We start from the raw sequence: 55,181 nt of genomic DNA on the forward strand, positions 1-55,181 counted from the left end.
GACCCGCGCCCACGACGCGGCCCCGGACCTCCCGGACCTGGTGTTCGCCGGCCCCGGCCCGTTCCCGCACGGCCCCCGCCGCCGTCAGACCGGCTATCTGTCCGATGTGGACCTGCGCACGGTGGTGGCGGGCGCGTCGGCACTGGTGCTGCCGTCGCGCGACGAGGGTTTCGGCCTGCCGGTGCTGGAGGCGATGGCCTCGGACGTCCCGGTGGTCTGCACGGACATCCCGGCCCTGCGCGAAGTGGCGGGCGACTGCGCGAGCCTGGTCCCGTACGGCGACGTGGACAGCCTGGCCGCGGCACTGAGGACGGCGGTGACCGACCCGCACGCGGTGGCGACGTCGGCGGCCCGCCGGACCCACGCGGCGGGCTTCACCTGGCGCACGTGCGCGGAGCTGACGGTGGGCGCGTACCGCCTGGCTTCGGGTCGTCACTGACCTTTGTAGACGGAGAGCACTTCGCCGAGCCGGCCGCTCGCGCGGATCCTGCCTTCGTCCAGCCACACGGCGTCGGTGCACAATTCCCCGAGCAGTTCGTCCGAGTGCGAAGCGAACACGAGGATCCCGGAGCGGCGGGCGAGGTCCACCAGCCGTTCGCGCGCCTTGGCGAGGAATGCGGCGTCGATCGCGCCCAGACCTTCGTCGAGGATGAGGATCTCGGGGTCGATGGTGGTGACCACGCCGAGCGCGAGCCGCACGCGCATGCCCGCGGAGTAGGTGCGCAGGGGCAGGTGCAGGTAGTCGCCGAGTTCGGTGAACTCCGCGATGTCGTCGACCCGCTTCTCCATCTGGGCGCGGTTCATGCCGAGGAACAGGCCGCGGATCAGGATGTTCTCGCGCCCGGAGACCTCGGGGTCGAGGCCGACGCCGAGGTCGAACACCGGCGCGATCCGCCCATCGACGCGGGTGCGGCCGCGTGTCGGCTCGTAGATACCGGCCAGCAGCCGCAGGAGCGTGGACTTGCCGGCCCCGTTGTGCCCGACCAGGCCGACGCGGTCGCCTTCTTCCAGCGACAGCGTGATGTCCTGCAGGGCTTCGATGATCGGCGTCTTTGTCCCGGTGCCGATCTTCCCGCCGACCTTGCCGAGCACCCGTTTCTTCAGCGACCGGGTCTTGGCGTCGAAGATCGGGAAGTCGACGTAAGCGCCCTGCACCTCGATGCTCACCATGCTGCCACCCCTCCACGGCTCGAATGCGAACGCAAGTTATCATTCGCATTCGAGCCGTTCTTGGGAGGTATCCGTGCCGCAGGGCTTCAACCCGCCCCAGCAGGCCCGCAGCCGGGCGTCGCTGGAGAAAGTGCTGGCTGCCGCCGAATACGTGCTAGCTCACCGCGGGCACGAGGAGTTCACGATCGGCGCGGTGGCCGAGCGGGCGGGCCTGTCGGTCGGCGCGATCTACCGCCGGTTCGCCGGCAAGGACCAGCTCCTGTACGCCGTGAAGGATCAGCTGCTCACGCGGCTGGAAACGAACGTCACCGAGGCACTCGCCGGGTCAGGACCGCACGACGTCGTCGGCGCCTTCACGCGCGCCTTGGCGGAAACGTTTGCCGCCCACGACCGGATCTTCCCCGAGCTGCTCGACGGCCAGCGCGCGGACGGCCGCGACCGCGGACTCCAGGCCCTGGCGTCGATCCAGCGCGCATTCGTCGAAGCCGCGGGCGACAGCGCGGCCGTCCGGATGACGGCCCGGACCGTCATCGGCGCCTGCGTGCACCGCGCCGCGACCTGCCGCCACTGGCCCGACGGCCTGGACTGGACCACGTGGGCCGCCGAGACGACCGAGCTGGCGCTCGCCTACTTGGCGGCCGCGAAGTAGGCGTCCAGCGCCACTTCCCACGGCCGCATCGGCGTCAGCCACGCCGCTTTCCACGAAGCCGGCGACAGCACCGAGTACGCCGGGCGCGCCGCCGGGCGCGGGAACTCCGCCGTCGTGCACGGGTGCACCCGGGACGGGTCCGCGCCCAGCCGCGTGAAGACCGCGCGCGCGAAGCCGCACCAGCTCGTCGAACCGGCGTTCGTGCAGTGCAGGATCCGCGCCTCCGGCCCGTCCCCGCCCGCCACGCGGGAAGCCAGCTCCAACAGCCCCGCGGCCAGGTCGGCCGTCCACGTGGGACCGCCGACCTGATCGTCCACAACGGACAGTGTGTCCCGCGAAGCCTCCAGCGAAGCCATGGTCTTCACGAAGTTCGACCCGGACTTCCCGTACAGCCACCCGGTCCGCACCACCCACGACGCCGCCCCGGACCCGAGCACCGCGTCCTCGCCCGCCGCCTTCGTGCGGCCGTACGCCGAACGCGGGCCGAGCTCGTCGGAAGGCTCGTACGGCGCCGAAGCGTCGCCGGAGAACACGTAGTCCGTCGACACGTGGATCAGCGGCACGCGCCGGGCCGCGCACGCCGCCGCCAGGACCCGCGGCCCGTCCGCGTTCACCGCGAAAGCGCGTTCTTCGTCCTTCTCCGCCGCGTCGACCGCGGTGTACGCCGCCGCGTTGACGACCACCGGCGCCGAACCCGTTTCCCGCGCGCGGTCGGCCAGGGCGCCGACCGCCGCGAGGACCTGGCCCGTCGCCGTCACGTCGAGTTCCGCGGAACCCGGCGCCACGACGTCCACCGAGGGAGACGCCAGCGCGGCGAGATCCCGGCCGAGCTGCCCGGAACCACCGGGCACGAGCACCGTCAGCCGCACAGAAAGTCCTTTACTTCTTCAGCGCGGCCCGCTCCGCCAGGGGCTCCCACCACGCGCGATTGTCCGTGTACCAGGCCACTGTCGCGGCCAGACCGTCCTCGAAGGACACGCGCGGAGCGTACCCCAGCTCCCGGTTGATCTTCGTGATGTCCACCGAGTACCGGCGGTCGTGGCCCTTGCGGTCCTCGACCGGTTCGACGCTGTCCCAGCCGGCCCCCACCGCGGCCAGCAGCTTCTCCGTCAGCGCGCGGTTGGTCAGCTCGGTGCCGCCGCCGATGTTGTAGATCTCGCCGGGCCGCCCGCCCTCGGCGACCAGCTGGATGCCCTGGCAGTGGTCGTCCACGTGCAGCCAGTCACGGACGTTCAGCCCGTCGCCGTAGAGCGGCACCTTCCGCCCGTCCAGCAGGTTGGTGACGAACAGCGGGATGACCTTCTCCGGGAATTGGTACGGACCGTAGTTGTTGGAGCACCGCGTGACGCAGACCGGCAGCCCGTGGGTGCGGAAGAACGACCGCGCCACCAGGTCGGAGGACGCCTTCGACGCCGAGTACGGCGAGTTCGGCTCCAGCACGTGGTCTTCGGTCCACGACCCTTCCGCGATCGAGCCGTACACCTCGTCGGTGGACACGTGCACGAACTTGCCGACGCCCGCCTCGACGGCCGCCTGCAGCAGGTTCTGGGTGCCGAGCACGTTCGTCAGCACGAAGTCGGCGGAGCCGAGGATCGAGCGGTCCACATGCGACTCCGCGGCGAAGTGCACGACCAGGTCCACGCCCCGCATGACGTCGGTGACCAGCGCGGTGTCGCAGATGTCGCCGCGGACGAACCGCAGCCGCGGGTCGGCGGCGACCGGGGCCAGGTTGGCCTCGTTGCCGGCGTAGGTGAGCTTGTCCAGCACCACCACCTCGGCGTCACGCAACGCCGGGTAGGCGCCGGTCAGCACCTGCCGGACGTAGTGCGACCCGATGAAGCCCGCACCACCGGTGACCAGGACCCGCATAACCCCGCCTTTCCTCGCGCCCCCGGACGGGGCAATCCGCCCCCAGCCTACGGAGGTCCAACAGCACCCTCAGTAGAGTCTAGGTGGAGGCACACTGGTGCCCTGGGGGAAGCACGGGGTTCACAGGGGAGGAAGCGCGTGACCGAATGGCCTGCGCCGCCCGTCCCGGCGCGCCGTGGCAGCGGTGCCGCCCTCTTCGCGCGGCGCGGCGGCAAAGTCGTCGTGACGCTGCTGTCCGTCGCGATCCTGGCCGTGACCTGGTACGGCTGGCACTTCATCGGTGACCCGAACACCGGCCTGACCACCACGAACGTCTTCGCCGACACCGAGGCGCACGCGAAGCCGCTCGACGGCGCGATCGACATCCTCCTGGTCGGCCAGGACAGCCGCACCGACGCGCAGGGCAACCCGCTGCCCCGCGAGGTGCTGGACATGCTGCACGCCGGCGTCTCCGACGGCGAGCTGAACACCGACACGATGATCCTCGTGCACATCCCCCAGAACGGGAAGCACGCGATCGCGATCTCGTTCCCCCGCGACTCCTGGGTGGAGCTGGCCGGCGGCTACGGCAAGCACAAGCTCAACAGCGCCTTTGTCTACGCGTACACGGACACTTACAAAACGTTGCAGCGCCAGGGCATGACGGACTTGAAGCAGGCCGACGCGGAAGCGAAGGTCGCCGGGCGGAAGAACCTGATCGCGACGATCGAGAAGTTCATCGGCAAGCCGGGCATGATCGACCGCTACGCCGAGGTCAACCTGGCGAGCTTCTACGAGATCACCAAGTCGATCGGCGGCGTCGAGGTCTGTCTCAACGGGCCGGTCAAGGAAGTGAAGTCCGGCGTGGACCTGCCGGGCGGGCGCCAGACGATCGAGGGCGTGCAGGCGCTCGCGTTCGTCCGCCAGCGCTACGGCCTGCCCAACTACGACCTCGACCGGATCGCCCGCCAGCAGGCGTTCCTGTCCGGGCTGGCGCGCAAGGTCCTCTCCACCGACGTGCTGACCAGCCCGGGGAAGATCGCCGACCTCGTGGCGGCGGTCAAGAAGTCGGTCGTGCTCTCGCAGGGCTGGGACCTGACCGAGTTCGCCGAGCAGATGCGCGGCCTGACCGGCGGCAACATCGAGTTCCACACCATCCCGACGCTGGGCAACGCGGTGATCGGCGGCGCGGACGTGCTCCGCGTCGACCAGCCGTCGGTGGCGGCGGAGGTCGCCCGGCTGACCTCGGACGGCGACACCCCGGCGGCGCCGGCGTCGACGCAGCTGCCGGGCGCGAAGGCCGTCACGGTGGAGCTGTTCGACGGCACGGGCGCCGCGGCACTGGCCGCCCAGACGCACGCGATGCTGCAGGGCAAGGGCTTCACCCTCGCCGCGGACCAGAAGCTGAGCACCCGCAACACGACGATCGTCCGGTACAACCCGGCCGACGACACCGCGCTGGCGCTCGTCAAGCAGGCGCTGGGCACGACGGTCCAGGCCGAGCCGGACCGGGATGTCACGGCCGGGCACGTGCGCGTGCTGCTCGGCAAGGACTTCCGGAACTCGGCCGCCGCCCCGGGTGGCGCGCCGACGTCCACGGCCGCGAAGCCGCCGACGTCGTCCGTGGCCGCCACCACCCCCGCCGCGCCGCCGATCACGGCGGGCGACGTCCCCTGCGTCAACTAGACTGCGTACGCAGGGTGGTCGGGGGAGGTAGTCCAGGGTGGAAGACGAGCAGAAAAAGCCGGATGCGGCCGCCGAGCCGGTGACGCAGAGCGACGACTGGAAGCCGTCGCCGTTTCCGCGGACGGCTCCCGCTCCGGTGCCGTCGCGCGTGCGACGGGCCGGCCGCGTGACCCGCCGGGTCGCGATCGGCCTGGTGTCGCTGCTCGCGCTCGGCGCCAGCGGCTACGCGTACGTGACGAAGGACCAGTTGCAGAGCACGGTCCCGACGACCGACGCGCTCACCCCGCGCGCCGGCGAGCCCGCGCCACCCCCGGCGGACGACGGCGCGGACGACATCCTCCTGGTGGGCAGCGACGCGCGAACCGACGCCCAGGGCAACCCCCTCCCGGCGCGGCTCCTGCGGCAGCTGCGCACGGAAGCCAACAACGGCGCGGTGAACACCGACACGGTGATGGTGCTGCGGGTGCCGAAGAACGGCGGCAAGCCGTCGGCGGTCTCGATCCCGCGCGACACGTGGACCGACATCCCCGGGCGCGGCCAGGCGAAGATCAATTCGGCGTACGGCATCGCGAAGGCGCACTTCGCGCAGGAGCTGCGCGGGCAGGGCGAGCGCGACCAGGCGAAGATCGAGCGCGATTCGGACACCGAGGGCCGCCGGGTGCTGGTGCAGGCGGTCCAGGACCTGACGCAGGTGCGGATCGACCACTACGCCGAGGTCAACCTCCTGGGTTTCTACCTGCTGACCGAGGCACTCGGCGGCGTAAAGGTCTGCCTGAACCACGCGACCGAGGACAAGGACTCGGGCGCGAACTTCCGCCGCGGCGAGCAAACGGTGTCGGGCGGCGAGGCCTTGTCGTTCGTCCGCCAGCGCAAGAACTTGCCGCGCGGCGACCTGGACCGGATCGTGCGCCAGCAGGCGTTCCTGTCCTCGGCCCTGCACCAGGTGCTGTCGGCGGGCACGCTCACCAGCCCCGGCACGCTGAACGGCCTGATGGACGCGGTCCACCGCGCGCTGACGATCGACCCGGGGCTCGACCTGCTGCAGTTCGCGCAGCAGGCGAAGGGGATCGCTTCGGGGGACCTGGCGTTCGCGACGATCCCGGTGATCACCGCGAACGGGCGGAGCGCGGACGGCCAGAGCATCGTGGAGGTCGACCCGAAGGCGGTCCGGGAGTACGTGGCCGGCCTGGCGGGCCGCACGGCAACCCCGGCCGCGCCTCCCTCCGGCGGCGGCTCGGGCAGCGGCTCGGGCAGCGGCACCGCCCCCGCCGCGGCACCGCTGCGCCAAGACACCCCCGGCGTCCCCTGCGTCAACTGACCCCAGCGCCACTTTCCCTACGAAAGTGCCGCCACCTCACGAAAACCCAACGCGGCACTTTCCCTACGAAAGTGGCGCCGCCTCACAAGAACCTAACGCGTCGCTTTCACGTGAAAGTGGCGCCGCCTCACAAAAACCCAACGCGGAGCTTTCATAGGGAAAGTGCCGCGTCGTCAGGCGAAGTCGGTGCGGTGGTCCTCCGCCCACTGCCGGAACGTCCGCGGCGCCCGGCCCGTCACCTCGCGCACGACGTCCGTCACCGGCGACGGCTCCCGCAACCTCCGCTCCCAGGCCCGCAGGATCTCCGGCGGCAGCTCGGGCGGCCAGCCCAGCGCGGCCATCCGCTCGGCCGCCTGCTCCGTCGTCAGCTCCTCGACCCGCAACGGCCGCCCGAGGACGTCCGCGAGCACCGCCGCCTGCTCGCGGAACGAGATCGGCTCCGGGCCCGTCAGCGCGAGCGATTCGCCGGCGTGCGAGCGGTCGATCAGGATCCGGGCCGCGACCGCCGCCATGTCGCGCTCGTGGACGGCGTCGACGCGCGCGTCCGGGTACGCCGTGCGCACCACGCCTTCGGCGATGTCCGCGCGCCAGCCGAAGGCATTCGTCGCGAACGCGCCCGGGTTCAGCGCCGTCGAGGCGAACGACGCCGCCGCCAGCGCCTGCTCCACGGCGTTGTGCAGCCGCGCGATCCGGCTCTCCGCGGACTCCGGTTCGAGCGTCGCCCCCGACGACAGCAGCACCACGTGCTCGACGCCGGCCGCCTCGGCGGCCTTCACGAACCCTTCGATCCCCTGCGGCCGCGCGTACAGGAAGACCGCGGACACACCGGCCAGCGCGGCGTCCAGCGTCGAGGCGTCTTCGAGGTCCGCGCTCACCTTCGCGACGCCCTCCGGGACGTCCAGCGTGGTCGCGTCCCGGCTCGCCGCGCGCACGTCCTGACCTGCGGCGACAAGCTCTTCCACCACTGCCCGCCCGACGTTCCCGCGGGCTCCGGTGACGAGAATGGTCATGGTTGTTCCCCAGTTCCGAGATAGCTTTGCTTGCAAAACAAAGCTACTCAGCCCGGCGATCCGGTGTCAACCGGCGAGGTCACCGGTCCGCGCTTTAGCCTTGTCCACATGAGCCTGACCGACGAGCTGCTGCGCCCGCTGCTGGCCTCGCCCGCCCGACCGTTGATCACCCATTACGACGACCAGCTCGGCAGCCGCGTCGAGCTGTCCGTCGCGACAACCGCCAACTGGGCGGCGAAAACGGCCAACTGGCTGACCGAGGAGTTCGACGTCGAGCCGGGCGACGCGGTGGCCTTGCAGCTCCCGGCGCACTGGCAGACCGTCGGCGTGCTGCTCGGGGCATGGTGGTGCGGGGCGCGCGTGGTGGCCGAGGGCGCCGGCGCACGGGTGGCGTTCGTCGGGCCGGACGACCCGGAGCCGACCGGCGCGACCGCGACCGCCGTCGTCACGCTCGACCCGATGGGCCGCGGCCTCGCCGAACCGCCGGGCGGCGGCGCGTTCGACTACCTGACGGAGTCCCGGATGGCGGGCGACCAGTACAGCCCGCTCTTCCCGGTCCCCGGCGACACGGCGGCACTCTTCGACTCCACTGTGGACGAAGTACTGGCCGAAGCCCGCGCCCGCGCGGCGAAGCTGGGCCTCACCCCGGACGACCGCGTACTGTCCACAAAGGACTGGAACGGGCCGGAGGGCATCCTCGACGGCCTCCTCGTCCCCCTCGCCGCCGGCGCCCACCTGGTCCACGTCAGCAACGCGGACGAGGCAAAGCTGGGAGCCCGCCGTGATGCGGAGCGCACCACGGCGGACCTCCCGGCTTAAGCGTTCTGCAGTTCCCCGGCTTCGACGCGGCGGGCGCGCTTGCGGCCCCACAGCAGGTGGTCCAGCGAAAGCCGCCCGCCGTTGAAGCCGAGTGCGAGCCCGGCCAGCGCCAGCACCAGGACGAGCTCGTAGCCGCCCTGCCCGGTCAGGCCGTTGTCGATGTGCACCGAAAGCAGCGCGCCGACCGAGATCACGACGTACCCGATGCCGACCAGCGGCAGCAGGAACCCGGCGATGAACGCGATCGAGCCGAGGATTTCGACCGTCATCGCGAAGACCGCGGCGGCCGTGGGCAGCGGGATGCCCGTCATCGAGAAGAACTTCGCCGTGCCGTCGATGCCGTTGTTCCACTTCTGGAGGCCGTGCGCGAGGAAGACGACCGCGACGCCGATCCTCCCCAGCAACAGGGCCACGTCCTTGAATCGTCCGAACATCGGTTTCAGCTCCCCGGTGGGTGAATTTTCAACTGACCCGACCCAAGTTAGGGCCCCGGAACCCCCGATCGAAGCATCGGAGGGTGATCGACAGGGAACCGACAGGGACCGGCAGTAACTCGAAAACCCGGTTGGCGAGGGCCGCCGCGAGCGCTATTTTCGCCCTGACCTGCGTCGACGACCGTGAGGAGACCCCGATGCGCCGACAGACCGATCCGCCCGGCCTGTCACCCGCATCACAAAGGATCCCCCACGACCGTGAAAACCCTGAACATCGGCATTCTCGCGCACGTCGACGCCGGTAAGACCAGCCTGACCGAGCGCCTGCTCTTCGAAGCGGGCGTCATCGACCGCCTCGGCAGCGTCGACCGGGGCGACACCCAGACCGACTCGCTCGAGCTCGAACGCCGTCGCGGCATCACCATCCGGTCCGCGGTGGCGTCGTTCCCGGCCGGCGACACCCGGATCACCCTGATCGACACCCCGGGCCACTCGGACTTCATCGCCGAGGTCGAGCGCGCCCTGCGCGTGCTCGACGGCGCCGTCCTCGTGGTGTCCGCCGTCGAAGGCGTCCAAGCCCAGACCCGCGTGCTGATGCGCACCCTGCGCCGCCTCGCCATCCCGACACTGGTCTTCGTCAACAAGATCGACCGGCTGGGCGCCCGCGACCAGCTCGGCGACATCCGCGCGAAGCTGGCGCCGCGGGCGTTCGCGCTGCACACGACGTCGCCCGACGAGCTGGCCGAACTGCTGGCCGACGGCGACGACGCCTTCTTGGAGTCCTATGTGGAGGGCCACGCCGACGCCGCGGCCTGCCGCGCCGAGCTGGCCCGGCAGGTCGCCCGCGCCGAGCTGCACCCGGTGCTGACCGGCTCGGCGATCACCGGCGCCGGCGTCGCGGACCTGGTGACGGCGATGGCCGGGCTGCTCCCGGCGACCGAGCGCACCGGCGACGGGCCGCTGGCCGCGACGGTGTTCAAGATCGACCGCGGCCGCGCCGGGGAGAAGGTCGCCTACGCCCGCCTGCACTCCGGATCCCTGGCGCCACGGCAGAAGATTTCCTTCTACCGCGGCGAAACCGAGTTCACCGGCCGGGTCTCCGCGGTCGACGTCGACGGCGAGGACGTGGCGCTCGCCGGGGACGTCGCCCGGGTGCGCGGCCTGCGCGAGGTCCGGATCGGCGACCGGCTCGGCTCCCCCGGTGCCGCCCGGGACGGCGGGTTCGCGCCGCCGAGCCTGGAGACCGTCGTGCGGCCGGTCCGGCCCGAGCAGGCCGCGGCGCTGTTCACCGCGCTGACCCGGCTGTCCGAAGAGGACCCGCTGATCGACGTCCGCCGGTACGGCCACGACGTTTCGGTGCGGCTCTACGGCGAAGTGCAGAAGGAGGTGCTGCGCTCGATGCTGGCCGACGGCGCCGGCATCGACGTCACCTTCGAGCGGACGCGCACGCTGTACGTCGAGAAACCCGTCGCCCGCGGCGAGGCCCTCGAGGAGCTGGACCCGGAGCAGCGGCTGTACTTCTTCGCGACGGTCGGGTTGCGGGTGGAGCCCGGCCCCGGGGTCACGTTCGGGCTGTCGGTGGAGCTGGGCTCGCTGCCCCTGGCGTTCCACAAGGCGATCGAGGAGACCGTCCACAGCACGCTCGAACAGGGGCTCTACGGCTGGGAGGTGCTGGACGTCGCCGTCACGCTGACGCACACGGCGTTCTTCAGCCCGAACAGCGTCGCGGGCGACTTCCGCAAGATGACGCCGCTGGTGCTCATGGCGGCGCTGCAGGAGGCCGGCACGCGGGTGCACGAGCCGGTGCACCGCTTCGAGCTGGAAGTCCCGGTGCACGCCGTCAGCGCGGTGCTGGTCAAGCTGGCCGAGCTGCGCGCGGTCCCCGGCGAGCCGGTCACCGCGGGCGGTTCCTGCACGCTGCACGGCACCATCCCGGCGGAACACGTTCACGAGTTCGAGCAGGCGCTCCCGGCCCTCGGCCAGGGCGAAGGCGTCTTCCTCAGCGAGTTCTGCGAGTACCGGCCGTACCCGGGGCCGCCGCCGATCCGGCCGCGGACGGGCGACAACCCCTTGGACCGCAAGGAATACCTGGCGCAGGTCGCCCGGCGTTAGCGCTTGTGGGCCCAGGCCGCGCCGAAGCAGTACGCGCCGAACGCGGCGAGGCCGAGCGCCACGACGGTGAGCAGCACGGTGCCGAAGGGCTGGGCGGCGAGCGTCTTGAGGGCGGCGTCCAGCCCGCCGGCCTTGTTCGGGTCGGCCTCGAACCCGGCGATGGCGAGGAGGATCGCGACGATCGCGAGGACGACGCCCTTGGCGAGGTAGCCGACCCGGCCGACGCCGCCGATCCACCGCTTGGTCTTGCCCGGCAACTCGGTCGTGTTCAGGTCCTCGAGGAACTTCTTCTTGGCGCCCTTCACCCCGGCGGCGATCGCGACCCCGAGGACGGCCGCCGCGGCGATGACCACCAGCGCCGGCCCGGCCGGCAGCTTCAGCAGTTCGGCGGTGAACTCCTGCTGCTTCTGGCTGCTCGACCCGCCGCCCCCGCTGCCGGTGGCGATCCGGACGGCGGTGAAGCCGAGCAGGATCACGACGACGCCGCGGGCGGCGGCGCCGATCCGCTTGCGCGTCCGCTTCCCGCCGCTGACCCACTCGTACCCGGTCGCGGCCATCAGGAACTGCCAGAGCCCGAACAGGACGAGGCCGACGGCCACGACCCACAGCAGGACCTGGCCGAACGCCGTCGAGCCGATCTGCTGCAACGCGCCCTTCTGGTCGGCCTGCTCGCTGTCGCCGAAGGCGACCTGCAGGGCCAGGTAGGCGATGACCAGGTGCACGACGCCGTAGCACGCCATGCCGATCCGGCCGAGCAGCTGAGCGGTGTTGCTCTTTTCGCCCCGCTGGGCGTCGGCCTCGGTCCGGTGCACGCCTCTTTCGGCCTTCGCCCCGGCCCGGTTCGCGCCTTCTGATGTCCGGTTCATGCCCGCACGGGTACCCGCTCCGGCGCGCCTCCCGCTGCGCCAAGCGGCGTAATCACTTGCTGTGCCTGTGGCACGATCGCTTGGTGAACGCGCGATTGGTCGGCTACTGGTCGGAGTCGGAGCTGTACCCCGGCTCGACCGAGTACACCGAGCTCGGGTTCCGCGCCGACGGGACGGGCTGGCAATACTGGTCGAGCTGGAGCACCGAGTTCGTCGTCCACCGGTTCGCCTGGCACACACCGGAACCGGGACGGCTGGCCGTGCACCTGCGGATGGAGCTCGACGGCACGTGGGCGGCGGACAACACCCACCGCGTCGAACGCCGGGAGCACATCGACACCCGCCTCGACCTCGCCTGGACGCTCGAGCCGGACCACCGGCTGACGCTGGACCGGCCGCTCGACGACATGCTCGGCGGCACCCGGTTCGGGCCCGTCGAAGGCGGCGGGACGGACCCGACACTGGCGCCCGGGACTTAGGCGGGCCGCCGCCGGACCTCGTCGAGCCCGGCCCAGCCGCCGTTGACGGCGAGCAGCGTCAGCACCTGCTCGGCCTGTTCGGCGAACCGCGCGAGGTCGTCGTGCAGCAGCGCGGCGCGGTCGCCGTCGAGCTGGTCGGCGTCGTCGAACCAGAGCGAGATCACCGAACCGGCGGTGACGGCGAGCCCCTGCGTCAGGCGGAGGAAGCCGTCCGACGGCTCATCGGCGTCGGCGCGGTAAGCGGTTTCGATCTCGTCGCACGCGGCGAGCAGTTCCCGCAACTGCCGGACGGCCCCGGCCGGCGTGCCGTCCCAGGCGGCCGTCGGCCAGGCGCGGTCGGACAGCTCGAGCCACAGCCGCCAGCCGGCGACCAGCTCGGCTTCGTCGTGGGGCGTCCAGGACGCCGGAACCGGCCAGTACATGCTTCGAGGGTGACACCGCCGGAGCGGAAATCCGCCCCGGCGGTGGGTTATGTCTCATGTGGCGAAACTCAGCTGATGACGGGCGGCACAGGCACGCACGGCGGCGTCTTGGCGTGTGCGGGGTCGAGCGCGTTGAGCACCAGCCCCGCGGCGACGGGGTCGTAGGTGATGCCGAGGTGGTCGGTGAAGTCGAGCCCGCAGACGTTCTGCAGCAGGATGTTCTTGACGTTCGGGGCTGCTTCGAGGAACGCGCTCGTGTACGGCGTGACGACGTCGTCGTACCGGGTCTGGATGACGGTGTACTGGATGCCGTCGACGGTCTCGCCCCCGGCGTTGAGGTCGGTGAGGAAGTCCGACCCGACGGCTTGCTCGTTGCACGCCTGGCAGACGGTCCCGAGCGCGGCGGGCACGCCGGGGATCATTTCGAGGGTGCTGAGCAGCCCGAAGAGATCGGTCCCGTGGTTCGACGGCGACAGCCCGACGAGCCGGCTGATCTTGCCGGCGCCGCCGAGGTACTTGATCCAGTACCGGACGTTCATCCCGCCCTGCGAGTGCCCGACGACGTCGAGCTTCCGGGCCCCGGTGGCGCTGAGGACCTTGTCCCCGAAGGCGGCAAGCGCTTTCGTGGTGTCGGCGATCGGCCCGACGGTCTGCAGGAAGGTCCCGGGCGTCCCGCCGAAGTTCCCGGCGAAGACGCAGTACCCGGCGTTCGCGAGCTTCTGCGAGAGGTTGGCCCAGTTTTCGTAGGCGTTGGCGGTGGTCCCGTTGGAGAGCAGCACGGGATTCGGGTGTGCGGCGGAGGGCTTGCAGTTCCAGTCGTTCGCCCCGGGCGGCGCGATGGTGGGCGCCCCCAGCGAGTAGAGCGCGGCCGTGAGGATGTTCGGCTGCACGGGCCCGGTGGGTTCCCGTTCCGCGGCCTGTCCGGTCCCGGCCCCCAGTGCCAGCGCCGCCACCGTGGCGACGGCCGCCGTGAGCCACCTGCGCGTCGTTGCGCCCATCCGTTTCACCTCTCTGTGAACCGATGGTGATCCGCGTCACCACTGGGTTAACGCGCGGGTAACTTGTCTGGACACTCCCCCTTGTGGGTCATTTTCCTTCCGTCTTTTTGCTGGTAAGGGCTTCGCTGAAGTACGCGGCGAGCTTCTCGACGGCGGGATCGATGTACTCCTTCCGGTCGTAGAGGTCGACGTGGCTGGCGCCGTCGATCCAGTGGAGCTCCCGGGGACCGGTGGCGCGCTGGTGGACCTCGACGGCCATCCAGGACGTGACGGCGCGGCTGCCGACGATCTGCAGCAGCGGGCGCGGGGCGATGAGCGGGACGGCGCGGAAGGCGTCGAAAGCGGCCAGTTTGTCGACGCTCGGCCAGGTGAGGAACTTCGCGGAGCGGTCGTGCGCACCGCGCGGGGTGCAGTAGTACTCGAAGCCCTCGACGCCGTGCTGCCCGCCGAGCGCGCCGGCCTGCTCCGCGGTCTCGGGGAACATGGTCATGACGCCGGGATCTTCCCCGCGCGCCGCGGTGGTGCGAGCCTGCGCGGCGAGGTCGAGCAGCCCCTGGAAGACGGCCGGGTCCTGGGTGCCGTCGGCGCCGTAACGGAACTGACGGGCGACGTCGACGCCGGAGACGGTGGCCACGGCCTTGACGCGGTGGTCACCCCCGGCCGCGGCCAGCGAGTAGCCGCCGGAGGCGCAGATGCCGAGCAGGCCGACGCGGTCGGCGTCGACGTCGTCGCGGGTCATGAGGAAGGAGACGGCGGCCTTGAAGTCCTCCACGCGCTGGGCGGGGTCCTCCAGCCCGCGGGGCAGGCCGCCGGACTCGCCCTGGTGAGCGGCGTCGAAGGCGAGGGTGACGAAGCCGCGTTCCGCCATCAGCTGCGCGTAGGTGCCGGCGGTCTGTTCCTTGACGCCGGTCCCGGGGTGCCCGACCACCAGTGCCGGCCACGGCCCGGAAGCCGGTGTGTCAGGGGTGTAGAGGTGGGCGGCGAGCGGGATGCCGGCGCTGTCGAAGCTGACGGTGGTCCTGGCCATGGTGGCGCTCCTCGAGACGGTGGTGAGTGGTGCTCCACCACAGTCCGCCGGATCCCGGCCGGGCGGGAGAGACAGGTTTCTGCCGGGGAAAGGACTTGCCCCCCTTCACGTCCCCTGCATCAGCCGCGGCGGCGGGACACTGTGGACATGACGGCAGACTCCGACCCCCGCGCGCTGGGCGCGTTCCTCAAGGCCCGGCGGGCCCAGCTGACCCCGCAGGAGTGCGGCCTGCCCGAGCCGGATTCCGCGCGCCGGGTCGCCGGGCTGCGCCGCGAGGAGGTCGCCCGGCTCGCGTCGATCAGCGTGGACTACTACACCCGGCTGGAGCAGGGCCGCGTCCGGGCGTCCGCGCCCGTGCTGATCACCCTGGCCCGGGCCCTGCGGCTGGGCGACGACCAGCAGCGATACCTCTACGAGCTCGCCGGCCGGGCCGACGCCCTGCCCCGCCGGCGGCGTTCCGCGCAGCGCCTGCGCCCGGCGATGCGCCGGCTGCTCGGCCAGCTCACCCGGACACCCGCGCTGGTTCTCGGCAAGCGCCTGGACGTCCTGGCCTGGAACCCGGCCGCCGCGGCCCTCTTCACCGACTTCGCCGCCCTCCCGGCGGACCGCCGCAACTACCTGCGGCTGCTGTTCACGAACCCGGCTGTCCGGCAGCTGCACGAAGAGTGGGCCCACGACGCCCGGGAAGCCGTCGCCGCCCTGCGGATGGAGGCCGCGGCCGACCCCGACGACCCCGATCTCGCCCGCCTCGTCGGCGACCTGTCCGTCCAGGACCGGGACTTCCGCACCTGGTGGGCCGAACACCACGTCAACAGCGCGAGCTACGGCACCAAGCACTACCGCCACCCGGTGGTGGGCGAGCTGACGCTCGACTGCGACACCTGGGCCAGCCCCGACGGCTCCGGCCAGCGCCTCATGGTCCTGACCGCGGAGCCCGGCAGCCCCTCCCACGACGCCCTGCTGATCCTCACCTCGTGGACGGCGGAGCAGCCGAGCCCGGACCGGACGCGATGACCGGGTGGCGACCCGAAGACCTGGCGCTGCTGACCGGCGCGGAGTCCCTGGTCCTGACCGCCGGCGGCGAGGGCGGCGGCGTGGAGCTCGGGATGGTCCTGGTCCGCGGTGAGCTGTACGTCCGCGCGTACCGCGGGGGCCGGATCCCGCTGGTACCAGGCGGCACGGGAGCACGGCCACGGCCGGATCCGGCTGGGGAACGTCACCCGCGACGTCGCCCTGGAAACACCGGTCGACGAGCCCGCGGCGGAAATCGACGCCGCCTACCGGCGCATGTACGGGCAAGCGGCCGGCTCGCTGGTCGCGAGCCCGGCGGCCCACGCCGCGACGGTCCGGATAGTTCCGGCGGGGTGACCCCGCCGGAACGATCCGGTCAGCCCTTGAGCAGGGCGCGGGCCATGACGACCTTCTGGATCTGGTTGGTGCCTTCGTAGATCTGGGTGATCTTCGCGTCGCGCATCATGCGCTCCACCGGGAAGTCGCGGGTGTAGCCGGCGCCGCCGAAGAGCTGGACCGCGTCCGTCGTGACCTCCATCGCGATGTCCGACGCGTACGCCTTCGCCGCTGAGGCCATGAAGCCCGCGCGCTTGTCGCCGCGCTCGGAAGCCGCCGCCGAGGCGTAGACCAGGTGGCGGGCCGCTTCGATCTTGGTGCCCATGTCGGCCAGCATGAACTGGACGCCCTGGAACTCCGCGATCGCCTTGCCGAACTGCTTGCGGTCCTTCACGTATGCCACGGCCGCGTCGAGGGCGCCCTGGGCGATGCCCAGTGCCTGGGCGCCGATCGTCGGGCGGGTGTGGTCGAGGGTGCGCAGGGCCGTCTTCAGGCCGGTGCCCGGCTCGCCGATGATGCGGTCCTCGGGGATCGTGCAGTTCTCGAAGTAGATCTCGCGCGTCGGCGAACCCTTGATGCCGAGCTTCTTCTCCTTCGGGCCCACCGAGAAGCCCGGGTCGTCCTTGTGCACGACGAACGCCGAGATGCCGTTGGCCTTCTTCTCCGCGTCCGGGTCGGTCACGGCCATCACCGTGTACCAGGAGGACTCGCCCGCGTTCGTGATCCAGCACTTGGTGCCGTTGAGCACCCAGTGGTCGCCGTCGAGCCGGGCGCGCGTGCGCATCGACGCGGTGTCCGAGCCCGCTTCGCGCTCCGAAAGCGCGTACGACGCCGAAGCCTCGCCCGACGCGATCGAGGGCAGCACCAGCTTCTTCACGCTCTCCGAGCCGGACAGGATGATCGGCTGCGTGCCGAGCTTGTTCACCGCCGGGATCAGCGACGCCGACGCGTCGACCCGCGCGACCTCTTCGATCACGATGCAGGCGCCGACGGCGTCCGCGCCCTGGCCGTCGTACTCCTCGCCGATGTGGACGGCGTTGAAGCCCGACTTGACCAGCGCGTTGTACGCCTCGATCGGGTAGCGCTCGTTCTCGTCGACCTCGGCCGCGTACGGCGCGATCTCCTTCTCGGCCAGAGCCCGGACCGCGGCCCGCAGCTCCTCGTGCTCCTCGGCAAGCTGGTACAGGCCGTCGGTCACTTCGGGTCACCTTCTCTGCAACGTCGGAAGAGTTCTGTCGATGTTAGCGCTCGTTCACAGCAGGTGGCGCCCTCGTCCTTGTGTCGTTGACCGCAGAATTCGTATGGTCGAGTGATGCCGCTCACCGCGCCGACGACGCCGCCCGGTTTGCCCGCCTCCCTCGACTACCCCGAAGTCCCCGTGGGTTCGATCCTCGCCGCGGGCGCCGCCCGCTGGGGCGACCGGATCGCCTTCGAGCACGAAGGCCGCACCCTCACCTTCACCGAGACGTGGCACGCCGCGTGCCGGTTCGCGCACGCGCTCCGGGCCCGCGGCATCGGCCGCGGCGACGTCGTGGCGCTGCACCTGCCGAACTGCCTCGCGTTCCCGGTCGCCTACTACGGGACGCTGCTGGCCGGCGCCACCTTCAGCCCGGCGAACCCGCTGCTCCCGCCGGACGACCTCGCCTTCCAGCTCGCCGACTGCGAGGCCGCGGCCGTGGTGACGTTCGGCCCGGTCGCGGGCGCGCTGGCGAGCGTCGCCGACCGCGTCCCGGTGCGGCTGACGGTCGTCGTCGCCCCCGCCGGCGACCTGGCCGAGGGCGCCGTCGAGTTCGAGGCGTTCCAGGACGGCCGGCCCGCGACGCGTCCCGAGGTGGACATCGACGTCCACGAAGACCTCGCGCACCTGGCCTACACCGGCGGCACCACGGGCCGTTCGAAGGGCGTGCGGCTCACGCACCGCAACGTCGTCGTCAACACCCTCCAGCACGCCTGCTGGGGCTCCGGCTCGGTGCCGGCGCTGGACGCGCGGGGCGACATCACCCTCGACCAGATCGGCAGCGAGGAGGAGTGGGCGACGCGCCTGGGCACCGGCGTCGCGATCAACCTGACGCCGTGGTTCCACGCGATGGGCATCATCGGCGGCCTGAACGCGGCGGTCCTCGCGGGCACGACGATCGTCCTGCACACGCGCTTCGACCCGGCGGCGTACGTCGCCGACGCCGAACGGCTGCGCATCACGGGCATCGGCGGCGCCCCGGCACTGTTCGCCGCGCTGCTCGCGACGCCGTCGTTCCACACCGCCGACCTGTCGTCGGTCCGCTCGATCGGTTCGGGCGCGGCGCCGATGAACCACGCGATGATCACCGCGCTGCGCGAGCGCTTCCCCGGCGTCGTCGTCAGCGAGGGCTACGGCCTCACCGAAGCGACGATGGGCGCGGTGATTTCGCCGACGTACCAGTCGGGAACGCGCAAGGTCGGCTCCGTGGGCGTCCCGATCTTCGACACGGAGGTCAAGATCGTCGCGGCCGAAGGCGGCGAAGACCCGCTCCCGGCGGGCGAGAAGGGCGAGGTCTGCCTCCGCGGCCCGCAGATCATGCAGGGCTACCGCAACCGCCCCCAGGAGACGGCGGACGCCCTGGTCGACGGCTGGCTCCACACGGGCGACATCGGCATCCTCGACACCGACGGCTACCTCTCCATCGTAGACCGCAAGAAGGACATGCTGCTGTACAAGGGATACAACGTCTTCCCCCGCGAGCTCGAGGAACTGCTGGTGACGATGCCCGGTGTGGCGGCGGCCGCGGTGGTCGGCCGCCCGGACACCGAGGTCGGCGAGCTGCCGGTGGCGTTCGTGGTGCCGCGCGGGCCGCTGGACGCGGACGAGCTGATGGCCGCGGTCAACGAGAAGGTGCTGCCGTACAAGCGGTTGCGGGAAGTGCACGTGGTCGAGCAGATCCCGGTGTCCGCGGCGGGGAAGGTGCTGAAGCGGCAGCTGCGGGAACAGCTGTGAGGTAACCGGGCAATATCGAATACGCATCGGACCGCGGGCGGCGTAACGAAATCCGGGCGGATCACGAAGCGCTTCCGAAGCTGTGGCGAACTCCTTATCATGGCGGGGATCGCCACACAGTGGTCCGCCGGCCGGGGGAATTGCATGGAGCAGAAGTTCACGGCAACCAGTCTGCCCGCGGCCGTGCGCTGGCTTTTCGAAACCAACGGCTACGACGTCAGCGGTCCCGTCGAGCGCGGCGGCGTCGAAGTCGAGCTCGTCGCGACCCAGCTGTCGGGCTTCAGCGAGCAGAACGTCTACATCGAGCCCACGGTCCAGCAGGTGGACGACACGATGTACGACGGGTACCTCGCCAAGCTGACGCCGTTCCGCAACGAGCCCGGCGCGCAGCGGATGATCATTTCCCCGACGGGATTCGCGCCGGGTGTCAAAGAACGAGCCGGTGCCGAGGGAATTCTCACCTTCACCTACGACGAGCTCTTCGCGAACTTCGAACGAGTTCAACCCTATTTGTCGTACATCCTGGGCGATTCACGTCAGGCCAAGACCCTGCAGGCGCTCGACGAAGTCTACGAAGAGCCCAACTTCGACGACAAGTACGGGAACCAGTGGGCGACGCGCCACCTCAGCGAGTGGCTCTACGACGAGGACAAGGACCGGTCCTGGCTGATCATCGTCGGTGAGTACGGCACCGGCAAGACCGCGTTGACCGAGGTGCTGCAGAAGCGCTGGGCCGAGCTGTACCAGCAGGGCCTCAGCCCGCGCCTGCCGTTCCGGATCGAGCTGCGGGACTTCGCGAAGCAGTTCGACTCCCGCGGCTTGCTGCACCACTTCCTCGACCGGAACGAACTGACCCACCTCCCGGTTTCCTTCGTCGAAAGCATGATCTCCAACGGCCGCGTCGTGCTCCTGCTGGACGGCTACGACGAGATGGCCCAGTACCTGAACGTGCGCGAGCGGCGCGCGTGCTTGGAGGCGCTCGCGGACCTGGCGAGCAACGGGGCGAAAGGGATCTTGACGAGCCGCCCCAACTACTTCACGGAAGCCGAAGAGCTGCGGGTGTTCGAAGTCCTGTACCAGAAGCTGGGCGGGTCACACCGCCCGATGGACGTGCTGGACCGCGCCGTCGTCGAGCAAGAGCGCGAGGTCGACTCGCTGCTGGAGCGCTTCGTGCTCAACCGCGTGGAACGCAGCTTGCGGGACCTGACGTACGAACAGACCATCGAACTGGTGCGCAGGCGCCTGAAAGACGACCCCGAGGGCGCCGACGTGGTCACCGGGCTGCTGTCGAAGGTCTTCCGCAACGAAGAGGACCGGAACGTATCGCTGTCCGGGAAGCCGGTGATCATCACCTACCTCCTCGACGTCGTCGAAGAACTGAAGAAGGACGACAACGAAGACCTCGAACGGAAGATGTCCGAGTGGGACATCTACAACCTGATCGTGAACAAGCTCATGCTCCGCGACTGGGCGCGGACAGCGACCCTGTTCCCGACGGAGCGGCTTCTCTTCCTCCAGAAACTCGCCCTGCACACGTCGACGAGCCAGCAAAAGAGCGTCAACGAAGCCAACTTCCGCGAAGTCGTCCGAACGGTGTTCGAGTCGAAGATGACGAGGAAGCGCATCGAAGGCGTCACCGATGCGGAAGATTCCCTCTTCGACGACCTGCGGTCCTCCACCACGCTCACGAGAAGCACCGACAAAACCACCGCGCGGTGGCAGTTTTCCCACAACTCGCTGCGCGAGTTCCTGCTGGCCGGCTACCTCATCGACTGCCTCGTCGACGGCAAGCCGGAGCCGCGGTCCGTCCCGGTGACCGACACCATGATCACCTTCGTCAACTCGATGCCGGAGGAGAAGCTGCAAGAGGCCTACACGCAGCTCTCCGCCCTCTGGCCGTCGCGGAAGATGCACAAGGGCATCGATCAGATGCTCACGCTGCTCTGGGGCGCGAAGCGGCACAACGAACGCAAGAACCGAAGCGTCCCCGCCAGCCTGCGCGACCTCATCGGCGACAGCTTCGACCTCTCGAACTGCACGCTGACCGGCGTCAGCTTCAGTTCAGGGGACCACGTCGACCTGCGCGGCCTGAACGCGTCGAGCAGCATCATGACCGACACCGTCTTCACCGGTGTGGATCTGACCGGGTCGAACTTCTCCGAATCCGCGATCGACGCGTGCGTGCTCTCGAACGCCGACGTGACCGGCGCGGACTTCTCAAACCTCCTGATGCTGGACACGGAGATCACCGGGCTGGTGTGCACCGGAGCCGACTTCACCAACCTCGCCAAGGACTCGACGGCGCTGCTGAAGGTCGGGAAAGACCTCCACGTGCTCGACGCGACCAGGCTCCGGGGCTACCTGAAGCGGCGGGGTGCGATCACCGACCCCGTCAACCCGTACTTCATGTTCTGCCTGGACCAGAACTTCGACATCTGCGAGAAGATCTGCCGCGTCCTGCTGGACGGCGCGTGGCACCAGCGCCTCGGTTTGGAGCAGCGCGGCGCGTCCGAACGGAACGTCAAACTGGCCAAGAAGTTCGTCCAGTTCCTGATCTCCGTCGGGCACGTCCAGATCAAGAACGGCACCGGCGGAAAGCTCATCGGCACCACGCAGAGCGGTCGCCCGGTCGTGGCCCGGCTGAGCGAGAACGCCCACATCGACGAGACGCTGCTGCCCTTCTTCGAGGAGAACTTGCGCCAGTAGGACTCAGTGGCCGGTCTTCGCGCGCAGGGCCGCGTCCTTGTCCAGGACCAGCTTCTCCAGGTCCTGCTGGAACTTCGCCATCTTCGAGCGCAGGCCTTCGTCGGACGCCGCCAGGATGCGGACGGCCAGGAGGCCCGCGTTGCGGGCGCCGCCCACCGAGACCGTCGCCACCGGGACGCCGGCCGGCATCTGGACGATCGACAGGAGGGAGTCCATGCCGTCCAGGTACTTCAGGGGGACCGGGACGCCGATCACCGGGAGGACCGTGGCCGAGGCGACCATGCCCGGGAGGTGGGCCGCGCCGCCCGCGCCCGCGATGATCACGCGGATGCCGCGGGCCACCGCCGAGGTCGCGTAGTCCAGCATGCGCTGGGGCGTCCGGTGCGCCGAGTAGACGCCGACCTCGTACTCGACGCCGAACTCGTCCAGCGCCGCGCCGGCCGCCTCGAGGGTCGGCCAGTCCGAGTCGCTGCCCATGATCACGCCCACCTGCGGCGCCATACCCGTCACTCCCGTCAGTGGATCTCGTAGCCGTCGAGCCAGACGGCGTGGGACAGCCAGTGCGCCGACAGCAGCGCGCGGTTGCGCAGGTCGTCCATGCGCTCGCCGGTGAAGTTGACGTGCCCGAGCTTGCGCCCCGGGCGCTCCTGCTTGCCGTACAGGTGCACGCGGACCTCCGGGTACCGCGCGAACAGGTGGTGCAGCCGCTCGTCCGGGCCCATCTCGGGCAGCACGTCGGCACCCAGCACATTCGCCATCACGCACGCCGGCGCGACCAGGTCGGTGCGGCCCAGCGGGTAGTCGAGGACCGCGCGCAGGTGCTGCTCGAACTGCGACGTGCGCGAGCCGTCCATCGTCCAGTGGCCGGAGTTGTGCGGGCGCATCGCCAGCTCGTTCACCAGCAGCCCGGTGTCGGTCTCGAACAGCTCCACCGCCAGCAGGCCCGTGACGTCCAGCGTCGACGCCACCCGCAGCGCCAGGTCCTGGGCCTCGTGCACCCGCGAGTCGGACAGCCCGGGCGCCGGCGCCAGCACCTCGGTGTTGATGCCGCCCTCCTGGACCGTCTCGACCACCGGGTACGCCGCGCCCTGGCCGAAGGGCGAGCGGGCGACGAGCGCGGACAGCTCCCGCCGCATCGCCACCTTCTCCTCGACCAGCAGCGCCGTGCCCGCTTCGAGCAGCTCCGGCACCGTCTCGCGGGCGTGCTGCGCGGTGTCCAGCATCCAGACACCGCGGCCGTCGTACCCGCCGGTCGACGCCTTGAGCACGACCGGCCAGCCGTGCTCGCCGCCGAACTTCACCACGTCGTCCACTGTGGACACCTCGGCGAACGCCGGGCCCGGCACGCCGAGGCCCGCCATCATCTCGCGCATCACCAGCTTGTTCTGCGCGAAGCCCAGCGCCGACGGCGCCGGCCGGATGACGTAGCCCTCCATCGCCAGCGTCAGCAGGTGCTCGCCCGGCACGTGCTCGTGGTCGAACGTGAGCACGTCGACCGAGGCCGCGAACTTCCGCAGGGCTTCGAGGTCGGTGTGGTGCCCCAGGGTGACGTCGCCCGCGACGAGCCCCGCGGCTTCGTTCTCGCTCGCGGCGAGCACGCGCAGGGACTGGCCGAGGGAGATCGCCGCCTGGTGGGTCATCCGGGCCAGCTGGCCGCCGCCCACCATGCCCACGACGGGCAGACCGGTGTGTTTGTCCATAGCGCCAGTCAGCCTACTGCGCCGATTTTTGACAATCCGACCGGCAGTCACGGCGGAAAGTGCGGTCAGCGGGTCGGCGCCGGACCGTTCCACCTGCTTTCGGCCGGATTGTCAAACTGTCACGACCTGGGGTGACCGCCGGACCAGGCGAAGCTCACGCGCCGCCAGCCCGAGGATCCCGGCCGCCGCCGCGAGGACGTAGACGTTGCCGAGGACCGACCAGCCCAGGCCCCAGCCGAACTCCCGGTCACCGCCGTTGGGCACCAGCATCACGATCTGCGAGAGGAACAGCGCCGCCACCGCCGCCGCGGCCCACCAGCGGGCCTTGACCACCAGCAGCGTGAGCAACGGCACGCACCAGACCCAGTGGTGCGACCACGACACCGGCGACAGCAGCAGCCCGTAGAACGCCGTCACGAGCAACGCCGCCGCGTCCTCACCGCGCCGGTGCAGCCGCACGACCAGCCACACCGCGGGCACCGCCAGCACCGCCGCCACCCCGACCGCCACCGCCAGCGACCAGGGGGCCAGCGCCGAGGCCCGGTTGACCAGCCCGTTGAGCGACTGGTTGAAGATCCAGTGCACCGACCCGACCCGGCTCGGGTCGGTCGCCGAATCCCGCCAGAACCGCGCCGCGTCGACCGGGATCACCGCGAACATCACCGCTTCGAGCGCCACGAACGTGCCCAGGGCCCGCAGCCCGTCCTTCCACCGGCCCGTGAAGAACAGGTGCGGCACGAAGATCAGCGGGGTCAGCTTGATCGCCGCCGCCACGCCGATCAGCACGCCCGCCCACCGCGACCTCCGCGCGGACAGCACCAGGACGTCCAGCACCACGAACGCCATCAGTATCAAGTTGATCTGGCCCAGGAACAGCGTCTTCCACACCGGTTCCAGCGCCAGCGCGATGGCCGTTCCCGCCGGCAGCGCCCACCGGCTTCTTCCCAGAAGCGACGAGCCCCCCGGCGACGACGAAACCACCGTGATCACGACCATAAGACCGACCACCGACAAAAACGCGATCACGCCCCAGACCAGGCCCGACGGCACGAGAGCCAGCGGCAGGAACAGCGGCGCGGCGGCGGGCGTGTAAGTGAACGGCAGCCGCACCCAGTCCGGCAGCGCCGTCAGCACGTCGCGCGTGTAGAGCGGGTCACCGTGCAGCAGCGTCAGCGCGCTGGCGCGGTAGACGGCGCTGTCCGCGCCCAGGTGCCAGCCGGCCAGCCAGGCGAGGACGCCGAAAGCCAGCACCAGCAGCGCGATCCCGCCGGCCAGGAGCAGGCCGAGCCGGCCCCGCGGGTCAGACGCCGGCTTCGACGTCGACATGCTCGTCCGGTGCGGCCTTCTCCCGCGCTCGACGGAGGAGCCCCCAGCGCAGGATCAGCGCGAAGGCCAGCACGACCGGCATCAGGATGTAGGCGTCCCCCAGCACGTTCTGCCACACCTTCCAGTGCAGCTCGACGTTGCGGCCGTTCGGCAGGATCAGCAGCACGCAGCTGACGAACACGAAGGCGACCAGCCCGGTCCCGACCCAGCGCTTCCACGCCGTCTTCGGGGTGGTCTTCGGCAGTCGCGAGACCAGCAGCACGATCAGCGGGATGACCCACACCCAGTGGTGGGTCCACGAGATCGGCGAGATCAGCAGCGTCCAGAACGCCGTGACGAGCAGCGCGGCCAGCGCCTGTCCCTTGCGGTGGAACCGCATGAGCAGCCACAGCGCCGGGATCGCGAGCAGGAAGCCGATGCCCATCGCCGCCTTCGACGCCCACGGCGCGAGGTCGGTGGCCCGGTTCATCAGCGCGTTCAGCGACTGGTTGCCCGCCCAGTGCACCGGCCCGATCCGGCCGGTGTCCGGCAGCGTGACGGTCCAGTACTTGGCAGCGTCGTGCGTGTTGATCAGGAACATCAGGCCCTGGAGCAGCACGAACGTCGCGAAGCCGCGGATCGCGTCCATCCGGCGGCCGGTGACGAACAGGTGCCCGAGGAACACCAGCGGCGTCAGCTTGATCGCCGCGGCGACGCCGACCAGCACGCCGCCCCAGCGGCTCCCGCGGGCGCCGATGACCAGCATGTCCAGCAGGATCATGGCCATCAGGATCAGGTTGATCTGGCCGAGGAAGATCGTCCGCCACACCGGCTCGAGGCCGAGGAAGACCAGGAAGAACACGATGGTCGAGCGGGCGGGCGAGGCCCACCAGCGCGGGCCGTCGGCGGCGGGACGCGGCAGGGCGCCGATCGCGATCCGGATCGACAGCGCCATCGCGCCGAGCGAGACGGCGGTGATCAGGCCCCACGAAATCTGCGTCGGGAAGGCCGCGAGCGGCACGAAGATCAGCGCCGCCGTCGGTGGGTAGGTGAACGGCAGCAGCGCCCACCACGGTTCGTTGGGCAGCGTGTTCGCGTCGTAGAGCGAATCGCCGTGCAGCAGCGTCAGCGCACCCGCCCGGTACACCGCGCTGTCGACGCCGAGCACCCAGTCGTGCTGCCAGCCGTAGATGCCGTACCCGATCGCGACCAGCGGGATCACCGACAGGATCAGGATCGACCGCGGGCGGACGGACAGGCGGGCGAGTGACTTCCGCAGGGCCAGCCGGTGCTCGGATCTGGCTGCGACTTCGCCGTCGACGTCGGTGGGTACGGTCCTGGTCACCGCACCAGGAAATCATGACCGGCCCGGTCCAGGTCAGCGAGGTCCGGGCGGAAGCGGACTTTTCGGGCGTTCTACGCTCGCGCGAGCTGGGCCAGCAGGTCGCAGGCGAGTTCGTGGGTGGCCGGCAGCCGCACCGCGGACACGCGAGGTTTGCCCGCGTCGGCCAGCTGCGCGTCCACCGACAGGCGCTCGTTCAGCGCCCGCCGCAGCGCGACGCCGTGCGAACCGACCCGGTCGTCCTTCGGGACCAGCGCGGCGACGACGGACGGCCCGAGCGAAGCGACGCTCTGCCCGCTGTCGAACACCGCCCGCAGCGCGTCCGCGACCAGGATCATCCCGGTCAGCCGCGGGAAGCCGGCCACGGTGCTGAGGTCGAGCGAGACGACCAGGAGCACGTGCTCCTCGGCGGCGGGCCGCTCCCGCGCGGCGGCCGCCCGGTAGACCTCGTAGAGCCGGGTGCGCAGGTACGCGGCCGAGGGCAGGCCGGTCAGCGGATCGGTCACCTCGGTGTGCACGAGCTGGTCGGTGGCGACGTCGGCCCAGGCCAGCGCGGTGGTCCGGAGCAGCCGCGCCGGGGTGGCGTCGACGTCCGGCGAGACGAAGCCGTCGCCGCCGTGGTCGAGGACGGCGTGCAGCGCGGCGAGGTCGGCGAGGGTTTCCGCGAGGCCGGCGCCTGCCGCCGCCCGTGCCCTGGCCAGCCCGGCGAGCGCGGTTTCCGCGGCCTCGGCCCGGCCCTTGACCATCACGGCCGCGCAGACGGCGTCGACCTCGGGCAGGGCCCAGTCACTGGGGAACCGCCAGCCCGCGGCCAGGCTGGCCGTCCGCCAGCGGGCGCGCAACGCGCGCAGCGAGCGATCGCGCTCGGCCTGTGCCTTGGGCGGGACGTCACCGGGGCCGGAGCGCGTAGCCGGAACGTCCACTGGCCCCCCATCCCTTTCGTCCGGTGCGTGTGGATCTTGGTCGGTGCTTCACGGTGAGGACGTGCCCCACCGGACCCCGTGACGCGTACTCGCGAGTTTTGTTAAGAAGCTTTTCCACGCCGTGACCCGGGGGTGGGTGATTTTGCTGCGCCGTCGGAGTCAACACCCCGACCACCGCGTGACGGCCCGGGGTGGGTCAGTCACACTTGTCTCGCGTCCCGGATCGGCCTGTAATGGCAGGTCCTGGCCCTAGCCGACCGAGGAGTGCCGTGTCCACCGTTCCCGCCGATCTCAGCGGAAAGAGTGACGCCGAGCTGATCGCGGAAGTCCGCTCGGGAAAGATCGCCTCGTACGGGGCGCTTTACGAACGGCACACCGGTGCGGCCCACAACCTGGCCCGCCAGCTGGCCCGCTCGAGCTCCGAGGCGGATGACCTCGTGTCCGAAGCGTTCGCCAAGGTGCTGGACACGCTGCGTGGCGGAAAGGGCCCGGACACCGCCTTTCGGGCCTACCTGCTGACCGCTCTTCGTCACACGGCGTACGACCGCACCCGCAAGGAACGCCGGATCGACCTCAACGAGGACATGAGCGAGGTCGGCGGGGCCGCGGCCGAGGCGCTGACCGTCCCGTTCTCCGACACCGCCGTCGCCGGGCTCGAACGGACGATGGCCGCGAAGGCGTTCGCCCGGCTGCCCGAACGCTGGCAGGCGGTGCTCTGGCACACCGAAATCGAGCAGCAGAGCCCGGCCGAGGTCGCGCCCCTGCTCGGGCTGACCGCAAACGGCGTCTCCGCGCTCGCCTACCGCGCCCGCGAGGGCCTCCGCCAGGCCTATTTGCAGGTCCACCTGCAGGAAAACGCCGAGGAACGCTGCCGCGCCTGCGCCGACCGGCTGGGTGCCTGGACGCGAGACGGGCTGTCCAAGCGCGAACGCAACCAGGTCGAGAACCACCTCGACGAGTGCGAGAACTGCCGGGCGCTGGCAGCCGAGCTCGCCGACGTCAACGGCGGGCTGCGCGCGATCATCGCCCCGATCGTCCTGGGCGGCGCGGCCCTCGGGTACCTCGCCACCATCGGCGCCGCGAAAGCGAGCGCGGCCACGGCGGCAGCAGCCGGTGCGGCCGCCGCGGGTGCGGGTGCGGCCGCCGGGGGCAAGGCCGGCGCGGCCGCCGGAGCCGCCGCGGCCGGCCCCCGCCAGTTCGCCGGGGTGGCCGCCTCGGGCACGGCGGTCGTCGCGGCCATCGTCATCGCGCTCACCGCCGGCGGCGGGGCCCAGGAGATCCCGGTCGCGGCCGCGGTGCCGCCGCCGGCCGCCCAGCCCGTCCAGCCGCCGGCGCCGAAGCCCCAGCCGCCGGCTCCCCCCGCACCGCCGCAGCCCCCGGCCCCGCCCGCGGCGCCCGCGGTCGAGCCCCCGCCGGCGCCCGTCGCGCCGCCCGCGCCCGCGCCGCCGGCACCCCCGGCCCCGCCCGCGCCGGCCGCGCCGTCGATGTCCGCGACGACCCCGCCGGGCGGCGTCGAGCTGAGCCCCGGCGCCGCGACGAACCTGCCGATCACGGTCCGCAACGACGGCGGCAGCGTGTCGGAGCCGGTGGCCGTCGCGCTGACGCTGCCGCAGGGCGTGCACGCGGTCGACGCGGCCGGCGGCGGCGCCCCGATGGCGTTCGCGCAGGGCGGAGCCCCGATCTCGGTGAACTGCCCCGGCGGCGACGGCACGGTCGTCTGCAAGACCGGCAGCGGCCTCGAGCCCGGCCAGAGCGCCACGCTGAACTTCCGGCTCAAGGCCGACGACGACGCCAAGGGCGGCGTGGTCACCGGGTCGATCACCGCGGGCGGGCAGGTGAGCGTCAAGATCAGCGTCACCGTCACCGTCAAGCAGCCGCCGGACGCGGTGGTCCTGGAAGCGCAGGGCGACGGGCTTTCGGCGTTCCCGTGGACCCGCAACCCGCTGGTCTACGTGCGCGTCCGCAACACCGGCGAGACGACCAAGCCGGTCACGGTCACCTTCGACCACCCGCTCTGGCAGTGGTGGAGCCTGCGCGGCTTCCCGTGCGCGCCGTCCGGCGAGGGCGCGACCTGCACGACGAACAGCGCGCTGGCCCCCGGCCAGCACGTCAACCTGTGGGTGCGGCTGAAGGGCCGTCCCGACGACGGGCGCGTGACGATCACGGCGACGCTCGGCAAGGCCTCCGCGCAACCGGTCACCATCGACTTCGGCTGCTGGCACCACTGGTGCGGCAAGGACCCGCTGCCGACGAGCACCTCACCGTCGTCGACGACGACCACTCCGACCACCCCGTCGAAGCCGACTCCGTCGAAGCCCTCGTCGACCCCGCCGACGACGACGGAGACCAAGCCGACGAGCGAGCCCCCGGCGTCGACGACCACGACCAGCGCGCCGCCGCGGCCGGGCACGAACCCGGGCCCGAAGCAGCCGACCGTTACCCCCGAAAAGGGTTTCGGCTGGCTGACGGGGTAGCGTCCGCGCGGTGCGCGAGCTGCTGAAAAAGCATCGCGAGCTCCTCCGCTTCGCCGTAGTCGGCGGGATCAGCTTCGTGATCACGATGTCGGTCAACTACGGCCTGAAGTTCACCGTGCTGCGGACCCACCCGGTGACGGCGCTGATCCTCGGCGTCCTGGTCGCGACGATCTTTTCCTACGTCGCCAACCGCGAGTGGTCGTTCCGCACCCGCGGCGGCCGCGAGCGGGCGCACGAAGCGGCGTTGTTCTTCTTGTTCAGCGGTATCGCGCTGGGCCTGAACGCGCTGCCGCAGTGGTTCTCGCGGTACGTGCTGGACCTGCAGGCGCCGCGGCTTTCTCCGATCGGCGTCGAGGTGGCCGACTTCGTCAGCGGAATCGTCATCGGAACGCTGCTGGGGACGGCGTTCCGCTGGTGGGCGTTCAAGAAATGGGTGTTCCCGGCCGAGGACGCGCGGTTCGTCGCGCTCGCGGAGGATCCGGACATTCAGGACCGGAAAGCCGCCTGAACCACAGGTCATCGCGGTGTGCTCCTAGACTGCGTGGTGTGACCGTTGTGGAAACCGTGCTCAAGCGCACGCCGGAACCACTGCGTTCGGTGCTGATCAAGCACCGGGAGCTGCTGAAGTTCGCGATCGTGGGCGGCACGACGTTCCTGGTCGACAACGGGGTCTGGTACGTCCTCAAGCTGACGGTGCTGGAGCCGAAACCGACCACCGCGAAGGCGATCGCGATCATCGTCGCGACGATCGTGTCGTACATCCTCAACCGCGAGTGGTCCTTCCGGACCCGCGGCGGCCGCGAACGCCACCACGAGGCGGCGCTGTTCTTCGTGATCAGCGGGATCGCGGTCGTGGTGAACCTGATCCCGCTGTACGTGTCGAGGTACGTGCTCCACCTGGAGATGCCACACGTGACGCGGCTGGTGCAGGAGGTCGCGGACTTCGCGAGCGGGTCGATCATCGGCATGCTGCTCGCGATGTTCTTCCGGTTCTGGGGCTTCAAGAAGTGGGTGTTCCCGGACGAGCTCGGCGAGCGGCGGCGCGACAGCGACGTCACCCGGATCCGCTAAGGTACTTGTCTTCAGACATGTAGTTGTCTACAGTCATCTTCGTCAGTGTTCCTTCGTGAGGACGCCGTCCGGGTTCGGCCGGGCGAGCGGGACGATTAGAGGTGGTTTCCGAGCGTGAAGAGGTCGCACCCGCCCAGCGGGTGACGATGGAACCTTTTCCCGGCTCGACGGGACGCGTTTTCCCGCGCGTCCGCATCTCTCGTCCCTTCTGACGAAACAAGGACTTTCTCGTGCACACCACCGCGCTTCAGCGCGCCCGAAAAACGGCCCTCGCAGGCCTGTTCCTGTCCGTTTTCCTCGCGATGCTCGACGCACAGGCCGTCGCCACCGCGCTCCCGGCGATTTCCGCGGAATTCGGCGGGACCGGCGCGTACGCCTGGGTCACCACCGCCTACCTGCTCGCCGGCAGCGTCACCGCTCCCCTCTACGGGAAACTCGGTGACGTCCACGGCCGCAAACGCGTGCTCCTCGGCGCGCTCGCCCTGTTCCTGCTCGGTTCGCTCGCCTGCGGGCTGGCGCCGTCGGCCGCGTGGCTCATCGCCGGCCGGGTGCTGCAGGGCGCCGGCTCGGGAGGCCTCTTCGTCTCCGTCGGCGCTTCGCTCGGCGAGATGTTCTCGCCCCGCGAAGGTGCGAAGTACTTCGGGTGGTTCTCGATCTGCTTCGCCGTCGCCTCCCTGGCCGGGCCGGTCGCCGGCGGGTTCCTGACCGGGCTCGCCGGGTGGCGGTCGATCTTCCTGATCAACCTGCCGCTCGGCCTGGTCGCCGTCGCCTTCCTGCTGCGCCTCGAACTGCCGCGACGGCGGAAGGACGCGCCGTTCGACTACACCGGCGTCGTCCTCCTCGGCGCGGCGATCACCGGGTTCACCCTGCTCACGCCGTGGTCGGTCGCGCTCGGAGCCATCGCGGCCGTCGCGTTCGTGGCGGCCGAACGCCGGGCGGAAGCGCCTGTGCTGCCGCTCAGGCTCTTCCGAGACCGGACCTTCACGGTTTCCGTGCTGCTCAGCGTGCTCGCCGGGTTCTCGTTCCTCGGCTCGGTCAACTACATCGCGGGCTACCTCCAAGCCGACGCGGGTCCCGCGGAAGGCGGGCTCCTGCTGGTGCCGATGACGCTCGCAGTCGCGCTGTCCTCCGTCGTCGCGAGCAAGATCATCGCCCGCACCGGCGCCTACCGGTGGGCACCCCGGCTCAGCATGGCGCTCGGCCTGCTCGCGGTGCTCGGCTTGACGACGCTGCCCGGCCTCCCGGAAGTCCTGGCCTGCCTGGTCGTCTTCGGCCTCGCCGCGGGCCTCAACCTCCAGGTGCTCGCCTTGGCCACGCAGAACACCGCGCCGCCCGGCGATCGCGGCGCGGTCGCCGCCGCGATCAACCTCGCCCGCGCGCTCGGCTCGGCCCTCGGGCCGGTCGCGCTCGGCTTCGCCTACAACGCGGGCGCCCACGGCGTTTTCCTCGCCCTGCTGCCCGTCCTCGCGCTCGCCCTCGTCACGGCGTTCGCGCTCCCCCACGTCCCGCTCCACCGCTAGGAGAACCACGATGATCTTCGTCCTCGGCGCCACCGGCAAGGTCGGCCGCGCCCTCGTCCCCGCCCTCCTCGACGCCGGCGCCGCCGTCCGCGCCCTGACCCGCGACCCGGCGAAGGCCCGGATCGACCCACGCGCCGAAGTCGTCCAGGGCGACCTCGACACCGCCGACCTGCCCGCGCTGCTCGACGGCTCGGACCGCGTGTTCGTGCTGACCCAGGGGCACAGCGCCGACCGGGAAGCGGCGGTCGCCCAGGCGGCCGCCCGTGCCGGGGTCACCCACCTGGTCAAGCTGTCCACCACCGGTGTCCACTTCGGACAGACGGACCCGATCACGCGCACCCACGCCGAAGCCGAGCAGGCGATCCGCGAAGCCGGGCCCGCCTGGACGATCCTGCGGCCGGGCGCGTTCATGGACAACCGGTTCGCCTGGCGCGACTCGATCCGCGAGGAGAACGCCGTGTACGTGCCCGAAGGCGATCCGGCGTCCGCGCTGGTCCACGTCCGGGACATCGCCGCGGTCGCGACCCTCGCCCTCACGACGCCGGACCACGAAGGCGCGACCTACGAACTCACCGGCGGTGAAGCCCTCACCACCGCGGAGCAGGTCGCGATCCTTTCCGATGCCCTCGGCCGTCCAATCGAATACGTCGAAGAACCGCAAAGCGCCGCTCGCGAGCGGATGATGCGCAAGTACGGCTGGCCCGCCGAGGCCGTCGACGGTTTCTTCGCGCTGAAGCGGGAGTCCGCCGAGCGCGAACACGTCGTTTTCGACACCGTGGAACGCCTGCTCGGCAGGCCGCCGCTGAACTTCGCGAAATGGGCACGTGAGAACGTGGCCACGTTCGCCTACCATTACGGGGGGTGACGGCGGGGAGGTGACGGGATGGGTCTGCGCGTCCTGGTCGTGGACGACCATCCCCTGTTCCGCTTCGGCGTGGTGACACTGCTGGGGAACGAACCGGGGATCGAGGTCGTCGGCGAAGCCGCCAGCGGCGCGAACGCGGTCGACGCCGCCGCCGCGTTGCGGCCGGACGTCGTCGTCATGGACCTGCACCTGCCCGACCTCTCCGGGATCCAGGCGGCCCGGCACATCGTGACGGCCAACCCGGACACCGGCGTGCTGATGCTGACGATGGCCGACGAAAGCGAGTCGGTCTTCGCGGCGATGCGCGCCGGTGCCCGGGGCTACCTGCTCAAGGACGCCGAGCCGGACGAGATCATCCGCGCGGTGCAGGCGGTCGCCCGGCGCGAAGCCATCTTCGGGCCTGACATCGCCAACCGCGTGCTCGGCTTCTTCAACCAGCCCGCGCCGGCCAGCGAACCGGTGTTCCCCGACCTGACCACGCGCGAGCGCGAAGTGCTGGAGCTGATCGCGGCCGGGCACAGCAACAGCGTCATCGCGAACACGCTGTGCCTGAGCCCGAAGACCGTCCGCAACCACATCTCGAACGTCTTCGCCAAGCTGCACGTCACCGACCGCGCCGGGGCGATCGTCCGGGCCAGGGAGGCGGGCCTCGGCCGGTCCTGACGGGCAGCTTTCCGGGCAACATCGGGACGCCGGTCCCATGCGCCCGGGACACCTCTACGGGCACTGTGGTGACGTGGGGGCTGGACCCCCTTCGCACCGTTCGAGGGGAATGGGTGACGATGTTCGAATCCGACCGGACTCCGGTGGTGGTCCGCGCCACCGATCCGATCCTGCACAACGGCGTCTGCGTGGCGCTGCGTTCGCGTGACGAAATCCGGGTGGTCGACGGGGACTCGGCCGGCCCGGGCGTGGTCGCGCTGCTGGTCGCCGACCGGCTCGACGAGACGATGACCCAGCTGCTGTCCGCGTTGCACCACCAGGGCTTCACCCGGATCGTGCTGATCGCGGGCGAAGTCGACGACAACGAGGTCCTCAACGCCGTCGAGCACGGCGTCTGCGCGGTCGCCCGCCGCGCCGACGCCGGGCCGGAGGTGCTCGTCCGGCTGATCAAGGCGGCCGCGGCGGGCGAGGGCGCGCTGCCGCCGGACCTGCTCGGCCGGCTGCTCAACCGGGTTTCCCGCCTGCAGCGCCAGGTGCTCCAGCCGCGGGGCCTGCACATGGGCGGGATGAGCAACCGGGAGACGGAGGTGCTCCGGCTCGTCGCGGCGGGATATTCGACGCAGGAGATCGCCGACCAGCTGTGCTATTCGCAGCGCACGGTGAAGAGCATCCTGCACGACGTGACCAACCGGTTCCAGCTGCGCAACCGGTCGCACGCCGTCGCGTACGCGTTGCGTGAAGGGTTGATCTAGCGCGGGACGCGTTCGGCGGGCCAGCGGACTTCGGGGACGTCGCTGGGCCGCGGCACCTTGAGGAAGAGGCTGAAGACGGCCGGGCGGCGGTTGGACAGCTCCAGCCGCCCGCCGTCGGCCTCGACCAGCGCGCGGGCCAGCGCCAGGCCGACGCCGGTGGAGCCGCCGCCGGAAAAACCGCGTTCGAAGATGTGCGGGGCGAGTTCGTCCGGCACGCCGGAGCCGGTGTCGCTCACCTCGATCACCACCGTGCCTTCGGCGTCGCCGCGGCGGGCGACCAGCGTCACCGTGCCCGAGCCGTGGCGCAGCGCGTTGTCGAGCAGCACCCCGATGACTTCGCGGAGCCGGCCGGGCGTGGCCCGCGCCATCAGCCCGTCGGCCACGCGCGTGCGGAGATTGCGGCCTTCGGAGCGGAGCAGTTCCCGCCACTCCTGGGCCATTTCGGGCAGCTGCGTGGGCAGATCCACCGGTTCCGCGCCGACTTCGCGCGCCGCGCGCGCTGCCGCCAGCAGCTCGTCCAGTGCCTCCGCGAGCCGGTCGGCCTGTTCCTGGGCCGCCTTCGACTCGTCGGCCACTTCTTCGTCCGGGTGCACGGTGAGCGGTTCCAGCCGCAGCTGCAACGCCGTCAGGCGGCTGCGCAGCTGGTGCGAGACGTCGCCGACGAGCTGGCGCTCCCGCTGCACGAGCTGGGCGAGCGCGGTCCCGGACGCGTCCAGCGCCTCGGCGACCATGTCGAGCTCGCCGACGCCGTAGCGGCTCGGGTCGGGCCGGAAGTCGCCGCCGCCGAGCCGGGCCGCTCGTTCGGCGACGTGCCGCAGCGGCTTCGCGAGCCGCCGTGCCGTCGCGATCGCCACCACCGCGCCGGTCCCGATCGACAGCAGCACCAGCAGGACGACGACGAGCGTCACCGTCGTCTGCCGCTCGTGCATCGGCCCGGCGGGAACGGCGATCTCCACCTTGCCGTCGCGCGCGAGGTCGGCCGTCTCGGTGACGGTGACGCTGCCCGGGTCGCTGCCGTAGCGCTTCTCGATCTGCCCGCTGGCCCGCACGGTCAGCAGCCCGTTCGCCGGGACCGCGGCGCGGACCTGGTCGAGGTCGATCTCCTGGCCGTTGGCGATCTCGGTGTCGAGGATCGCCGCCGCCGCGCGGGCGTTCTCGGCCAGGGTTTCGCGGTAGCTCGACTCGATCTGCCAGCTCGCCACGATGCCCAGCGGGATGCCGAGGACCGCCGCGGTGACGGCGACCGCGAGCAGGATGGCGAGCAGGATGCGGCGGCGCACGGCTTATTCGGCGTTGAACCGGAAGCCGACGCCGCGGACGGTCGCGATCCGCCGTTCGCCGTCGTGGGCCTTGCTGGTGCGGCCCGCGGCTTCGTCGGCGGCGATGGCGAGCTTCCGCCGCAGCCACGACATGTGCATGTCGAGCGTCTTCGAGGTCTTCGACTCGAGGTCGTTCCAGACCTCGGCGAGGATCTCGTCGCGGCTGACGACCTGCCCGGCGCGGCTCATGAGCACGCGCAGCAGCTCGAACTCCTTGTTCGCCAGCTGCACCTCGTGCAGGTCGACCGTCACGAGCCGGGCGCCGACGTCCATCCGCACCCCGCCCGCTTCGAGCACCTCGGGCACCCGGCGGCGCAGCAGCGCGCGGATCCGGGCCAGCAGCTCGGCGAGCCGGAACGGCTTGGCGACGTAGTCGTCGGCCCCCGCGTCCAGCCCGACGACGAAGTCGACCTCGTCGGTGCGCGCGGTGAGCATCAGGACGGGCAGCTCGGTGCCGTTGGCGCGCAGCCGCCGGCACACCTCCAAGCCGTCCATCCCGGGCAGGCCGAGATCCAGCACGAGCAGGTCGACGCGCTGGGCGGCGGTGGCGTCGAGGACCGAAGGACCGTCGGTGACGACGTGGATCTCGTATCCCTCGCGTTCGAGGGCGCGGGAGAGCGGTTCGGCGATGGCCGGATCGTCTTCGGCAAGTAGGACCATGCTCACCTGGTCGACTCTACGGCGCGAGGGCGTGAAACCATCGTGACCGTGCCTGGCTACGGAGATGATCTGGCCCTCGCCACCCGGCTGGCTGACGCCGCCGACGCGATCACGACGGCGCGGTTCCGCGCCCTGGACCTGGCGGTGTCGCGCAAACCCGACCGCACTCCGGTGACCGACGCGGACACCGCGGTCGAGGACGCGATCCGCGCGCTGCTGGCATCGGAACGCCCGGCCGACGCGGTGCTCGGCGAGGAGCGCGGCGGCTCCGCGGCGACCGGCCGCGCGTGGGTGCTCGACCCGATCGACGGGACCAAGAACTTCCTCCGCGGACTACCCGTCTGGGCGACACTGATCGCGCTCGTCGAAGACGGCGACCCGGTGGTCGGCCTGATCAGCGCGCCCCTGCTGGGCCGCCGCTGGTGGGCGGCCACCGGTTCCGGCGCGTTCTCGTCGGACTCCGCGGGGACCCGCCGGCTGTCGGTATCCGGCGTTTCGTCCCTTTCGGACGCTTATCTGTCCACAACGGACTTGAACTCGTGGGTCGAGTACCACTCGCGCGAGAAGTACCTGGACCTGGTGAACGTGTGCTGGGAGTCCCGCGCGTTCGGCGACTTCTGGTCGCACGTCCTGGTCGCGGAGGGCGCGCTGGACTTGGCGGCGGAGTGCATCGTGAACCCGTGGGACGTCGCCGCGGCGCAGGTGATCGTCACCGAGGCGGGCGGGCGGTTCAGCGACCTGGACGGCGCCGGGCGCTACGACAACGGGAGCGCGCTGTCGACGAACGGCCTCCTGCACGACGAGGCGCTGGCGATCCTCAAGCGCTGACGTCCATGGGGGCCCCTCATGGACTTGAAAGCCACGGGCCCGGCAAAGTCGCGCGGCCAGGCACTCCACCGCCGGTAACCCGCTCGCCCCACGTCTTGAATGACTCATTCAGGTCTTCGGACGTCCTGAATGAGTCATTCAAGACGCCGGCGCAACGCCGCGGACCGCACCGACCCGACTTTGCCGGAGCTCCGGGCTTGAAGGCGATCCTCGAACGTCAGGAACCCGGGAGCAGGCCGACCGCGCCGCGAGCCACCTGGGCCCAGGCCAGCCGGCCGAAGAGGTAGTGGCACGCCACCTGTTCACTGGTGAACCGCGCCCAGTCGTAGCGGTTGCCCTGCTCCCGCCAGAACACCTCCCACGCCTCGTCCTCGCCCTGCATCAGGCACCAGGCGTTGTCGACCTCGGCGCCGAGCGAAACGACCTCCGGCGGCACGCCCAGCACGCCTAGCCAGCGCTGGATCGACTGGGTGTTCATCAATCGTCTTCCCCCTTGGCCTCGGCCAGGTAGCCGAGGGTCACGAGCTCGTCCGCGGCCAGCAGGGCACGGTACCGGGTACCCCCGCCGACCTGTCCGAACCAGTTCGCCGTCTCCGCCCGCCACATCGGCACCGCGCGCACCACGACGTACCGGCGGTACTCGGCGTCCAGCATCCCCGGCGGCAGCGAGCGTTCCGCGAACGGCGTGCCGTCGGCGAAGAACACGCGCCCGTACGCCGGGCCGAAGCGGTCGAGCACGGTGTTCATCGGGACCATCACCGGCTCGCCGTGGTCGACGCCGCCTTCCGGGTAGTAGTCGCCCGGCGGCCACGCGTATTCGGGCCCGAGCTCGCTGTGCCCGACGACGAACCGGCGGATCCACACCGCCTGCGTCGCGTGGGCGTACGGCACGTAGCCCTCGGTCAGGTGCCGCGGCACCGGCCGCGACGGCGCGGTCGGCGACCGGCGGAAGCCCGCCGTGACGTTGGTGAGCGCCTGGTCGTCGAAGATCAGCCGGGCGTCCGGGTGGTCGTTCGGGCCGAAGCCGTCCGGGTCGTCGGGCAGCGGGAGCTGCCGCGCCGGCTTGTCCATCGCGATCGGCAGGTGCCCGATCGGGAACATGTGCACCAGGAACAGCGCGACAACGCTTTCCCGCTCCGTGCGCGGCGAACCCAGCGGCGGCAGCGGCGCGGGTGCGAGCGGCGCCGGCGAAACCGGGGGCGGCGGCGCCGCGGGCATCGGCGGGGCCGGGGGCAGCGGGAACGGCGGCAGCAGCGGCGACACGGCGTGCGGCCACGCGGCCGGGCTGCCCGAAGGCGGCGTCGGGGCGTCCTCGTACCCGCCGGGCAGTCGCACCGGCCCCGTGTCGAGGTCGTCCTCGCCCGCCTCGGAAGGCTCCGTCACCCACATCCTCCGGCTCGGTCGTGCACGGTGGTCCGCGTCAGCTCAGCGCGTTGACCACGCGGGACGGGCTCGGGCGGCCGAGCTGTCCCGCCATCCAGGAACTGGCCGCCACCAGCACGTCGAGGTCGACCCCGGTTTCGATCCCGAGGCCGTCGAGCATCCACACGAGATCCTCGGTGGCCAGGTTCCCGGTCGCCGACTCCGCGTACGGGCAGCCGCCCAGCCCGCCCGCCGAAGAGTCCACAGTCGACACTCCACATCGGAGCGCCGCCAGCGTGTTCGCGAGAGCCTGACCGTAGGTGTCGTGGAAGTGCACGGCCAAAGTACCGACATCGCCGAACAGCCCGATCAGGTTTTCGACCTGGCCGGCGGTCGCGACGCCGATGGTGTCGCCCAGCGACAGCTGCGAGCACCCCATGTCCAGCAGGCGGCGGCCGGCGTCGGCGACCTGCTTCGCCGGCACGACGCCCTCCCACGGGTCGCCGAAGCACATCGAGAGGTACCCGCGCACGTCCAGGCCGGCTTCCCGGGCCCGTGTGACGACCGGCTCGAACATCGCGAACTGCTCGTCCAGCGACGAGTTCAGGTTCTTGCGCGCGAACGTCTCCGTCGCGCTGGCGAAGATCGCGATGTGCTCGACACCGGCTTCGAGGGCCCGGTTCAGGCCCTTTTCGTTCGGCACGAGCACCGGGTACCGGACGCCTTCGCGGCGGTCGAGCCCGGCCAGCAGCTGCTCGGCGTCGGCGAGCTGCGGCACCCACTTGGGGTGCACGAAGCTGGTCGCCTCGAGCGTGGTGAGCCCGGCGCCGGCGAGCCGGTCGAGGAACTCCAGCTTGACCTCGACCGGGACGATCGTCTTCTCGTTCTGGAGGCCGTCCCGCGGGCCGACCTCCCAGATCGTGACCCGCTCCGGCAGCTCGCCCGCCGCGGGCGAGCGCTCGGGCAGGCCCAGTTCGCGCGTGCCCATCAGCGGCGTCGCTCGCCGCGCGGCGGGTGCCCGCCGCCCTGGGGCGGCAGCGGCGTGGTCTGCTGGGCGCCCGGCCGGTAGTCGTCGTACGGGTTGTCGTTGACCTCGCGGTAGATCACCGTGTGCACCTTTTCCACGTGCGGGATGTCCTCGAACCGCAGCGGCTCGTCCGACGCGGACTCGATGATCAGCGTGCCGCAGCCGAACACCCGGTCCAGCAGGCCGTGCTCGAACTGGACGCTGTTGATGCGGCCCATCGGGATGTCGATGCCGGTGCGCTTGAGCACGCCCTCGCGGGCGATGAGGCGGTCGGTCGTCACGATGAAGTGGGTGGTCCGCCAGCGCACCAGCGGGGCCAGGAACAGCCACACGATCAGCACGAGCGCGACGACCGCGATGGCGATCAGCCCGACCGTGTTCCACGGCGACCCGGCGTCCTTCGCGAGGATCGCGAGCCAGATTCCCGCGCCCAGGGTGACCAGGAACGCGAGCGTCGGGAAGATCAGCATCTTGAAGTGCGGGTGACTGTGCACCACGACGTGCTCTTGCTCGCTGAGCAAATCGTCCGGATAAGCCACGGCGGACGCTCCCAAGGTCGGTGCGGCGGTGTCGCTTCACCGTACCGGCGAGACGCTCGGCCGGTGAGTGCAACGCCCCGAGAAATCAGGCCGGTCGGACGTGCACCACGTCACCCGCGAACACGGTGTGCCGCTGTCCGCCCGCCATGTCGACCTGCAGCTGCCCGGCGGCGTCGATGTCGGCCGCGCGCCCGGTCAGCGACGTCCCGTCCGGCAGCTGCACCTCGACGTCCTGGCCGAGGGTCGTGCAGTGGGCGCGGTAGTCCCCCAGCAGCCCGGCTTCGGTCAGGTCGCCACCGACCAGCCGCCAGCGCTGTTCGAGGTCGGCGAACCCGGTGAGCAGCGCGACGGCGACATCGGTGCGGTCGGTGGTGGTGGCGCCCTGCTCGGCGAGCGAGGTCGCGGGCAGGCCGCCGGGCCCCGGGGTGACGTCGCCGAGCGGGAGGACGTTGAGGCCGATGCCGAGCACGATCGACGGCTCGGTGCCGGCGACGGCTTCGGCCAGGATCCCGGCGCACTTGGCGCCGCCGATGAGGACGTCGTTCGGCCACTTCAGCCCGGCGTCGACGCCGACGGAGGCGGCGGCCGCGCGGACGGCGAGCCCCGCGACGATGGAGAGCGAGCCGAGGGCGGCGAACGGCACGCCCGGCCGGAGCGCGACGCTCAGGTACAGCCCGGCGCCTTTAGGCGAGCTCCACGGGCGGGCCCGGCGCCCGACGCCCGCGGTCTGCTCTTCGGCGAGCAGGACGGTCCGGTCCGCGGCGCCTTCCTCGACGGCTTTCCGCAGGTCGGCGTTGGTGGAACCGGTCCGCTCGACGACGTCGATCTTCGCGTACCGATCCTGGAGGGCCGCTCGCAGGCGGGCAGCGTCGATCTCAGCCATGTGCCCACCATATGGGAGTCCCCCTAACGTGCAAGCTACTCAGTCGTTCACTAAGAGGTGCGCTCTTCTAAGTTGGACCCCGTGACGACGAAGCCGAGTTCCTGGGCCCGTGGGGCGGCCCTGCGCGGCCTGGTCGCGCTGCCGCTCGTCGCCGGTCTGGCGACGGCGGGCTGGCTGCTGGCCGACCGCTCGCCGGAACCCCCGCCGGCGCCGCTGCCGGTGGCCCGGGATGTGGCCTCCGGCCCGTCGGTCCTCGAGGTCAGCGCACCCGTGAAGGCGCAGGAGCCGGGCCAGGGCGCGTCCGGCCAGGGCGGCAAGAGCCCGCTGCAGCAGTGGGCCGAGCAGCTGGCCGGCCCCCTCGACATCCCCGCGGACGCGCTGATCGGCTATGCCAACGGCGAGCTGGCGCTGCGGAAGGAAGACCCGTCCTGCCACCTCTCGTGGGTCACCCTCGCGGGCATCGGTTCGGCAGCGTCGAACCACGGCCGCGGTGGCACGAACCTGCTCGGGCTGTCCTCGGCGCAGACGAAGAAGTACGGCGGCGACGCACCCGCCGCGGCCGGGCGGGCGCTCTGCGCGGGCGGCACGGACCTCGGCGCCGGCACCGGCTGGTGGAAGGCGATCGCGGCCTACCACCCCGGCGGCGACTCGGAGCTGTTCCGCCAGCGGGTCCTCGGCATGGCCCAGCTGTACGCGACGCTGTCGCTGGACCCGGCCTCGGCGAGTTCGCCCCGGGTCAAGGCGACCCGCTTCGCGCTCGGCCAGCTGGGCCTCCCCTACGTCTGGGGCGGCAACGGGCCGGACGCGGGCGCGGCGGGCTTCGACTGCTCCGGCCTGACGAAGGCGGCCTACGACAGCGCCGGCGTGGCCTTGCCGCGGACGGCCGACAGCCAGTTCCGCGCCCTCCCTCCGGTGCCCGCGTCGGAAGAGCCGCGCCTCGGCGACCTCGTGTTCTACGGCAGCCCGGCGACGCGCATCCACCACGTCGGGCTGTACCTGGGCAACGGCCTGATGATCAACGCGCCGACCGAGGGCCAGGCCATCCAGATCCACACGTACCACTCGAAGGGCGACGACTACGCGGGCGCGGGCCGGCCGGCCTGAGGGCCCGGCGGCACGAGCCCGGACTCGTAGGCGAACACCACGAGCTGCGCGCGGTCACGGGCGCGCAGCTTGACCATGGCCCGGTTGACGTGCGTCTTCGCGGTCAGCGGGCTGATCACCATCCGCGCGGCGACCTCGTCGTTGGACAGCCCCCGCGCGACCAGGGCGACGGCCTCGCGCTCGCGGTTGGTCAGCTCCGCCAGCCCCGCGCCGGGTGCGGGCGGCTGGGTGACGTACCGGTCGATCAGCTTGCGGGTGATCGACGGCGCGAGCAGGGCGTCACCCCGGGCGGCGACGCGGACGGCGTGCAGGAAGTCCTCCGGCCGGATGTCCTTGACGAGGAACCCGGCCGCGCCGGCGCGCAGGGCTTCGAAGACGTACTCGTCCAGGCCGTAATTGGTCAGGATGACGACGTGCACCGCGGCCAGCGCGGGGTCCGCCGCGATGCGCCGGGTCGCTTCGAGGCCGTCGACGCCCGGCATCCGGACGTCGAGGAGCACGATGTCCGGCAGGTATTCGCGGGCCAGCGCCACGGCTTCGCGGCCGTCGGCGGCCTCGGCGACCACCTCGACGCCGTCCTCGGCGTCCAGGAGCGCGCGGAAGCCGCTGCGGATGAGGGGCTGGTCGTCGGCCAGCAGGACGCGGATCATGCCGGCTGGTCCACGGGCAGTTCGGCCTCGACGCGGAAGCCGCCTCCGGTGCGCGGAGCGGCTTCGAGCCGTCCGCCGAGCGCGGTGACGCGTTCGCGCATCCCGAGCAGGCCGACTCCGGGTGCCGGTGCGGCGGCCACGGTGGCCCGGCCGTCGTCGTCGACGCGGATGACGAGCGCGCCGGGCCGGTGGTCGATCCGGACCGACGCGGTGGCCGCGGCGGCGTGCCGGGCGACGTTGGTCAGGGCTTCCTGGACGATCCGGTAGGCGGTCCGGCCCACCGTGGCCGGCACCCCGGCGCCGTCGCCTTCAATCGTGAGCCGCGCGTCGAGGCCCGCGGTCCGGGCCTGGCGCACGAGTTCCGGGACGTCGTCGAGGCCGCGTGGCGGGTTCTTGTCGTCGTCGCGCAACGCCTCGAGGGTCGCGCGCAGTTCCCGGGCCGCTTCACGACCGGCGTCCCGGATCGCCAGCAGCGACTCCGGCACGTCCTCGCCGCGCTTGTGCGCCAGGTGGACGGCGACTTCGGCCTGCACCTTGATGACCGAGATCTGGTGGGTGAGCGAGTCGTGCAGCTCCCGCGCGATGTGCAGGCGTTCCTCGTCGGCCCGCCGCCGGGCGGTCTCCTCGCGGGTGCGCTCGGCTTCGTCGGCGCGGCGCTCGGCCTGGCGCAGCGCCTCGCCCGCCGCGCCGGCCGCGATCAGCCAGGCCAGCTGGAGGACGTCCCGCGTCTGCGTGAAGGCCTGGCTCGCGTCGGGCAGGCCCGAGACCAGGAGCGCGAGCGGGACTGCGGCCAGCATGCCGACCGACGCCACCACCGCGGCGACGCGGTGTCCCGCGCGAACCGCCGCGTACACCGCGAAGAGGTAGGCCACGACGGGCACTTCGAACCCGGCGGCCTGGTAGACCAGCGCGCACACCGCGGTCGCCACCAGCACGGCGACCGGCGCCCGGCGGCGCGCGGCCAAGGCCAGCCCGCCCGCGGCCAAGGCCGCGTACCCCAGCAGGGACGGCGGGTGGTCCGCGGACAGCCCGGCACTCAGCAACGCCGCCGCCACGCCGGCGGCGATCACCCCGTCCACGATCCGCGCGCGGCTCATCCCCGCACCCTAGCCGCGCGGAACTGCCGCGCAGGGAGCATCTTCCGGCTACCGCGAACGCGGTAGCGCGGTGCCGACGTCCGCACGACGACCGGCGGCGGCTTCGCGGACATGCTCGGGGACGTCCGATCCGGGAAGCGAAGGAGCAGCTCATGAACATCGTCACCGCCGCAAGCGCGTACGACCTGACGCCCGGACGGCTGTGGTCCCTGCTGGGTGCGGTGCTGGGCCTGGCCGGCGTGGTCGCGGGCGGGCTGGCCCTGCGCCGCGGCCGGGGAGCGGTCGTCGCGCTGGTCGCCGGGGTGGCGGGCATGGTCGTCGGCGGGTGGGTCGTGGCCGCCGCCAAGGGTGGTCCGGGCACCGGCTACGGGATCGTCGGCGGCTACGTGGCGCTGGTGATCGGGCTGGTCGCCGTGGCACTCGGCGCACTGGCCGCGGCCCGCTCGCGCGGTTTTGTCGGTGGTCGCCGCTAGCGTCGGCGGCATGTACGAAGTCGACTTCGCCGAGTTCCCGTCCACGTCGGCCGCGGCGTCCGGGCGGTTCTTCGAGCGCGCGTTCGGCTGGAGCGTGACACCGTACGGCCCGGACTACACCGACGTCCGGGCCGCCGGCCTGACGCTGGGGTTCCAGTCCGACGCGGCGGAGCGACCCAGCGCACCCTTGATCACGATCCGCACGGACGACCTCCCCGCCGCCCGCGAGGCGGTGGTGGCCGCGGGCGGCGTGGTGACGAAGGAACCGTTCGCCTTCCCCGGCGGGCGGCGGTTCCACTTCCGGGAACCAGGCGGGAGCGAGCTGGCGGTGTGGTGCCCGCAGGAGTAGTTACCGGGACACCGCCACCTGCGGCTGATCGACGTACCCGGCCGCGCCGCCGCCGTAGTACGTCGCCGGGTCGCCGGGCGCGAGCGGGAGGTCGAGCGCGAACCGCGTCACCAGGTCCGGGTTCGCGACGAAGTGCCGGGCGAAGGAGACCGCGTCGGTGATCCCCGCGTCGACCACGGCGTTCCCGGTGTCGCGGCCGAAGCCGTTGTTGACGATCACGAAACCGCCGAACAGCCGCCGGTAGCGCGCGAAGGCGGCGAAGTCCGGTCCGGTGTCGGGCCCGCGGAGGTGCAGGTAGTCCACGTCGAGCGCGGCGACCAGCGCGTCGTACTCGGTGCGGAGTTCTTCGTCGACGGTGAACAGCCCGCCGGTCCACCACGGCGACAGCCGGACGCCGACCCGGCCGTGTTCGCGGGCCGCCTCGACGACCTCGGTGAGCAGGCGCCGCCGGTTGGCCGCGGACCCGCCGTAGGCGTCGGTGCGGTGGTTGAGCCGCGGGTGCAGGAACTGGGCGAGCAGGTACACGCCGTTGGCCGCGATCTCGACGCCGTCGAAGCCGGCGCGGCGCGCGTTCCTCGCCGCCGTGCCGTAATCCGCGACGGTGGCCCGGATCTCGGCCACGCTCAGCTCCCGCGGCGTCGGTGTCGAACTTCGTCCGGTGGCGAGGTACACCGGCTCTTCGGGGTTCACCGCCGAGGGCCCGGCCGGGTGCGCGCCGAGGATGTCCGGGTGCGAGACGGACCCGGTGTGCCACAGCTGCACCACGATCCGCCCGCCGAGCGAGTGCACGACGTCCGTGACCCGCCGCCAGCCCGCGACCTGCGCTTCGGTGTAGAGGCCCGGGACGTTCGCGAAGCCGATGGCGCGTTCGCTCACCCAGGTCCCCTCGGCGATGACGAGCCCCGCGCCGGCGCGCTGCGCGTAGTAGGCGGTCTGCAGGTCGCCGGGCACACCGCCGGGGACGCGGGCCCGGGTGGTCGGCGCCAGCACGACGCGGTTCGGCAGGCGCCATCCGCCCAGGTCGGCGGGGGTCAGCAAGCTCATTCGGTCACCTCTGGTTGTCAGTGGTCGTCGGAGAAGCGACGGTGGGCGACGGCGAAAGGTGACCGATGGACGAGCTGGCGGAGTTGTTCGAGGCCGAGCGCGGCAGGCTGCGCGGGCTGGCCTACCGGATGCTCGGCTCGGCGGCCGAAGCGGACGACGCCGTCCAGGAAGCGTGGCTGCGGCTCACCCGGACCGGGTCAGTCGACAACCTGGCGGCCTGGCTGACCACGGTCGTTTCCCGCGTCTGCCTCGACGTGCTGCGCTCCCGGAAGGCGCGCGGCGAGGAGCCGTTCGCGGTGGTGCCGGAGCCGGTCGACGACGCCGATCCGGCCGGCGAAGCCGAGCTGGCCGACTCGGTGGGCCGCGCGCTGCTCGTCGTTCTCGACGCGCTGGGGCCGGCCGAGCGGATCGCGTTCGTGCTGCACGACCTGTTCGCGGTGCCGTTCGACCGGATCGCGCCGGTGCTGGACCGCACGCCGGTGGCGGCGAAGAAGCTGGCGAGCCGGGCGCGGCAGCGGGTGCGGGGCACGTCGCCGCTACCGCCGGCCGATCTGGCGAGGCACCGCCGGGTGGTGGACGCGTTCCTGACCGCGGCCCGCGGCGGCGACCTCGCCGCGCTGCTCGAAGTGCTGGCGCCGGATGTCGTCCGCCGCGCCGACGCGGCCGCGCTGCCGGCGGGAGCGGCGCTCGAGGTGCGCGGAGCCCGTGCGGTGGCGGAGGAAACGCGGGTGTTCGGGAAGCGGGCCCGGTTCGCCGAGGCGGCGCTGATCGACGGCTCGATCGGGGTCGTCGTCGCCCCGCGCGGACGGCTTTCGCTCGTGCTCACCGTGGTGGTCGACGGCGATCGGGTGGCGGCGTACGAGGTGATCGCGGCACCCGCTCGCCTCGCTTCGCTGCACATCGCGGTCGACCACTCGAACAGGTGATCGAATCGCTTTTCCTTGACAGCGGGCGTCTCGGCGGGCCACGATGAACAGGTGTTCATGAACGAGTGTTCATAACTGGGAGGACGAGATGACCGGGATCGTCAACACCGCACAGGCCGAAGCGTGGAACGGGTACGAGGGGGAACACTGGGCGACGCACGCCGACCGCTACGACGCGGTGAACAGCGGCTTCAACCGGTACCTGCTCGAGCAGGTCGGCTTGACGGACCGGGTACTCGACATCGGCTGCGGCAACGGCCAGCTGACCCGGCTGGCCGCGACCCGGGCCCGGTCGGTGATCGGCGTGGACCTGTCCGGGCCGATGCTCGCGACAGCACGCGCCCGGGCGGCGGAGGTCCCGAACGTGAGCTTCGAGCAGGGTGACGTCCAGGTCCACCCGTTCCCCGGCGGCGCGTTCGACCTGGCGGTGAGCCGCTTCGGGGTGATGTTCTTCGCCGACCCGGTGGCGGCGTTCGCCAACGTCCACCGCGCCCTGAGCCCGGGCGGGCGCCTGGCGTTCCTGTGCATGACGGCCCTGGCGGGCACGGACATCGGGCGGCTGTTCGGCGCGATGGCGCCGTACCTGCCCCAGCCGACCGGCCCGGACGGCAGCGGCCCGACGTCCTTCGCGGACCCGGACCGCACGAAGGCGGTGCTGACCGAAGCCGGCTTCGAAGACGTGGCGTGCACCCACGTCGAGGCGGACCAGGTCTGGGGCCACGACGTCCCGGACGCGGCGAAGTTCATCGCCGACTGGGGCCCGGTCCGCCACCACTTGGGCCTCGTCGACAGCGCGACGGCCGCCCGAGCGACCGACGCCCTCACCGCGGCCTTGGAAGAGTTCGCGACACCGGACGCGGTCCGCCTGCGCGGCACGGCGTGGCTGGTCACGGGAAGGAGGTCGTGACGCGGGTCCCCGTACGATGGCGGTGATGTCACCGAGGAAAGCCGCGGCCCAGAAGGACGGGCAGTCCCTGCACGACCTCTTGGTCGAAGCCGCCGAGAAGCTGATCGCCACCCGCGGCACAGCGGGCCTGACGGTGCGCGAAATAGCGCGCTCGGCAGGCGTCGCCGACGGCGTGCTGTACAACCACTTCTCCGACAAGGAGGAGCTGGTGGCCTGGGCCCTGGACCGGCACGTGCGCGCGGCGGAGATGTTCCTGGGCAAGCTGCCGGTGGCGGGCGAAGGAACGCTGGCGGACAACCTCCGGCGCCACCTGGAGTACGGCTTGGGTCTCCACCGCGTGATCGTCCCGGCCTTCAGCGGCCTCTACGGCAACCCGGAGATCCTCCAGCGCTTCGCGGACCTCGGCGAGCGGCCGGCCGACTGGCGCGACCGCCTGCTGGCGTACCTGAAGGAGGAGCAGGCCCTGGGCAGGCTCCGCCCCGAGTCCGAAGTGGACGCAGTGGCGGCCCTGCTGGTGGGCTACTGCCACGAGACGGTGCTGGGCACGATCTTCCCCCACGCGAGCCGAACGAACCCCCCGGAGCCGGACGCGGTGGTCCGGACGGTGCTCAACGGCATCGCCCCATAGCGGCGGTCCCCCACCACCCCACGGCTCGCCCGGCACTCTCACCACACCCACCCCAGGGCCCGCGCGGCGCTCTCCCACTGCGCCCACCGCACGGCCCCGCCCGGCACGCTCCCACCCAGCCCGCCCGGCGATCACTCACCGCGCCTACTTCCCCATGCCTCGCCCGGCGGCGGCCGCGCATGCCTCCGGCCAACGCACCCCCTCCGCCCGCCAGCCGACCCTCCTCGCCCACGAACCCTGCGCCCGCCAGTGCACCTCTAACCACGCACCCACCTGCCCCGGCGGCCCGGGTCCCACCCACCGCCTACCGGCACGCCCTTCACCACCAACCGCAACTCCGGAAATTCCTCCACGAACCCACCCGGATACCGGGCCGATTTCACCGGACATTTCCCCCGAACACCACCCGGAGGCCCCAAGGACCACTTCCTTGTTCCGCCGCGAATCGGCAATCACCGTCCGTCCTTTGTGGAGTTATCGACACCAACCCCGCCATTCGCGAAACAGAAAGGGAAAGACCTGTGGACTCCGCCGCGATACTCTCCCGGTATGGACGATGTCGAGGTCCGTGAGCTGCGGTATTTCCGCGCGGTCGCCGAGGAGCTGAACTTCTCCCGCGCCGCCGAGCGGCTCGGGATGGCGCAGCCGCCGCTGTCGCGGGCGATCCGGTTGCTGGAGCGGCGGCTCGGCGTGCAGCTCTTCGAACGCACCAGCCGGCACGTGGCGCTGACGCCGGCCGGGGACGTCCTGTTCGTCGAGTCCGCGAAGGCGCTGGATGCCGTCGCCGCGGCGGTGCGGCGGACGCGGCGGGCGGTGCAGCGGATGCCGGCGCTCGTCGTCACCGCGAGGCCCGGGGTCGCGACCGATCTGCTGCGGCGGATCGCCGACGCGCACCCGGATCCGGTGGAGATCCGCGTCAGCGGGTTCGGTGAGCAGGCGGGCCTGCTGCGCGACGGCCAGGCCGACGTGGCGGTGCTCGGGTGCCCGGGCGACCACGACGGGCTGGACGTCGAAGTGCTCGTCAGCGAGCCGCGTGTCGCCGCGCTGCCTGCGGGGCACGAGCTGGCCCGGCGCTCGGTGCTGACCTGCGCCGACTTCGCCGGGCGGGCCACGCCGTTCTGGCCGGGTTCGTCCGCCGCGGAGCGGGCGTACTGGTCGGGGCAGGACGTCACCGGCGGGCCGGTGACGCCGGGGCCGGTGGTGCGCGACAGTGCCCAGCTGCTGGAGACCGTCGCGCTCGGGCAGGCGATCGCTCTACTCCCGGCGTCGGTGGCCGACCTGCGGTCGCGCAACGACGTCGTCTACCGGCCGGTGGTGGACGCGACGCCGTACGCGCTCGCGCTCGCCTGGGCGGCCACCGCGCGGGACGTGCGGATCGCGCGGTTCGTGCGGACAGCCGTCGAGATCAGCGAAGCACGACTTCGACCGGGAGCTGTGCCGGCGGGGTGAGCGAGCGGATCACCGGCGGCACCCGGACGTCGCCGGCCTCGAACGCCACCCGCAGCTGATCGACGTCGGCGTCGGCCATCAGCTCGGCCAGCTCGTCGGTGCGGGCGAAGGCCGCCGGGTCGAGCGCGGCGGTGCCGAGGTCACCCCAGAGGTCCCACTGGAGCATCTCGTGCTTGTTGAGCGAGGCGAGATCGAGCACGAGGCTGTGGCGCGCGTACGGGAGGCCGCGCAGGAACGGCGCGTCCAGGTCCGGGGAGACGACCAGCTTGGCCGGGTCGAGGTCGCCCGCGCGGGCCGCCGTCCACGCGTCGGCGCCGGTCAGGAAGTGGTCGCGGGGGACGTCGAGGAGGTCGAACCCGACGTTGCCGCCGAAGCCCGGTTCGACCAGGTGCCAGTCGGTGCCGTCGTGGACTTCGGCGACGACGTGGTCGAGGTACCAGCCGGGCATCAGGTAGTCGGCGAAGCCGACGCGGGCGCGGGCCGGGATGCCGTGGTGGCGGGCCATCGAGACGAACAGGAGGGTGGAGTCGCGGCAGCAGCCGACGATCCGGTGCAGCGGCGGGCGTGGCCCACCGGGTGGTGCGGGATCGAGCTCGCGCAGGCGCGCGAGCATGTCCGACGCGTAGCGCAGGGTGATCTCGTCCCGGCGGGAAGCCGGGAATCCGTGCCGCGTGATGTCGCCGTGGGCCCAGTAGTGGAACACGAGCTGGAACGCCGCCGCGCGCAAGGCCGCCAGGTCGCGTGGTGCCGCGTCGAGCCAGGACGCGTGCGCGCCCGGGTCGGTGAAGCGGCTGTGGCTGACGTAGAAGTCGTCCATGGTCCGACGCTAGCCGGATTTACCCGGCTTGCGTGGCCAGTTCGCCGCGGAACGTCGAGCGGTACGCGCTCGGCGACACCCCGAGGGCCGCTTGGAAGTGCTGGCGCAGGGACGCCGCCGTCCCGAAGCCCGCTTCGGTGGCGACGCGGTCGACCGGGAGGTCGGTTTCCTCGAGGAGCTGGCGGGCGCGCTCGACGCGTTGCTGGGTCAGCCACTGCAAGGCCGAAATGCCGACTTCCTCGCGGAAGCGGCGGGTGAACGTCCGGGTGCTCATCGCCTCGCGGGCGGCGAGTTCGCGCAGGGTCAACGGCCGGTGCAGGTTTTCCAAGGCCCACGCGCGGGCTTCCTTCGTCGACGACGTCCGCGGTTCCGGCACCAGGCGGCGGACGAACTGGGCCTGGCCGCCCTCTCGGTGCGGGGAGACGACCGTGCCGCGGGCGACCTCGTTGGCCACGGCCGCGCCGTGGTCACGGCGGATCATGTGCAGCACCAGGTCGATGCCGGCGGCGACGCCCGCCGAGGTCAGGACGTCGCCGTCGTCGGTGTAGAGCACGCAGGGATCGACGTCGACCTCGGGGAACCGGTCCTGCAGTTCCTCGGCGGAGCGCCAGTGGGTGGTGGCCGGGCGGCCGTCGAGGAGCCCGGCCGCGGCGAGCACGAACGCGCCGGTGCAGATCGACGCGATCCGGGCGTGGCCGGGGATGCGGGCGAGCGCGGCCTTGAGCGGCGGGGTCAGCACGCGGGCCATCGGCTCGTACTCGGCCAGGGACGCGGGGACGATCACCGTGTCCGCCTCGGCCAGCACTTCGGGGCCGCGGTCGATCGGGATGGTGAAGTCCGAGTCGGTGCGCACCGGGCCGGGCTCGAGCGTGCAGGTCACGACCTCGTACAGCGGCTCGCCGGAGGCCGACCGCGCCTGCCCGAACAGCCGGTGGACGATGCCCAGCTCCATCACGAGCATGCCGTGGCGGACCAGGACGGCGACGTGGTGGCGGTTCGGGTGCACGAATTCGGCCATGGCCCGATTCTTGCACAGGTTGGCCATCGGGCCACTCGAATCACCCCGCCGACCGCGTGACCATCGAGGTCATGAACGTCTTGTGGGTTTTCGCGCATCCCGAACCGCGCTCGCTGAGCGGGGCCCTTCGCGACGACGGGCTCCGGACACTTCAGGAGCTCGGGCACGACGTCCGGGAGTCGGACCTGTACGCGATGAAGTGGAATCCGGTCGTCGACGCCGCCGACTTCGGGGCCGAGGCCGGGGACGAGCGGCTGGTCGTCGGGGCGACGTCGGCGCGGGCGCACGCGCGGGGCGAACTGAGCGCGGACATCGTCGCCGAACAGGAAAAGCTGACCTGGGCGGACGCCGTCGTCGTGCAGTTCCCGCTGTGGTGGTACGGCCTGCCGGCGATCCTGAAGGGCTGGTTCGACCGCGTTTTCGTGAAGGGCTTCGGGTACGGCGTCCGCGGCGAGGACGGCCGGACCCTGCGCTACGGCGAAGGCCGGCTCGCGGGCAAGCGCGCGGTGGTGGTGCTCACCGCGGGCGCCCGCGAGCCGGCCATGGGGCCGCGCGGGGTGAACGGCGCGCTGGCCGACGTCCTGTTCCCGCTGCACCACGGGACGCTGTTCTACGCCGGGATGTCCGTGCTGCCGCCCGTTCCGGTCTTCGGTGCCGACCGGGTGTCCGACGAAGAATTCGCCGAAGCCCGCGAACTACTGCGAAGCCGCCTCCGCGCACTCGCCACGACCGAGCCGATCCCGTTCCGCACGCAGAACGGCGGTGACTACGACGACGACCTCGTCCTCCGCCCCGATCGCGCGCCGGGCGGCACCGGCCTGGACGTCCACCTCACGCGGGCAGGGTGAGGCGCTGGCCGAGACCGCCGTCCACGGGGAGGTCGGCGCCGGTGGTGAACGTCGCCTCGAAGGCCAGGAACAGCACCGCCGCCGCCACTTCCTCGGGCGTCGCGTGGCGTTTCAACGGCGTGATCTCGTCGCCGTGGGTCTTGAACCCCGCCAGGACTTCGGCCGGGACGCCGGTGACGCCCATCGTCGGCGTGTCCGTGTAGCCCGGGCTGACCACGTTGACCCGGATCCCGCGCGGCGCCAGCTCGGCCGCGTAGGTGCGCGCGAACGACCGCACCGCCGCCTTCGCCGCCGAGTACAGGCCCATCCCGGCGATCCCGGCCTCGGCGGCGACCGACGTCGTGAAGACGAACGAACCACCAGAGCGCACCAGCGGGGCCAGGCGCTGCGCCGTGAAGTACGCGCCCTTGGTGTTGACGTCGAAGGTGCGGTCGTAGACCTCGGGCGTCGCCGCCTCGTACGGGGTCAGCGTCGAAAAGCCGACGTTGAGGAACACCAGGTCCAGCTCGCCGAGCTTCTCGGCGGCGACCGCGCCCAGCTCGGCGACATCGGTCAGGCGGGCCGCGTCGGACGACAGCAGGTGGGCCTTGCCCGGCAGTTTCCCCTCGAGCGGCGAGACATCGCGGCCGGTCAGCAGCACCTCGGCGCCGCCGTCGAGCAGGGCGCGCACCACCGCCAGGCCCATGCCGTGCGTGCCGCCGGTGACGACGGCCTTCTTCCCCAGGTACTTCACCGGATCTCCTCGATGACGCTCGCGATCGCGTGCGCGCCGTGGCCCGCCGCCACCGCGCGGTCGAACAACGCCCGCAGGGCGGCGGGCACCTCCGTGCTGATGCCCTGTTCGCGGCTCGTCTCGACGAGCAGGCCGAGCCCGGCCGCGTTGATGTCCAAAGCGGACACATCGGTTTCGTAATCGCCGCTGGCCACCTGCGCGCCGATCCCGGCCAGGAAGCCGCCGACCGACGACAGCCAGTCCAGCGCCATCGGCGTGAACTCCGCCGGCGTGACGCCTTCGCTGCCGACCAGGGCGAGCGCGTGCAGGTAGCCGCCCATCGCCGACCACATGATCCCGAGCAGCGCCAGGTCGTGGAGTGCCGCCATCCCGGCGTCCTCGCCGAGGAACACCGGCTCGCCCAGTACTTCCAGTACCTCTCGCTGGGCCGTGAACGCCGGTTCCGAGCCGCTGTAGAGGATCCGCGCGCCCGGCGTGCCGATGCCCTGCGGCACCGCCATGATGACGCCGTCCACGTAATCGATGCCTTCCGAGGCCGCCCACTTCGCGACGCCGCGGGCCTGTTCCGGCGTCCCGGACGTGAGGTTCACCAGTGTCCGGCCCCGCAGCGAGGCCGCGTCCAGCACCGGTTGCTGGCTTTCGTAGGTGGACAGGCAGCTGACGATCACGTCCGCCGCGGCCGCCTCCGCCGGCGTGGCCGCGAGCCGGGCGCCGCGGTCGAGCAGCGGGCCCGCCTTGAGCGGCGACCGGTTCCACACCGAGACGTCGTGTCCCGCCCCCAGGAACGCGCCGGCGAGGGCGGAGCCCATCCGCCCCAGGCCGAGCACGCTCACGTGTTTCTTGCTTTCTCCCATGGGTTCCATGCTGCGGGCAGCGCTTTACACTGGACAAGTACCGACTAATAAGTCAGGTACCCACCGAAAAGTAAGGATCGGCGCATGCAGCCTCGGACCTACCGCTGCGGACTGGACGCGGCCGTCGACGTGATCGGCGGGCGCTGGAAGGCCCTGATCCTGTGGGCGTTGCACGCCGAGCCGCTGCGGTTCGGCGAGCTGAAGCGGAAGGTGGCCGGGATCAGCGAGAAGATGCTCATCCAGGCGCTGCGGGAACTGGAGGCGGACGAAGTCGTGCACCGCGAGGTGTTCCACGAGGTCCCGCCGAAGGTCGAGTATTCGCTGACCGAGCTGGGTCAGCGGTTGAACACCGCATTGCTGCCGCTGGGCGACTGGGGCGAGGAGAACATGGCCGGCATCGCGAAGCGCCGCGGCGTCACACCGGCACCTCCGCATACTGCTTCAGCGTGATCGCGTTGCCCGCCTTGAGCGGCAACTCCTCGATCAGCTTGCGCCACGGCAGGTACGGCAGCAGCCGGTAGGTGAGGTTGCGGAACTTCAGCCACGCGCGCGTCGGCGGGACGAACCACTTCCCGTTGCCCTCCGCCAGTTTCTGGCACGCGTCGACGAAGGGCCGCATTTCCCTTTCGTACGCGGCGAACGCCGTTTCGTACGACGCCGAAGCCAGCTCGCCCGCCAGCACGTACGCGCCGACGACCGCCAGGCTCGTGCCCATCCCCGAAAGCGGCGCGGCGCAGTAGGCGGCGTCGCCGACCAGCGCGACGCGCCCGCGTGCGTACGAGTCGAGCTTGATCTGGCTCGCCGAGTCGAAGTAGAAGTCCGGCGCCGCACGCATGGCGTCGACCAGCGCCGGCGTCTCCCAGCCGACGCCGGCGAACCGTTCCTCGACGATCCGGCGCTGCTGCCCGACGTCTCGGTGGTCGTAGTCGAGCCGGTCGGCGCCGAACCAGAACAACGCCTTGGCTTCGCTGTTGTCCCGCGCGCTGTAGACGCCGACCGTGCGGTTGGGCTCGTTGTGGAACCGGCCGACGTGGTCGAGCGCCAGGTGGTTGGGCACGGTGCAGATCGAGACGTAGTAGCCGAGGTCGTGGCGGAACCGCCGCTCGTCGCCGAAGACCAGCGAGCGCACGTTCGAGTGCAGCCCGTCGGCGCCGATGACGAGGTCGAACTCGCGCGGTTCACCGTGCGC

At 71.6% G+C, this 55,181-nt stretch carries 58 protein-coding genes (2 of these 58 running past the window's edge); 28 read left to right on the forward strand and 30 right to left on the reverse strand.

Going from position 1 to position 55,181, the window contains the following annotated elements:
- On the forward strand, window positions 1-439 hold the 3' portion of the coding sequence (locus H4696_RS28605; RefSeq protein WP_086857835.1) for a glycosyltransferase family 4 protein. It extends 647 nt beyond the left edge of the window; only the last 439 of its 1,086 coding nucleotides appear in the window; its start codon lies off the left edge, out of view; the stop codon is at window positions 437-439.
- Here H4696_RS28605 and wzt read toward each other — a convergent pair.
- Window positions 433-1,170 carry a galactan export ABC transporter ATP-binding subunit Wzt/RfbE gene (wzt, locus tag H4696_RS28610; protein ID WP_086857836.1) on the reverse strand — a complete coding sequence of 246 codons (738 nt, stop codon included), beginning with the start codon at window positions 1,168-1,170 and terminating at the stop codon, window positions 433-435. The genes H4696_RS28605 and wzt overlap by 7 nt on opposite strands.
- A gap of 73 nt (window positions 1,171-1,243) precedes the next feature.
- Between wzt and H4696_RS28615 the strand changes: the two genes are divergently transcribed.
- Window positions 1,244-1,819: a TetR/AcrR family transcriptional regulator gene (locus H4696_RS28615; protein WP_249026900.1), complete on the forward strand. Its 576-nt coding sequence runs from the start codon at window positions 1,244-1,246 to the stop codon at window positions 1,817-1,819.
- Here the strand turns inward: H4696_RS28615 and rfbD are convergent.
- The gene (gene rfbD, locus H4696_RS28620; RefSeq protein ID WP_086857837.1) at window positions 1,798-2,688 is read right to left on the reverse strand and encodes a dTDP-4-dehydrorhamnose reductase; all 891 of its coding nucleotides are present in this window, start codon (window positions 2,686-2,688) and stop codon (window positions 1,798-1,800) included. The genes H4696_RS28615 and rfbD overlap by 22 nt on opposite strands.
- Before the next feature lie 10 nt (window positions 2,689-2,698).
- On the reverse strand, window positions 2,699-3,688 hold the full coding sequence (gene rfbB, locus H4696_RS28625) for a dTDP-glucose 4,6-dehydratase (RefSeq protein ID WP_086857838.1): 990 nt from the start codon (window positions 3,686-3,688) through the stop codon (window positions 2,699-2,701).
- Window positions 3,689-3,826: 138 nt separating this feature from the next.
- Here rfbB and H4696_RS28630 point away from each other — a divergent pair, with 138 nt between their 5' ends.
- The gene (locus tag H4696_RS28630) at window positions 3,827-5,353 is read left to right on the forward strand and encodes an LCP family protein (RefSeq protein WP_086857839.1); all 1,527 of its coding nucleotides are present in this window, start codon (window positions 3,827-3,829) and stop codon (window positions 5,351-5,353) included.
- Between the two features lie 37 nt (window positions 5,354-5,390).
- Complete coding sequence (locus tag H4696_RS28635) at window positions 5,391-6,671, forward strand: LCP family protein (RefSeq protein ID WP_192782590.1); 1,281 nt, start codon at window positions 5,391-5,393, stop codon at window positions 6,669-6,671.
- Window positions 6,672-6,844: 173 nt separating this feature from the next.
- Here H4696_RS28635 and H4696_RS28640 read toward each other — a convergent pair whose 3' ends face one another.
- Complete coding sequence (locus H4696_RS28640; RefSeq protein WP_086857840.1) at window positions 6,845-7,681, reverse strand: NAD(P)H-binding protein; 837 nt, start codon at window positions 7,679-7,681, stop codon at window positions 6,845-6,847.
- A 108-nt stretch (window positions 7,682-7,789) separates the two neighbouring features.
- Here H4696_RS28640 and H4696_RS28645 point away from each other — a divergent pair, with 108 nt between their 5' ends.
- Window positions 7,790-8,500 (forward strand): TIGR03089 family protein, encoded by a 711-nt coding sequence (locus H4696_RS28645; RefSeq protein ID WP_086857841.1) that lies wholly within the window; start codon window positions 7,790-7,792, stop codon window positions 8,498-8,500.
- Here the strand turns inward: H4696_RS28645 and H4696_RS28650 are convergent.
- Window positions 8,497-8,934 (reverse strand): DoxX family protein, encoded by a 438-nt coding sequence (locus H4696_RS28650; RefSeq protein ID WP_086857842.1) that lies wholly within the window; start codon window positions 8,932-8,934, stop codon window positions 8,497-8,499. The genes H4696_RS28645 and H4696_RS28650 overlap by 4 nt on opposite strands.
- Before the next feature lie 258 nt (window positions 8,935-9,192).
- Between H4696_RS28650 and H4696_RS28655 the strand changes: the two genes are divergently transcribed.
- Complete coding sequence (locus H4696_RS28655; protein ID WP_086857843.1) at window positions 9,193-11,046, forward strand: elongation factor G; 1,854 nt, start codon at window positions 9,193-9,195, stop codon at window positions 11,044-11,046.
- On the opposite strand, the gene H4696_RS28660 is transcribed toward H4696_RS28655, so the two are convergent.
- Complete coding sequence (locus H4696_RS28660) at window positions 11,043-11,858, reverse strand: DUF1206 domain-containing protein (RefSeq protein ID WP_086857844.1); 816 nt, start codon at window positions 11,856-11,858, stop codon at window positions 11,043-11,045. The genes H4696_RS28655 and H4696_RS28660 overlap by 4 nt on opposite strands.
- Before the next feature lie 137 nt (window positions 11,859-11,995).
- Here H4696_RS28660 and H4696_RS28665 point away from each other — a divergent pair, with 137 nt between their 5' ends.
- The gene (locus H4696_RS28665) at window positions 11,996-12,391 is read left to right on the forward strand and encodes a hypothetical protein (protein ID WP_143264992.1); all 396 of its coding nucleotides are present in this window, start codon (window positions 11,996-11,998) and stop codon (window positions 12,389-12,391) included.
- Here H4696_RS28665 and H4696_RS28670 read toward each other — a convergent pair.
- The 3 genes from H4696_RS28670 to H4696_RS28680 form a co-directional block, all read right to left on the reverse strand.
- The gene (locus H4696_RS28670; protein WP_086857846.1) at window positions 12,388-12,813 is read right to left on the reverse strand and encodes a hypothetical protein; all 426 of its coding nucleotides are present in this window, start codon (window positions 12,811-12,813) and stop codon (window positions 12,388-12,390) included. The genes H4696_RS28665 and H4696_RS28670 overlap by 4 nt on opposite strands.
- 68 nt (window positions 12,814-12,881) lie before the next feature.
- Entirely contained in the window at window positions 12,882-13,811 is a 930-nt protein-coding gene (locus H4696_RS28675) for an esterase/lipase family protein (RefSeq protein ID WP_086857847.1), read from the reverse strand.
- Between the two features lie 88 nt (window positions 13,812-13,899).
- Window positions 13,900-14,838, reverse strand: a complete 939-nt coding sequence (locus tag H4696_RS28680) for an alpha/beta hydrolase (RefSeq protein ID WP_086857848.1) — start codon at window positions 14,836-14,838, stop codon at window positions 13,900-13,902.
- Window positions 14,839-14,985: 147 nt separating this feature from the next.
- Between H4696_RS28680 and H4696_RS28685 the strand changes: the two genes are divergently transcribed.
- Together H4696_RS28685 and H4696_RS50340 are read left to right on the forward strand one after the other, a co-directional pair.
- Complete coding sequence (locus H4696_RS28685) at window positions 14,986-15,852, forward strand: helix-turn-helix domain-containing protein (protein WP_086857849.1); 867 nt, start codon at window positions 14,986-14,988, stop codon at window positions 15,850-15,852.
- Between the two features lie 108 nt (window positions 15,853-15,960).
- The gene (locus H4696_RS50340) at window positions 15,961-16,206 is read left to right on the forward strand and encodes a DUF2255 family protein (RefSeq protein WP_211299638.1); all 246 of its coding nucleotides are present in this window, start codon (window positions 15,961-15,963) and stop codon (window positions 16,204-16,206) included.
- A 19-nt stretch (window positions 16,207-16,225) separates the two neighbouring features.
- Here H4696_RS50340 and H4696_RS28695 read toward each other — a convergent pair whose 3' ends face one another.
- On the reverse strand, window positions 16,226-17,383 hold the full coding sequence (locus H4696_RS28695; RefSeq protein WP_086857850.1) for an acyl-CoA dehydrogenase family protein: 1,158 nt from the start codon (window positions 17,381-17,383) through the stop codon (window positions 16,226-16,228).
- Between the two features lie 114 nt (window positions 17,384-17,497).
- Here H4696_RS28695 and H4696_RS28700 point away from each other — a divergent pair, with 114 nt between their 5' ends.
- On the forward strand, window positions 17,498-19,156 hold the full coding sequence (locus H4696_RS28700; protein ID WP_192782591.1) for a class I adenylate-forming enzyme family protein: 1,659 nt from the start codon (window positions 17,498-17,500) through the stop codon (window positions 19,154-19,156).
- A gap of 144 nt (window positions 19,157-19,300) precedes the next feature.
- Window positions 19,301-21,862, forward strand: coding sequence for a pentapeptide repeat-containing protein (locus tag H4696_RS28705; protein WP_158104277.1), 2,562 nt, complete (start codon window positions 19,301-19,303; stop codon window positions 21,860-21,862).
- A 3-nt stretch (window positions 21,863-21,865) separates the two neighbouring features.
- On the opposite strand, the gene purE is transcribed toward H4696_RS28705, so the two are convergent.
- The 5 genes from purE to H4696_RS28730 all read right to left on the reverse strand — a co-directional run bounded on the left by purE (window position 21,866) and on the right by H4696_RS28730 (window position 27,132).
- Window positions 21,866-22,363, reverse strand: a complete 498-nt coding sequence (gene purE, locus H4696_RS28710; RefSeq protein WP_086857853.1) for a 5-(carboxyamino)imidazole ribonucleotide mutase — start codon at window positions 22,361-22,363, stop codon at window positions 21,866-21,868.
- A 14-nt stretch (window positions 22,364-22,377) separates the two neighbouring features.
- On the reverse strand, window positions 22,378-23,562 hold the full coding sequence (locus tag H4696_RS28715) for a 5-(carboxyamino)imidazole ribonucleotide synthase (RefSeq protein ID WP_086857854.1): 1,185 nt from the start codon (window positions 23,560-23,562) through the stop codon (window positions 22,378-22,380).
- Window positions 23,563-23,673: 111 nt separating this feature from the next.
- A complete protein-coding gene (locus H4696_RS28720) occupies window positions 23,674-24,888 on the reverse strand; it encodes a glycosyltransferase 87 family protein (protein ID WP_086857855.1) in 1,215 nt (404 codons plus the stop codon).
- Window positions 24,863-26,212 carry a glycosyltransferase 87 family protein gene (locus H4696_RS28725; RefSeq protein WP_086857856.1) on the reverse strand — a complete coding sequence of 450 codons (1,350 nt, stop codon included), beginning with the start codon at window positions 26,210-26,212 and terminating at the stop codon, window positions 24,863-24,865. The genes H4696_RS28720 and H4696_RS28725 overlap by 26 nt, the downstream gene beginning before the upstream one ends.
- Before the next feature lie 71 nt (window positions 26,213-26,283).
- Window positions 26,284-27,132, reverse strand: coding sequence for a GGDEF domain-containing protein (locus H4696_RS28730; protein WP_086857857.1), 849 nt, complete (start codon window positions 27,130-27,132; stop codon window positions 26,284-26,286).
- 269 nt (window positions 27,133-27,401) lie between these two features.
- Between H4696_RS28730 and H4696_RS28735 the strand changes: the two genes are divergently transcribed.
- From H4696_RS28735 to H4696_RS28765, 7 genes are all read left to right on the forward strand, one after another.
- Window positions 27,402-29,606 (forward strand): sigma-70 family RNA polymerase sigma factor, encoded by a 2,205-nt coding sequence (locus H4696_RS28735; protein WP_192782592.1) that lies wholly within the window; start codon window positions 27,402-27,404, stop codon window positions 29,604-29,606.
- A 10-nt stretch (window positions 29,607-29,616) separates the two neighbouring features.
- The gene (locus H4696_RS28740) at window positions 29,617-30,114 is read left to right on the forward strand and encodes a GtrA family protein (RefSeq protein ID WP_086862141.1); all 498 of its coding nucleotides are present in this window, start codon (window positions 29,617-29,619) and stop codon (window positions 30,112-30,114) included.
- Between the two features lie 38 nt (window positions 30,115-30,152).
- Window positions 30,153-30,677, forward strand: a complete 525-nt coding sequence (locus H4696_RS28745) for a GtrA family protein (RefSeq protein WP_169735049.1) — start codon at window positions 30,153-30,155, stop codon at window positions 30,675-30,677.
- Between the two features lie 230 nt (window positions 30,678-30,907).
- On the forward strand, window positions 30,908-32,197 hold the full coding sequence (locus tag H4696_RS28750) for an MFS transporter (protein WP_086862139.1): 1,290 nt from the start codon (window positions 30,908-30,910) through the stop codon (window positions 32,195-32,197).
- Window positions 32,198-32,207: 10 nt separating this feature from the next.
- Window positions 32,208-33,062, forward strand: coding sequence for an NAD(P)H-binding protein (locus tag H4696_RS28755; RefSeq protein WP_086862138.1), 855 nt, complete (start codon window positions 32,208-32,210; stop codon window positions 33,060-33,062).
- An 18-nt stretch (window positions 33,063-33,080) separates the two neighbouring features.
- On the forward strand, window positions 33,081-33,725 hold the full coding sequence (locus H4696_RS28760; protein ID WP_086862137.1) for a response regulator: 645 nt from the start codon (window positions 33,081-33,083) through the stop codon (window positions 33,723-33,725).
- Window positions 33,726-33,844: 119 nt separating this feature from the next.
- On the forward strand, window positions 33,845-34,477 hold the full coding sequence (locus H4696_RS28765) for a response regulator transcription factor (protein ID WP_086862136.1): 633 nt from the start codon (window positions 33,845-33,847) through the stop codon (window positions 34,475-34,477).
- Here H4696_RS28765 and H4696_RS28770 read toward each other — a convergent pair.
- On the reverse strand, window positions 34,474-35,757 hold the full coding sequence (locus H4696_RS28770) for an ATP-binding protein (RefSeq protein ID WP_086862135.1): 1,284 nt from the start codon (window positions 35,755-35,757) through the stop codon (window positions 34,474-34,476). The genes H4696_RS28765 and H4696_RS28770 overlap by 4 nt on opposite strands.
- 3 nt (window positions 35,758-35,760) lie before the next feature.
- The gene (locus H4696_RS28775) at window positions 35,761-36,456 is read right to left on the reverse strand and encodes a response regulator transcription factor (protein ID WP_086862134.1); all 696 of its coding nucleotides are present in this window, start codon (window positions 36,454-36,456) and stop codon (window positions 35,761-35,763) included.
- Window positions 36,457-36,498: 42 nt separating this feature from the next.
- Here H4696_RS28775 and hisN point away from each other — a divergent pair, with 42 nt between their 5' ends.
- Window positions 36,499-37,284: a histidinol-phosphatase gene (gene hisN, locus H4696_RS28780; RefSeq protein WP_086862133.1), complete on the forward strand. Its 786-nt coding sequence runs from the start codon at window positions 36,499-36,501 to the stop codon at window positions 37,282-37,284.
- 217 nt (window positions 37,285-37,501) lie between these two features.
- On the opposite strand, the gene H4696_RS28785 is transcribed toward hisN, so the two are convergent.
- From H4696_RS28785 to H4696_RS28805, 5 genes are all read right to left on the reverse strand, one after another.
- Window positions 37,502-37,762, reverse strand: coding sequence for a hypothetical protein (locus tag H4696_RS28785; RefSeq protein WP_003105220.1), 261 nt, complete (start codon window positions 37,760-37,762; stop codon window positions 37,502-37,504).
- Window positions 37,762-38,667: a glycohydrolase toxin TNT-related protein gene (locus H4696_RS28790; protein ID WP_086862143.1), complete on the reverse strand. Its 906-nt coding sequence runs from the start codon at window positions 38,665-38,667 to the stop codon at window positions 37,762-37,764. The genes H4696_RS28785 and H4696_RS28790 overlap by 1 nt, the downstream gene beginning before the upstream one ends.
- Window positions 38,668-38,704: 37 nt before the next feature.
- The gene (locus H4696_RS28795) at window positions 38,705-39,634 is read right to left on the reverse strand and encodes a hydroxymethylglutaryl-CoA lyase (protein ID WP_086862132.1); all 930 of its coding nucleotides are present in this window, start codon (window positions 39,632-39,634) and stop codon (window positions 38,705-38,707) included.
- Window positions 39,634-40,212 carry a PH domain-containing protein gene (locus H4696_RS28800; RefSeq protein WP_086862131.1) on the reverse strand — a complete coding sequence of 193 codons (579 nt, stop codon included), beginning with the start codon at window positions 40,210-40,212 and terminating at the stop codon, window positions 39,634-39,636. Before H4696_RS28800 ends, H4696_RS28795 begins: the two co-directional genes overlap by 1 nt.
- Window positions 40,213-40,297: 85 nt before the next feature.
- A complete protein-coding gene (locus H4696_RS28805; RefSeq protein WP_086862130.1) occupies window positions 40,298-41,095 on the reverse strand; it encodes a biotin--[acetyl-CoA-carboxylase] ligase in 798 nt (265 codons plus the stop codon).
- Between the two features lie 81 nt (window positions 41,096-41,176).
- On the opposite strand from H4696_RS28805, the gene H4696_RS28810 reads away from it, so the two are divergent.
- Window positions 41,177-42,199 (forward strand): C40 family peptidase, encoded by a 1,023-nt coding sequence (locus tag H4696_RS28810; RefSeq protein WP_086862129.1) that lies wholly within the window; start codon window positions 41,177-41,179, stop codon window positions 42,197-42,199.
- On the opposite strand, the gene H4696_RS28815 is transcribed toward H4696_RS28810, so the two are convergent.
- Both H4696_RS28815 and H4696_RS28820 read right to left on the reverse strand, forming a co-directional pair.
- Entirely contained in the window at window positions 42,172-42,849 is a 678-nt protein-coding gene (locus tag H4696_RS28815; RefSeq protein ID WP_086862128.1) for a response regulator, read from the reverse strand. The genes H4696_RS28810 and H4696_RS28815 overlap by 28 nt on opposite strands.
- Window positions 42,846-43,946, reverse strand: coding sequence for a sensor histidine kinase (locus H4696_RS28820; protein ID WP_086862127.1), 1,101 nt, complete (start codon window positions 43,944-43,946; stop codon window positions 42,846-42,848). Before H4696_RS28820 ends, H4696_RS28815 begins: the two co-directional genes overlap by 4 nt.
- A 152-nt stretch (window positions 43,947-44,098) precedes the next feature.
- Here H4696_RS28820 and H4696_RS28825 point away from each other — a divergent pair, with 152 nt between their 5' ends.
- Together H4696_RS28825 and H4696_RS28830 are read left to right on the forward strand one after the other, a co-directional pair.
- On the forward strand, window positions 44,099-44,419 hold the full coding sequence (locus H4696_RS28825; protein WP_086862126.1) for a DUF6223 family protein: 321 nt from the start codon (window positions 44,099-44,101) through the stop codon (window positions 44,417-44,419).
- Between the two features lie 10 nt (window positions 44,420-44,429).
- Window positions 44,430-44,768: a VOC family protein gene (locus tag H4696_RS28830; protein ID WP_086862142.1), complete on the forward strand. Its 339-nt coding sequence runs from the start codon at window positions 44,430-44,432 to the stop codon at window positions 44,766-44,768.
- Here H4696_RS28830 and H4696_RS28835 read toward each other — a convergent pair whose 3' ends face one another.
- Window positions 44,769-45,812, reverse strand: coding sequence for an alkene reductase (locus H4696_RS28835; protein WP_086862125.1), 1,044 nt, complete (start codon window positions 45,810-45,812; stop codon window positions 44,769-44,771).
- A 65-nt stretch (window positions 45,813-45,877) separates the two neighbouring features.
- Here H4696_RS28835 and H4696_RS28840 point away from each other — a divergent pair, with 65 nt between their 5' ends.
- From H4696_RS28840 to H4696_RS28855, 4 genes are all read left to right on the forward strand, one after another.
- Window positions 45,878-46,738 carry a sigma-70 family RNA polymerase sigma factor gene (locus tag H4696_RS28840; RefSeq protein WP_086862124.1) on the forward strand — a complete coding sequence of 287 codons (861 nt, stop codon included), beginning with the start codon at window positions 45,878-45,880 and terminating at the stop codon, window positions 46,736-46,738.
- Between the two features lie 88 nt (window positions 46,739-46,826).
- Window positions 46,827-47,645 (forward strand): class I SAM-dependent methyltransferase, encoded by an 819-nt coding sequence (locus tag H4696_RS28845; protein ID WP_086862123.1) that lies wholly within the window; start codon window positions 46,827-46,829, stop codon window positions 47,643-47,645.
- Between the two features lie 25 nt (window positions 47,646-47,670).
- The gene (locus H4696_RS28850) at window positions 47,671-48,273 is read left to right on the forward strand and encodes a TetR/AcrR family transcriptional regulator (protein WP_225955832.1); all 603 of its coding nucleotides are present in this window, start codon (window positions 47,671-47,673) and stop codon (window positions 48,271-48,273) included.
- A 549-nt stretch (window positions 48,274-48,822) separates the two neighbouring features.
- Entirely contained in the window at window positions 48,823-49,722 is a 900-nt protein-coding gene (locus H4696_RS28855; protein ID WP_192782594.1) for a LysR family transcriptional regulator, read from the forward strand.
- On the opposite strand, the gene H4696_RS28860 is transcribed toward H4696_RS28855, so the two are convergent.
- On the reverse strand, window positions 49,679-50,539 hold the full coding sequence (locus H4696_RS28860) for a transglutaminase domain-containing protein (RefSeq protein ID WP_086857150.1): 861 nt from the start codon (window positions 50,537-50,539) through the stop codon (window positions 49,679-49,681). The two genes, H4696_RS28855 and H4696_RS28860, sit on opposite strands and share 44 nt — an antisense overlap.
- Window positions 50,540-50,558: 19 nt before the next feature.
- Window positions 50,559-51,557, reverse strand: a complete 999-nt coding sequence (locus H4696_RS28865; protein WP_086857149.1) for a GlxA family transcriptional regulator — start codon at window positions 51,555-51,557, stop codon at window positions 50,559-50,561.
- Window positions 51,558-51,628: 71 nt separating this feature from the next.
- Here H4696_RS28865 and H4696_RS28870 point away from each other — a divergent pair, with 71 nt between their 5' ends.
- Window positions 51,629-52,405 carry an NAD(P)H-dependent oxidoreductase gene (locus tag H4696_RS28870; RefSeq protein ID WP_169734853.1) on the forward strand — a complete coding sequence of 259 codons (777 nt, stop codon included), beginning with the start codon at window positions 51,629-51,631 and terminating at the stop codon, window positions 52,403-52,405.
- On the opposite strand, the gene H4696_RS28875 is transcribed toward H4696_RS28870, so the two are convergent.
- Both H4696_RS28875 and H4696_RS28880 read right to left on the reverse strand, forming a co-directional pair.
- Complete coding sequence (locus tag H4696_RS28875; RefSeq protein WP_192782595.1) at window positions 52,389-53,138, reverse strand: SDR family oxidoreductase; 750 nt, start codon at window positions 53,136-53,138, stop codon at window positions 52,389-52,391. The two genes, H4696_RS28870 and H4696_RS28875, sit on opposite strands and share 17 nt — an antisense overlap.
- Window positions 53,135-53,992 carry an NAD(P)-dependent oxidoreductase gene (locus H4696_RS28880; protein ID WP_225955833.1) on the reverse strand — a complete coding sequence of 286 codons (858 nt, stop codon included), beginning with the start codon at window positions 53,990-53,992 and terminating at the stop codon, window positions 53,135-53,137. Before H4696_RS28880 ends, H4696_RS28875 begins: the two co-directional genes overlap by 4 nt.
- An 84-nt stretch (window positions 53,993-54,076) precedes the next feature.
- Here H4696_RS28880 and H4696_RS28885 point away from each other — a divergent pair, with 84 nt between their 5' ends.
- Window positions 54,077-54,442 (forward strand): winged helix-turn-helix transcriptional regulator, encoded by a 366-nt coding sequence (locus H4696_RS28885; protein ID WP_192782596.1) that lies wholly within the window; start codon window positions 54,077-54,079, stop codon window positions 54,440-54,442.
- Here the strand turns inward: H4696_RS28885 and H4696_RS28890 are convergent.
- Window positions 54,408-55,181: the 3' portion of an FAD-dependent monooxygenase gene (locus H4696_RS28890; RefSeq protein ID WP_086857146.1), read on the reverse strand. Its footprint extends 411 nt past the window's final position; only the last 774 of its 1,185 coding nucleotides appear in the window; its start codon lies beyond the right edge, outside the window — the gene reads right to left on this strand; its stop codon occupies window positions 54,408-54,410. The genes H4696_RS28885 and H4696_RS28890 overlap by 35 nt on opposite strands.

The organism is Amycolatopsis lexingtonensis, from assembly GCF_014873755.1.
GTDB classification, from domain to species: Bacteria; Actinomycetota; Actinomycetes; order Mycobacteriales; family Pseudonocardiaceae; genus Amycolatopsis; species Amycolatopsis lexingtonensis.

Excerpts from the sequence above, each read along its gene's own strand:
- H4696_RS28855 (WP_192782594.1), top strand. The coding sequence starts at position 48,823 with ATGGACGATGTCGAGGTCCGTGAGCTGCGGTATTTCCGCGCGGTCGCC.
- H4696_RS28820 (WP_086862127.1), bottom strand. The coding sequence starts at position 43,946 with ATGAGCCGCGCGCGGATCGTGGACGGGGTGATCGCCGCCGGCGTGGCG.
- H4696_RS28845 (WP_086862123.1), top strand. The coding sequence starts at position 46,827 with ATGACCGGGATCGTCAACACCGCACAGGCCGAAGCGTGGAACGGGTAC.
- H4696_RS28775 (WP_086862134.1), bottom strand. The coding sequence starts at position 36,456 with ATGGTCCTACTTGCCGAAGACGATCCGGCCATCGCCGAACCGCTCTCC.
- H4696_RS28670 (WP_086857846.1), bottom strand. The coding sequence starts at position 12,813 with ATGTACTGGCCGGTTCCGGCGTCCTGGACGCCCCACGACGAAGCCGAG.
- H4696_RS28760 (WP_086862137.1), top strand. The coding sequence starts at position 33,081 with ATGGGTCTGCGCGTCCTGGTCGTGGACGACCATCCCCTGTTCCGCTTC.
- H4696_RS28805 (WP_086862130.1), bottom strand. The coding sequence starts at position 41,095 with ATGGCTGAGATCGACGCTGCCCGCCTGCGAGCGGCCCTCCAGGATCGG.
- rfbB (WP_086857838.1), bottom strand. The coding sequence starts at position 3,688 with ATGCGGGTCCTGGTCACCGGTGGTGCGGGCTTCATCGGGTCGCACTAC.
- H4696_RS28785 (WP_003105220.1), bottom strand. The coding sequence starts at position 37,762 with ATGAACACCCAGTCGATCCAGCGCTGGCTAGGCGTGCTGGGCGTGCCG.
- H4696_RS28840 (WP_086862124.1), top strand. The coding sequence starts at position 45,878 with ATGGACGAGCTGGCGGAGTTGTTCGAGGCCGAGCGCGGCAGGCTGCGC.
- H4696_RS28885 (WP_192782596.1), top strand. The coding sequence starts at position 54,077 with ATGCAGCCTCGGACCTACCGCTGCGGACTGGACGCGGCCGTCGACGTG.
- H4696_RS28825 (WP_086862126.1), top strand. The coding sequence starts at position 44,099 with ATGAACATCGTCACCGCCGCAAGCGCGTACGACCTGACGCCCGGACGG.
- H4696_RS28865 (WP_086857149.1), bottom strand. The coding sequence starts at position 51,557 with ATGGCCGAATTCGTGCACCCGAACCGCCACCACGTCGCCGTCCTGGTC.
- H4696_RS28720 (WP_086857855.1), bottom strand. The coding sequence starts at position 24,888 with ATGTCGACGTCGAAGCCGGCGTCTGACCCGCGGGGCCGGCTCGGCCTG.
- wzt (WP_086857836.1), bottom strand. The coding sequence starts at position 1,170 with ATGGTGAGCATCGAGGTGCAGGGCGCTTACGTCGACTTCCCGATCTTC.
- H4696_RS28715 (WP_086857854.1), bottom strand. The coding sequence starts at position 23,562 with ATGGACAAACACACCGGTCTGCCCGTCGTGGGCATGGTGGGCGGCGGC.
- H4696_RS28700 (WP_192782591.1), top strand. The coding sequence starts at position 17,498 with ATGCCGCTCACCGCGCCGACGACGCCGCCCGGTTTGCCCGCCTCCCTC.
- H4696_RS28815 (WP_086862128.1), bottom strand. The coding sequence starts at position 42,849 with ATGATCCGCGTCCTGCTGGCCGACGACCAGCCCCTCATCCGCAGCGGC.
- H4696_RS28765 (WP_086862136.1), top strand. The coding sequence starts at position 33,845 with ATGTTCGAATCCGACCGGACTCCGGTGGTGGTCCGCGCCACCGATCCG.
- H4696_RS28850 (WP_225955832.1), top strand. The coding sequence starts at position 47,671 with ATGTCACCGAGGAAAGCCGCGGCCCAGAAGGACGGGCAGTCCCTGCAC.
- H4696_RS28835 (WP_086862125.1), bottom strand. The coding sequence starts at position 45,812 with ATGAGCTTGCTGACCCCCGCCGACCTGGGCGGATGGCGCCTGCCGAAC.
- H4696_RS28675 (WP_086857847.1), bottom strand. The coding sequence starts at position 13,811 with ATGGGCGCAACGACGCGCAGGTGGCTCACGGCGGCCGTCGCCACGGTG.
- H4696_RS28830 (WP_086862142.1), top strand. The coding sequence starts at position 44,430 with ATGTACGAAGTCGACTTCGCCGAGTTCCCGTCCACGTCGGCCGCGGCG.
- H4696_RS28680 (WP_086857848.1), bottom strand. The coding sequence starts at position 14,838 with ATGGCCAGGACCACCGTCAGCTTCGACAGCGCCGGCATCCCGCTCGCC.
- purE (WP_086857853.1), bottom strand. The coding sequence starts at position 22,363 with ATGGCGCCGCAGGTGGGCGTGATCATGGGCAGCGACTCGGACTGGCCG.
- H4696_RS28650 (WP_086857842.1), bottom strand. The coding sequence starts at position 8,934 with ATGTTCGGACGATTCAAGGACGTGGCCCTGTTGCTGGGGAGGATCGGC.
- H4696_RS28860 (WP_086857150.1), bottom strand. The coding sequence starts at position 50,539 with ATGGACGACTTCTACGTCAGCCACAGCCGCTTCACCGACCCGGGCGCG.
- H4696_RS28755 (WP_086862138.1), top strand. The coding sequence starts at position 32,208 with ATGATCTTCGTCCTCGGCGCCACCGGCAAGGTCGGCCGCGCCCTCGTC.
- H4696_RS28685 (WP_086857849.1), top strand. The coding sequence starts at position 14,986 with ATGACGGCAGACTCCGACCCCCGCGCGCTGGGCGCGTTCCTCAAGGCC.
- H4696_RS28870 (WP_169734853.1), top strand. The coding sequence starts at position 51,629 with ATGAACGTCTTGTGGGTTTTCGCGCATCCCGAACCGCGCTCGCTGAGC.
- H4696_RS28645 (WP_086857841.1), top strand. The coding sequence starts at position 7,790 with ATGAGCCTGACCGACGAGCTGCTGCGCCCGCTGCTGGCCTCGCCCGCC.
- H4696_RS28880 (WP_225955833.1), bottom strand. The coding sequence starts at position 53,992 with ATGGGAGAAAGCAAGAAACACGTGAGCGTGCTCGGCCTGGGGCGGATG.
- H4696_RS28640 (WP_086857840.1), bottom strand. The coding sequence starts at position 7,681 with ATGACCATTCTCGTCACCGGAGCCCGCGGGAACGTCGGGCGGGCAGTG.
- H4696_RS28705 (WP_158104277.1), top strand. The coding sequence starts at position 19,301 with ATGGAGCAGAAGTTCACGGCAACCAGTCTGCCCGCGGCCGTGCGCTGG.
- H4696_RS28795 (WP_086862132.1), bottom strand. The coding sequence starts at position 39,634 with ATGGGCACGCGCGAACTGGGCCTGCCCGAGCGCTCGCCCGCGGCGGGC.